Annotated in this window: 57 protein-coding genes and 1 pseudogene (1 of these 58 only partly in view); 28 read left to right on the top strand and 30 right to left on the bottom strand. The window is 69.3% G+C overall.

Annotation, left to right across the window (positions count from 1 at the left end):
* The 4 genes from DI276_RS27245 to DI276_RS27230 form a co-directional block, all read left to right on the top strand.
* Positions 1–742, top strand: partial view of a cache domain-containing protein gene (locus DI276_RS27245; RefSeq protein ID WP_112268411.1) — the 3' portion only. 302 nt of this gene lie to the left of the window's left edge; the window shows 742 of its 1044 coding nt (coding positions 303–1044); its start codon lies beyond the left edge, outside the window; its stop codon occupies positions 740–742.
* Positions 743–1924, top strand: a complete 1182-nt coding sequence (pgsB, locus tag DI276_RS27240) for a poly-gamma-glutamate synthase PgsB (RefSeq protein WP_112268409.1) — start codon at positions 743–745, stop codon at positions 1922–1924.
* Positions 1918–2400 (top strand): poly-gamma-glutamate biosynthesis protein PgsC/CapC, encoded by a 483-nt coding sequence (locus DI276_RS27235; RefSeq protein ID WP_112268407.1) that lies wholly within the window; start codon positions 1918–1920, stop codon positions 2398–2400. Before pgsB ends, DI276_RS27235 begins: the two co-directional genes overlap by 7 nt.
* A gap of 117 nt (positions 2401–2517) precedes the next feature.
* Positions 2518–3603, top strand: a complete 1086-nt coding sequence (locus DI276_RS27230) for a hypothetical protein (protein WP_112268405.1) — start codon at positions 2518–2520, stop codon at positions 3601–3603.
* A 35-nt stretch (positions 3604–3638) separates the two neighbouring features.
* Here the strand turns inward: DI276_RS27230 and DI276_RS27225 are convergent, their stop codons facing one another.
* The gene (locus tag DI276_RS27225) at positions 3639–5063 is read right to left on the bottom strand and encodes an amidase (protein WP_112268403.1); all 1425 of its coding nucleotides are present in this window, start codon (positions 5061–5063) and stop codon (positions 3639–3641) included.
* Positions 5064–5113: 50 nt separating this feature from the next.
* Between DI276_RS27225 and DI276_RS27220 the strand changes: the two genes are divergently transcribed.
* Both DI276_RS27220 and DI276_RS27215 read left to right on the top strand, forming a co-directional pair.
* Entirely contained in the window at positions 5114–5617 is a 504-nt protein-coding gene (locus DI276_RS27220) for a hypothetical protein (protein ID WP_157984973.1), read from the top strand.
* A gap of 80 nt (positions 5618–5697) precedes the next feature.
* Positions 5698–6531 (top strand): pentapeptide repeat-containing protein, encoded by an 834-nt coding sequence (locus DI276_RS27215; protein WP_112268399.1) that lies wholly within the window; start codon positions 5698–5700, stop codon positions 6529–6531.
* On the opposite strand, the gene DI276_RS27210 is transcribed toward DI276_RS27215, so the two are convergent.
* Positions 6519–7019, bottom strand: a complete 501-nt coding sequence (locus DI276_RS27210; RefSeq protein ID WP_112268397.1) for a CGNR zinc finger domain-containing protein — start codon at positions 7017–7019, stop codon at positions 6519–6521. The genes DI276_RS27215 and DI276_RS27210 overlap by 13 nt on opposite strands.
* Positions 7020–7249: 230 nt before the next feature.
* Between DI276_RS27210 and DI276_RS27200 the strand changes: the two genes are divergently transcribed.
* Positions 7250–7864, top strand: a complete 615-nt coding sequence (locus DI276_RS27200; protein ID WP_232836948.1) for a TetR/AcrR family transcriptional regulator — start codon at positions 7250–7252, stop codon at positions 7862–7864.
* Here the strand turns inward: DI276_RS27200 and DI276_RS27195 are convergent.
* The 5 genes from DI276_RS27195 to DI276_RS51270 form a co-directional block, all read right to left on the bottom strand.
* The gene (locus tag DI276_RS27195; RefSeq protein WP_112268393.1) at positions 7818–8489 is read right to left on the bottom strand and encodes a hypothetical protein; all 672 of its coding nucleotides are present in this window, start codon (positions 8487–8489) and stop codon (positions 7818–7820) included. The two genes, DI276_RS27200 and DI276_RS27195, sit on opposite strands and share 47 nt — an antisense overlap.
* Before the next feature lie 36 nt (positions 8490–8525).
* The gene (locus tag DI276_RS27190; RefSeq protein ID WP_112268391.1) at positions 8526–9047 is read right to left on the bottom strand and encodes an AAA family ATPase; all 522 of its coding nucleotides are present in this window, start codon (positions 9045–9047) and stop codon (positions 8526–8528) included.
* Positions 9048–9057: 10 nt separating this feature from the next.
* On the bottom strand, positions 9058–9921 hold the full coding sequence (locus tag DI276_RS27185; protein ID WP_112268389.1) for a sucrase ferredoxin: 864 nt from the start codon (positions 9919–9921) through the stop codon (positions 9058–9060).
* 89 nt (positions 9922–10010) lie between these two features.
* Positions 10011–10334, bottom strand: coding sequence for a hypothetical protein (locus DI276_RS51275; protein ID WP_198680937.1), 324 nt, complete (start codon positions 10332–10334; stop codon positions 10011–10013).
* Positions 10331–10918, bottom strand: a complete 588-nt coding sequence (locus DI276_RS51270) for a PadR family transcriptional regulator (protein WP_198680936.1) — start codon at positions 10916–10918, stop codon at positions 10331–10333. The genes DI276_RS51275 and DI276_RS51270 overlap by 4 nt, the downstream gene beginning before the upstream one ends.
* Before the next feature lie 48 nt (positions 10919–10966).
* Here DI276_RS51270 and DI276_RS27175 point away from each other — a divergent pair, with 48 nt between their 5' ends.
* Entirely contained in the window at positions 10967–11665 is a 699-nt protein-coding gene (locus tag DI276_RS27175) for an SDR family NAD(P)-dependent oxidoreductase (RefSeq protein WP_112268565.1), read from the top strand.
* Positions 11666–11749: 84 nt separating this feature from the next.
* Positions 11750–12379 carry a class I SAM-dependent methyltransferase gene (locus DI276_RS27170; RefSeq protein WP_112268387.1) on the top strand — a complete coding sequence of 210 codons (630 nt, stop codon included), beginning with the start codon at positions 11750–11752 and terminating at the stop codon, positions 12377–12379.
* A 107-nt stretch (positions 12380–12486) separates the two neighbouring features.
* Here the strand turns inward: DI276_RS27170 and DI276_RS27165 are convergent, their stop codons facing one another.
* Entirely contained in the window at positions 12487–13413 is a 927-nt protein-coding gene (locus DI276_RS27165; RefSeq protein WP_112268385.1) for an isopenicillin N synthase family dioxygenase, read from the bottom strand.
* 94 nt (positions 13414–13507) lie between these two features.
* Positions 13508–14593, bottom strand: coding sequence for an epoxide hydrolase family protein (locus DI276_RS27160; protein WP_112268383.1), 1086 nt, complete (start codon positions 14591–14593; stop codon positions 13508–13510).
* A gap of 53 nt (positions 14594–14646) precedes the next feature.
* Between DI276_RS27160 and DI276_RS27155 the strand changes: the two genes are divergently transcribed.
* Entirely contained in the window at positions 14647–15591 is a 945-nt protein-coding gene (locus DI276_RS27155) for a helix-turn-helix transcriptional regulator (RefSeq protein WP_112268381.1), read from the top strand.
* Positions 15592–15593: 2 nt separating this feature from the next.
* Entirely contained in the window at positions 15594–15860 is a 267-nt protein-coding gene (locus DI276_RS50250) for a hypothetical protein (protein WP_157984972.1), read from the top strand.
* Here the strand turns inward: DI276_RS50250 and DI276_RS27150 are convergent.
* Both DI276_RS27150 and DI276_RS27145 read right to left on the bottom strand, forming a co-directional pair.
* Entirely contained in the window at positions 15772–18690 is a 2919-nt protein-coding gene (locus tag DI276_RS27150) for an NACHT domain-containing protein (RefSeq protein WP_112268379.1), read from the bottom strand. The genes DI276_RS50250 and DI276_RS27150 overlap by 89 nt on opposite strands.
* Positions 18691–18719: 29 nt before the next feature.
* Positions 18720–19271: a cadmium resistance transporter gene (locus DI276_RS27145; RefSeq protein WP_112268377.1), complete on the bottom strand. Its 552-nt coding sequence runs from the start codon at positions 19269–19271 to the stop codon at positions 18720–18722.
* Between the two features lie 92 nt (positions 19272–19363).
* Here DI276_RS27145 and DI276_RS27140 point away from each other — a divergent pair, with 92 nt between their 5' ends.
* Positions 19364–20233 (top strand): SDR family NAD(P)-dependent oxidoreductase, encoded by an 870-nt coding sequence (locus DI276_RS27140; RefSeq protein ID WP_112268374.1) that lies wholly within the window; start codon positions 19364–19366, stop codon positions 20231–20233.
* Positions 20234–20242: 9 nt separating this feature from the next.
* Positions 20243–20803 carry a TetR/AcrR family transcriptional regulator gene (locus DI276_RS27135; protein WP_112268371.1) on the top strand — a complete coding sequence of 187 codons (561 nt, stop codon included), beginning with the start codon at positions 20243–20245 and terminating at the stop codon, positions 20801–20803.
* On the opposite strand, the gene DI276_RS27130 is transcribed toward DI276_RS27135, so the two are convergent.
* Genes DI276_RS27130 through DI276_RS27120 form a run of 3 tightly spaced genes read right to left on the bottom strand, consistent with a single transcriptional unit; the run spans position 20792 to position 22933 of the window.
* Positions 20792–21586, bottom strand: a complete 795-nt coding sequence (locus DI276_RS27130; RefSeq protein WP_112268369.1) for an LLM class flavin-dependent oxidoreductase — start codon at positions 21584–21586, stop codon at positions 20792–20794. The two genes, DI276_RS27135 and DI276_RS27130, sit on opposite strands and share 12 nt — an antisense overlap.
* A 36-nt stretch (positions 21587–21622) precedes the next feature.
* The gene (locus DI276_RS27125; RefSeq protein ID WP_112268367.1) at positions 21623–22423 is read right to left on the bottom strand and encodes an LLM class flavin-dependent oxidoreductase; all 801 of its coding nucleotides are present in this window, start codon (positions 22421–22423) and stop codon (positions 21623–21625) included.
* A 15-nt stretch (positions 22424–22438) separates the two neighbouring features.
* Positions 22439–22933 carry a DinB family protein gene (locus DI276_RS27120; RefSeq protein ID WP_112268365.1) on the bottom strand — a complete coding sequence of 165 codons (495 nt, stop codon included), beginning with the start codon at positions 22931–22933 and terminating at the stop codon, positions 22439–22441.
* 83 nt (positions 22934–23016) lie between these two features.
* Here DI276_RS27120 and DI276_RS27115 point away from each other — a divergent pair, with 83 nt between their 5' ends.
* The 6 genes from DI276_RS27115 (at position 23017) to DI276_RS27090 (ending at position 28804) form a co-directional block, all read left to right on the top strand.
* Positions 23017–23454 (top strand): GNAT family N-acetyltransferase, encoded by a 438-nt coding sequence (locus DI276_RS27115; protein WP_112268363.1) that lies wholly within the window; start codon positions 23017–23019, stop codon positions 23452–23454.
* A 343-nt stretch (positions 23455–23797) separates the two neighbouring features.
* Positions 23798–24775, top strand: coding sequence for a tyrosine-type recombinase/integrase (locus tag DI276_RS27110; RefSeq protein WP_112268361.1), 978 nt, complete (start codon positions 23798–23800; stop codon positions 24773–24775).
* A gap of 130 nt (positions 24776–24905) precedes the next feature.
* A complete protein-coding gene (ku, locus tag DI276_RS27105) occupies positions 24906–25727 on the top strand; it encodes a non-homologous end joining protein Ku (protein ID WP_112268359.1) in 822 nt (273 codons plus the stop codon).
* Positions 25728–27170, top strand: coding sequence for a non-homologous end-joining DNA ligase (ligD, locus tag DI276_RS27100; RefSeq protein ID WP_112268357.1), 1443 nt, complete (start codon positions 25728–25730; stop codon positions 27168–27170).
* Positions 27160–28032 (top strand): non-homologous end-joining DNA ligase, encoded by an 873-nt coding sequence (gene ligD, locus DI276_RS27095; RefSeq protein ID WP_112268355.1) that lies wholly within the window; start codon positions 27160–27162, stop codon positions 28030–28032. Before ligD (DI276_RS27100) ends, ligD (DI276_RS27095) begins: the two co-directional genes overlap by 11 nt.
* A complete protein-coding gene (locus DI276_RS27090; RefSeq protein WP_232836947.1) occupies positions 28013–28804 on the top strand; it encodes a GrpB family protein in 792 nt (263 codons plus the stop codon). Before ligD (DI276_RS27095) ends, DI276_RS27090 begins: the two co-directional genes overlap by 20 nt.
* On the opposite strand, the gene DI276_RS27085 is transcribed toward DI276_RS27090, so the two are convergent.
* Entirely contained in the window at positions 28782–29753 is a 972-nt protein-coding gene (locus DI276_RS27085; protein WP_112268353.1) for a GlxA family transcriptional regulator, read from the bottom strand. The two genes, DI276_RS27090 and DI276_RS27085, sit on opposite strands and share 23 nt — an antisense overlap.
* Before the next feature lie 52 nt (positions 29754–29805).
* On the opposite strand from DI276_RS27085, the gene DI276_RS27080 reads away from it, so the two are divergent.
* Positions 29806–30192, top strand: coding sequence for a cupin domain-containing protein (locus DI276_RS27080; RefSeq protein WP_112268351.1), 387 nt, complete (start codon positions 29806–29808; stop codon positions 30190–30192).
* A 31-nt stretch (positions 30193–30223) separates the two neighbouring features.
* On the opposite strand, the gene DI276_RS27075 is transcribed toward DI276_RS27080, so the two are convergent.
* Positions 30224–32356: a vWA domain-containing protein gene (locus tag DI276_RS27075; protein WP_157984971.1), complete on the bottom strand. Its 2133-nt coding sequence runs from the start codon at positions 32354–32356 to the stop codon at positions 30224–30226.
* 163 nt (positions 32357–32519) lie between these two features.
* On the opposite strand from DI276_RS27075, the gene DI276_RS27070 reads away from it, so the two are divergent.
* Positions 32520–35243: a BTAD domain-containing putative transcriptional regulator gene (locus DI276_RS27070; protein WP_112268347.1), complete on the top strand. Its 2724-nt coding sequence runs from the start codon at positions 32520–32522 to the stop codon at positions 35241–35243.
* Between the two features lie 710 nt (positions 35244–35953).
* On the opposite strand, the gene DI276_RS27065 is transcribed toward DI276_RS27070, so the two are convergent.
* From DI276_RS27065 to DI276_RS27050, 4 genes are read right to left on the bottom strand one after another with little or no spacing between them, the layout of a single operon-like run.
* Positions 35954–37528, bottom strand: coding sequence for an ATP-binding cassette domain-containing protein (locus DI276_RS27065; protein WP_112268560.1), 1575 nt, complete (start codon positions 37526–37528; stop codon positions 35954–35956).
* A 2-nt stretch (positions 37529–37530) separates the two neighbouring features.
* On the bottom strand, positions 37531–38403 hold the full coding sequence (locus DI276_RS27060) for an ABC transporter permease (protein ID WP_112268345.1): 873 nt from the start codon (positions 38401–38403) through the stop codon (positions 37531–37533).
* The gene (locus tag DI276_RS27055; protein ID WP_269814308.1) at positions 38400–39350 is read right to left on the bottom strand and encodes an ABC transporter permease; all 951 of its coding nucleotides are present in this window, start codon (positions 39348–39350) and stop codon (positions 38400–38402) included. The genes DI276_RS27060 and DI276_RS27055 overlap by 4 nt, the downstream gene beginning before the upstream one ends.
* Positions 39351–41102 (bottom strand): ABC transporter substrate-binding protein, encoded by a 1752-nt coding sequence (locus DI276_RS27050; protein WP_232836946.1) that lies wholly within the window; start codon positions 41100–41102, stop codon positions 39351–39353.
* A gap of 45 nt (positions 41103–41147) precedes the next feature.
* Here DI276_RS27050 and DI276_RS27045 point away from each other — a divergent pair, with 45 nt between their 5' ends.
* Complete coding sequence (locus tag DI276_RS27045) at positions 41148–41975, top strand: M55 family metallopeptidase (RefSeq protein ID WP_198680934.1); 828 nt, start codon at positions 41148–41150, stop codon at positions 41973–41975.
* Between the two features lie 15 nt (positions 41976–41990).
* Positions 41991–43277 (top strand): M20/M25/M40 family metallo-hydrolase, encoded by a 1287-nt coding sequence (locus tag DI276_RS27040; protein WP_112268343.1) that lies wholly within the window; start codon positions 41991–41993, stop codon positions 43275–43277.
* Here DI276_RS27040 and DI276_RS27035 read toward each other — a convergent pair.
* The 3 genes and pseudogenes from DI276_RS27035 to DI276_RS27025 form a co-directional block, all read right to left on the bottom strand.
* Positions 43269–43748, bottom strand: a pseudogene (locus DI276_RS27035) (pyridoxamine 5'-phosphate oxidase family protein); the annotation flags it as partial. The gene DI276_RS27040 and the pseudogene DI276_RS27035 overlap by 9 nt on opposite strands.
* A 30-nt stretch (positions 43749–43778) precedes the next feature.
* Complete coding sequence (locus DI276_RS27030) at positions 43779–44357, bottom strand: pyridoxamine 5'-phosphate oxidase family protein (RefSeq protein WP_112268339.1); 579 nt, start codon at positions 44355–44357, stop codon at positions 43779–43781.
* Entirely contained in the window at positions 44350–45276 is a 927-nt protein-coding gene (locus DI276_RS27025; RefSeq protein WP_112268544.1) for a helix-turn-helix transcriptional regulator, read from the bottom strand. Before DI276_RS27025 ends, DI276_RS27030 begins: the two co-directional genes overlap by 8 nt.
* 63 nt (positions 45277–45339) lie before the next feature.
* Here DI276_RS27025 and DI276_RS27020 point away from each other — a divergent pair, with 63 nt between their 5' ends.
* Positions 45340–46413, top strand: a complete 1074-nt coding sequence (locus DI276_RS27020) for an epoxide hydrolase family protein (protein ID WP_112268337.1) — start codon at positions 45340–45342, stop codon at positions 46411–46413.
* 48 nt (positions 46414–46461) lie between these two features.
* Here DI276_RS27020 and DI276_RS27015 read toward each other — a convergent pair whose 3' ends face one another.
* Positions 46462–47052 carry a DinB family protein gene (locus DI276_RS27015; RefSeq protein WP_112268336.1) on the bottom strand — a complete coding sequence of 197 codons (591 nt, stop codon included), beginning with the start codon at positions 47050–47052 and terminating at the stop codon, positions 46462–46464.
* 5 nt (positions 47053–47057) lie between these two features.
* Positions 47058–47777 carry a class I SAM-dependent methyltransferase gene (locus DI276_RS27010; protein WP_112268335.1) on the bottom strand — a complete coding sequence of 240 codons (720 nt, stop codon included), beginning with the start codon at positions 47775–47777 and terminating at the stop codon, positions 47058–47060.
* Between the two features lie 104 nt (positions 47778–47881).
* Between DI276_RS27010 and DI276_RS27005 the strand changes: the two genes are divergently transcribed.
* Positions 47882–49537 carry a M14 family metallopeptidase gene (locus DI276_RS27005; RefSeq protein WP_112268333.1) on the top strand — a complete coding sequence of 552 codons (1656 nt, stop codon included), beginning with the start codon at positions 47882–47884 and terminating at the stop codon, positions 49535–49537.
* Between the two features lie 32 nt (positions 49538–49569).
* Here DI276_RS27005 and DI276_RS27000 read toward each other — a convergent pair whose 3' ends face one another.
* A complete protein-coding gene (locus tag DI276_RS27000) occupies positions 49570–50778 on the bottom strand; it encodes an FAD-dependent monooxygenase (protein ID WP_112268331.1) in 1209 nt (402 codons plus the stop codon).
* Positions 50779–50863: 85 nt separating this feature from the next.
* Between DI276_RS27000 and DI276_RS26995 the strand changes: the two genes are divergently transcribed.
* From DI276_RS26995 to DI276_RS26985, 3 genes are all read left to right on the top strand, one after another.
* Positions 50864–51400, top strand: a complete 537-nt coding sequence (locus tag DI276_RS26995) for a TetR/AcrR family transcriptional regulator (protein ID WP_112268329.1) — start codon at positions 50864–50866, stop codon at positions 51398–51400.
* Positions 51401–51444: 44 nt separating this feature from the next.
* On the top strand, positions 51445–51795 hold the full coding sequence (locus tag DI276_RS26990) for a hypothetical protein (protein WP_157984970.1): 351 nt from the start codon (positions 51445–51447) through the stop codon (positions 51793–51795).
* 81 nt (positions 51796–51876) lie between these two features.
* Positions 51877–52641, top strand: coding sequence for an alpha/beta fold hydrolase (locus DI276_RS26985; protein WP_112268325.1), 765 nt, complete (start codon positions 51877–51879; stop codon positions 52639–52641).
* A gap of 141 nt (positions 52642–52782) precedes the next feature.
* Here the strand turns inward: DI276_RS26985 and DI276_RS26980 are convergent, their stop codons facing one another.
* The 4 genes from DI276_RS26980 to DI276_RS50245 form a co-directional block, all read right to left on the bottom strand.
* Complete coding sequence (locus tag DI276_RS26980) at positions 52783–53193, bottom strand: hypothetical protein (RefSeq protein WP_157984969.1); 411 nt, start codon at positions 53191–53193, stop codon at positions 52783–52785.
* Positions 53194–53237: 44 nt separating this feature from the next.
* Positions 53238–54026 carry a pentapeptide repeat-containing protein gene (locus tag DI276_RS26975; protein ID WP_112268321.1) on the bottom strand — a complete coding sequence of 263 codons (789 nt, stop codon included), beginning with the start codon at positions 54024–54026 and terminating at the stop codon, positions 53238–53240.
* Between the two features lie 72 nt (positions 54027–54098).
* Positions 54099–55391: a hypothetical protein gene (locus DI276_RS26970; RefSeq protein WP_157984968.1), complete on the bottom strand. Its 1293-nt coding sequence runs from the start codon at positions 55389–55391 to the stop codon at positions 54099–54101.
* 59 nt (positions 55392–55450) lie between these two features.
* Positions 55451–55679, bottom strand: a 229-nt coding sequence (locus DI276_RS50245; protein ID WP_198680933.1) for a hypothetical protein, incomplete at its 5' end; no start/stop codon positions are given.

Here is a 55679-nt window from a genome sequence, read left to right as displayed (position 1 = left end):
CCGGACCCGCTACCGCGGAGCCGCCTACCTCTCATCGGACGGCGCCGTGGTGGCCAAGGCCGGCGAGGACGTCGACGCGGGCGCGATCGCCGCGTCGGACAAACCGGCGCTCGCGGCCGCCGCGCCACAGGGCGTGTCACCGCGGGTCTTCGTCGCGGTGCCGGTCACCGGTGACCGGGCGGGCCGGATCGTCGCCGAGTTCAAACCCCAGTCGCTGATCTCGCCGCTCGCCCTGGCCGGTCCTGGCAACACGCGACTGCTCAACGCCGACCGGCTGGTGATCGGCGCGACCTCGGGCTTCACCGCGTTCGAACCGCTGAGCAGGCCGGACCTCGACCAGGCCGCCCAGTCCGCGCGCACCGCGGGAGCGGGCGCCGCAATGCACGACGTCGACGGCCGCAGGCACCTCGTCAGCTGGGCTCCGGTCACCACGGCAGAACAGACCCGGCAGCTCGGCCTCGTCGTGGTCACCGACCGGCCGGAGACGTCACTGACGCTGCCGCACTCGTCGGAGCGCAACGAGCTGGTGCTGCTCGGCGTGCTCATCGCCAGCCTCACCGTCGTGATCTTCGGCTGGCTCTACGCGGTGGTCGTCAGCCCCCTGTGGGCACTGGCCCGCGACGCCAGGCGGATCGCGGGCGGCGACACAGCCAAACCGGTCATCGTCCGCCGCTACGACCAGCTCGGCCTCATCGCACGCGACCTCGAACGCGTCCGCCGCAACCTGCTCGGGAGAGTCTGAATGTTCTTCCTGTACACGGTTTTCGCCGCGGTCCTCGGCGTGCTGCTCATCGCGGGGATCGTCGAGCAACGCCGTCACCTGCGCTGCCTGCGCAGCATCCCCGACCGCATCCTGGTCAACGGCATCCGGGGCAAGAGTTCGGTCACCCGGCTGTGTGCCGGGGCCCTGCGCGGCGGTGGCCTGACGGTCGTCGCGAAGACCACCGGCACCGCGGCCCGGTTCATCCACCCCGACGCCACCGAGGAGCCGGTGCACCGCAAGTTCGACATCGCCAACGTGGTCGAGCAGATCGGCATCGTCCGCCGCGCCGCGGCGGCCAAGCCGGACGTGCTGGTCATGGAATGCATGGCGGTCATGCCCCCGCTGCAGGAGGTCAACCAGACCAAGCTCATCCAGTCCACCATCGGCGTGCTGAGCAACGTCCGGGAGGACCACCTGCAGGAGATGGGCCCGACGCTGCCGGACGTGGCGCGGTCCCTGTCGCGGTCCATGCCCGTCGGCGGCATCTGCGTCACGGCCGAACGCGAGCTGCTGCACATCCTGCAGGAGGAAGCCGACAAACGGTCGTGTCACCTGATCGCCGTCGATCCCGAGGACGTCACCGACGAGGAGATGGACGGGTTCGCCTACCACAGCTTCAAGGAGAACGTCGCCATCTCGCTGGAGGTCGCCCGCCTGGTCGGGATACCGCGCGAGCTGGCGCTGAAGGGGATGTGGGAGGCGCCGCCCGATCCCGGCGTGCTCACCGTCGAGTCCTACCGCTTCGGCGCGAAGACGTTGCGGTTCGCCAACGTCTTCGCCGCCAACGACCCCAGGTCCACCGTGATGAACGTGCAACAGCTCATCGAACGCCGGCTGATCCAGTCCCCGGTCTTCACCCTGATCAACTGCCGGCCCGACCGGGTCGAGCGCAACGGGCAGATGGGGGAGATCGTGCCGGAGCTGCTCACCGACAAGCTCTTCGTGATCGGCCACCCCAGCCGGTCGGCGCTGGCGAAGGTTCCCTCGTCCTGGCGTGGCGAGGCCTTCGACCTGGGCGGTGCGAACCGGCCGGTCGAGGAGATCCTGAAGGCCGTCGTCGACCAGATCGACGGCGACGCGTCGCTGGTCGCCATCGGCAACATCCACGGTCAGGGCGAGCTGCTGCTGCACCATCTCGAACAGGCGGTGGAACGGTGCTGACCGCGACGTTGACGCCCGAGGTAGCGGTGCTGGCCATCGCCATCGGGCTGGTGTTCTCGCTGGGCTGCTACCTGGTGTCCAACCTCTCGCCGGGCGGGATGATCACCCCGGGCTGGCTCGGCCTGGCCCTGATCACCGACCCGCGCCGGCTGTGGATCATCGCCGGGGTCACCGTCGCGACCTACTTCGGCACGCGGCTGCTGCAAAAGCTGGTGATCCTGTACGGCAAGAGGCTCTTCGCCACGGTGCTGCTGCTCGGTGTGTTCCTGCAGCTGACGATCTTCTTGTTCCTGTCGAGCGATCGGCCGTTCCTGTTCTCCCACGGCACGCTGGGCTTCATCGTGCCCGGCCTGATCGCGTACCAGTGCGTGCGGCAGCCGATCAAGGCCACGCTGATCTCGACCGGCGTGGTGACGATGCTGTCCTACGTCGTGCTGCTCACCGGTGTCCTGCTCAACTTCCTGCCCCACCGGTAGGGGTCGATGCCGGTGCGGCTGCCTCTCCGGTAGCCGCACCGGCACGCGGGGTGAACCTCAAATCCGTTAGGGCGATATCTGTGGCACTCGACCGAGTGACGCGGGAATGATGTTGTGATGGACTCGCTGCCCGCCACCGTCGCCTCCGCACTCGTGGAAGCCGACAGCGGGCACAGCGACGACACCCACTGGCCTGCTCGCTGGCAGGCGCTCACCGCCGTCTCGGTCGAGCTGCAGTCGTTGCTGGTCACCGACCCCGGTCCGGAGCTGGTCGGGTTGATCGAGCAGATCGTCACCCAACTGGCCGACGGAGTGGCGGGCAGCCGAAGACACCGGGTCGAACTGGCCGACCTCGCGCACCGCGTCCTGACCACGCACGCCCGCGCGTGCGCCGAGACCGACCCGGACCCGATCCGCCTCGCCGACTGGCTGCTCGACCTGCAGCTGCAGCACCCCGACGCCCCCGACGTCAGCCTGTCGGCCTACGCCGACGTCCTCGACGAGGAAGGCCTGCAGCACTACCGCGAGCGCGCGGTGACGTTGTTCGAGCCGCTGCCGGTGATCGGCTTCGGCGAGACCGGCCGCTACGACCGCGCCCGCTGGGCCCTGCTGCGCGTCATGGAAGAGCTCGCCGAGTACACCGAGGACGTCGACCTGCAGCTGCTGGTGCTGTCGAAGGACCTGTCCTCGGGCTGGCACTACCTGCAGGTCGCGACCGTGCTGCGGGACAACGCTCGCTCCGACGAGGCCCTCGAGTGGGTCGAACGCGGCCTGCGCGCGGTCGGCGGCCGTGGCGCGGCACTGCGGCTGCTCGACCTGGCCGTCGAGGAACACCTGCGCCGAGGCACCCCGCACCGGGCCGTCGCGGTGTGCCGGGACGCCTTCTACGCCCGCCCCAACCTCGACCTCTACCTCAAGATCCGCGCGCTGGTCGTGCACACCGACGACTGGCCGCCGTTGCGCGCCGAGCTGGTGAACCACCTCGTGCAGGACGGCAGCCGCCTCGCGGTCGAGGTGTACCGGCGCATCGTCGAGGTCGAGCTCGCCCGGCGCGGCATCGAGGAGCAGGACCTCGTCGTCGAATGGCTCGAACAACTGCGCGGCCTGCAGCCCGACGCGTTCGCGGACTACCTGGAGCACATCAAGTCGCGGCACGTGGCGGACCGCCAACTGCTCGACGAGTTGTCCAAGCGAGGACTCTGACCGTTCCGTTTCGGATAGTACGAGTACGGACTATCCTACTTCGCATGACCGAGGCCGGAGGGGATCCGGTCCGCCCACGGCCGAGCGCGCTCCAGCTGGGCGGACACCGACAGCAGCGTGCACTCGTCGTGCCGGCGGCCCACGAGCTGCACCGCGAGCGGCAGACCGCTGGACGTGCGACCGGCGGGCACGGCCGCGGCCGGGTTGCCGACGACGTTCCACATCTGCAGGAACGTCGTGTAGTGCGCCGCGGCGAGCAGCGCGGTCACGACGTTGCGGCCGTCCCACTCGCCCACGCGGATCGGCTGGCGGGTCAGCGCCGGGGTGAGCAGCACGTCGACCGAGGTGAAGATGCGGTTCGCGTAGGCGGTGAGCGCGGCGTCGTCCTTCAACGCCCAGCGCACCAGGCTGCGCGGCAGGCGTGCGCCGAGGTCGCCGACCGCACGGGTGCGGGGCTCGAGCAGGTGCGGGAACTCCATGCCGCCCCGCGCCAGGTGGGCGTTGTGCAGGTACCGCACGGCGAACTGGGTCGAGGCGACGAGGTCCTTCATCGGCGGGTCGATGCGCACGACGTCGTGGCCGAGGTCGGTGAGCAGCGCGGCGGTGTCCTGCACGGCGTCGCGGACCTCGTCGGCGATGGCGATGCCCGGTCCCCACGGCCGCAGCGACACCCCGATCCGCAGCCTGCCGGGGTCGGTCGTGGCGGCCTCGGCGAAGCTGGTGCGCGGCGGGTGGGCGACGTGCGGGTCGCCGGGGACGGCGCCGTGGATCTGGTCGGCGACCAATGCCCAGTCCAGGACGGTGCGGGTGATCGGCCCGGCGACGACCATGCCGCCCCACACCTCGCGTTCCGGTGCGAGCGACACGCGGCCGCGCTGGGGCTTGAGCCCGAACAGGCCCGTCATCGCCGACGGGATGCGGATCGAGCCCGCGCCGTCGGTGCCGATCGCCGCCGCCGCGAGACCGGCCGCGACCGCCGCGGCCGAACCGCCGCTGGAGCCGCCGGGGGAGTGCGTCAGCGACCACGGGTTGCGCGTCGGGCCGGCCCAGCCGCTCTCGGTGTAGGGCCACAGGCCGAGTTCGGGCATGCGGGTGCGGCCGATGATCACCGCTCCGGCGTCGCGCAGGCGCCGCACGATCGCGGAGTCCGCCGGCTCCGGGGTGCGGGCGGCGTTCGTGCCCTTGGTCGTCGGGAGGCCTGCGATCGCGATGTCCTCCTTGACCGCGATCGGCACACCCAGCAGCGGCAGGTCCTCGCCGCGCGCCTTGCGGTCGTCGGCCGCGGAGGCTTCGGCCACGGCCTGCTCGGCGAACACCGCGCGGAAGGCGTTGAGCTGCGGATCGAGCCGCTCGATGCGGGCCAGGTGCCCGGCGACCAGGTCTTTCGCGGTCACCTCGCCGTTGCGCACGGCTTGCGCCTGCCTGGCGACCCCGGCGAAACACAGCTCCGTCAGCTCCATGAACCGACCCTAAGCGCCGACCGGTGATCTACGGAATGGGAGTACCACGCATGAGAGTCCTCGCGATGGCAGCCGCCGTCCTCGTCGCCATGAGCACGCTGGTGGCACCGGCCCAAGCCGCGACGCCGGTGTACCGCTACGAGATCATCAACCGGGCCGCGAGCTGGTTGACGGCGAACAACGGCACCCGCGTGCCGTACAACATCTATGCCACGTGGGGCGGGTACCGTCAGGACTGCTCCGGCTACGTCTCGATGGCCGCCCGCCTCGACCAGCCGGGGCCGATCACGACGGAACTCGTCGGCCACTCCTTCTCGATCAGCATGGCCGAGCTCAAGCGCGGCGACATCGTCATCGACGCCATCGGCGACACCTGGCGCGACCGGCACGTCGTGATCTTCGACCGCTGGGTGGACGCCGCCCGTCGCAACCTCGGCTACTACGCCTACGAGCACCGCGGCGACTACGGCACCGACCACCGCGTCCGCGGCTACGGCCTGGAGCCCTACTCCGAGTACAAAGCGCGCAGGCTCAACAACGTCATCGACAAGTGACGGCTGGTGGGCTCGTCGTTGAACGTTGCGTTGAAGTCCACCACTGTCCGATGGAATGACTCGGCTCACATCATCGAGTCATGCCCTCTCTCACGAACTGGCTGCGCCGGCTGACCTTCCACCACGACGTCGAGATCGTGGCGCCCCGCCGACAGCGGACACCGCTGGAGGACATCCGCTCTCGGCTCACGGCACTGGAAGCCGACGCGCGGCTGAGCGGGTTGCGGGACTGGGTGGAGTACGGCGAACGGTCGGCCGAGCACCGGCAGCCGGCGTTGGACGTGCTGTGCGAGGCGCTGCGGGGACTGCCGTGGCCGGGCACGGAGGTCGACCAGCGGTGGCGGATGGTCCTGCAGGCCACGCTGCTGGCGCACCTGCGTCCCGGCCCGGGGTTCTGGCTGGGCAGCGACCTGGACCTGCGCCGCACCACGCTGGTCGACTTCGACCTGTCGGACTGCCGGCTGGGCAGCGCTCGGTTCGCCGGCACGCGGTTCCTGGGCGACACGCGGTTCGACCAGGCGACGTTCCTGGGTGACTTCGACGCCGCCGGGGCGTTCTTCGCGCGGCACGTGCTGTTCACGCAGTCGGTGTTCGCCCGCGGCCTGGGCCTGCGCGGGACGACGGTGTGCGGGAACGGGGAGTTCTCCGGCATCCACGCCGCCGGTGCGGTGACGCTGCGCGGGACCCGGTTCTCCGGGCGCGCGGACTTCACCTGTGCCCGGTTCGGCGCGGACCTGGACTGTTCCGGCGTGCGGTTCGGTGGCCGGACGGTGTTCCGCCGCGCCTGGTTCGCGGGTGCCGCCTCGTTCGCCCGCACCTGGTTCCGGGGCCGGGAGGACTTCGTGGACGCCGCGTTCGGCGGCGAGTCGTCGTTCGAGAACACCCGGTTCGGGCACCGCGTTCACGCCGACTGACGCTGCCGGTGGAGCGCGACCGCCACGCGGTTCGCGCACTTCGTCGAGCAGAACCGGCGGCGTCCGTTGCGGCTGGTGTCGACGAAGACCGTGGCGCAGCCGTCGCGGTCGCACGAGCCGATGCGCCCGGCGTCCTCGCAGAACAACGCCGCCATGCCCGCCGCCGTGTAGGCCTTGACCCGTACGTCCGTGGGTGCGTCCTCGCGCGCGTAGTGCAGGTGCGGAGCGCGTCCGTCGTGCGTGGAGATGTAGTGCGTGGTCGACGACTCGGCCAGCAGTTCGTTGAGCAGCTCCACGGTGGGGGCGCGGAAGACCTTGCGCAGCCGCTCGACCCAGTCTCTTACGTCACGTTCCTGACGGGCGTCGAGGGAGCCCAGCGGCTTGTAGTCCGACGCTTTCAGCACGTCGAGCAGCGGTGTGGCCGGATCGGCGTTGACCAGCTTCGCGGCGAGCTCGGCTGCTGCCCCGCCGTAAGGGTTGAAATGCACTAGACCATGACACCAGGCTGGGGTCATGATCGCCACCTGCCCCGCCTGCTCCTGGTCCTGCACCTCCACCGTCTCGACGCATTCTTCTGGGCACGGCTCGGTGTCCTACGTCAGATGTGTCTGCGGCCTGTTCCTGATCGTCGAGCGCGGAGTGCTCACCGCGACCGCCGGGACCAGCACGTTCGCCCCGGTGCACCACACCCGTGGTGATCTTGCTAGGGTCCCGGACCGTGAGCCGTCGTGATCTTCTGTGCGACACCGCGATCCAGATCCTCGCGGTGGACGGCGGCAGGGGACTGACCCACCGCGCGATCGACCGCGAGGCCGGCGTCCCCATCGGCACCACCAAGAACTACTTCCCGACCCGCGAGTCGATCCTCGAGGCCTGCGCGGCGCGGATGACCTCGCTGCACCGCGCCGCCGTCGACCGGCTGCGCGAGACCACGCCCGCCGACATCTCCGCCTCCGACGTGGCCGAGCTCTACCCGGCGTTGCTGCGCCGCGCGGTGGCCGACGACCCGACGCAGATGCTCGCGATGGTCGAGCTCTACCTGGAGGCCGTGCGCCGGCCGGGAGTGCGGGCGGCGTTGTCCGGGATGGTGCTCGCCAACGCCGAGGCCGGTGCGGCGTTGCAACAGGCGGCCGGGCTGCCGTCGACGGTGCGCGACACCGGGTTGCTGGACGCCTACTTCCTCGGTGTGGCGATCTCGCTGCTGGCGTTGCCGGTGGAGACGCTGGAAACCGTGGGCCTGGACGACCCGTACGCGCTGGGGATCGGCGTGTTCTCCGCGACCGTGCCTAGCGCCGGCCCGTCACCAGCACGGAGATCAGCAGAATCAGGCTGATCACCGCCGGCGCCCCGCACACGATGGCGAGCATCGCGAGCCCGAACTGGCCGCCCTCCGCTGTCTGCGGGAACCGCACCGCCGCCCACGTCGCCACCCCGGCGCCGATGACCGTGACCCCGCCCAGCACGGCGACCGCCCGCGGGCGCCACCGCGGGTTGACGTCCTCACGGGCCGCCTCGGCGCAGTTCTCGCCCAGTGCGGCGGCGATCTCACCGCCGTTCTCGGTGGACCCGTCGAAGCGCACGACCTCGCCGTCCTCGAAGCGGATGGTGCAGAGGACGCCCGCTCCGCTGCGCGACACCGGTCCGTTCTGCACCACGGTGATCGCCCGGACCTGCTCCCACCTCCACTCGCGCCGGTCGCCGCCGCGCAGGTGTGCCAGACCGCCTTCGTGCAGCTCGAACGTCTCCGGGGCCCGCGGCCGCAGCAGCAGGAACGCGGCCGGCGCAGAGATCAGCAGCGGGTAGCCGGCGAACAGCAGCACGTACTGGACGCCGTCGAGGTCGATCAGGAACATCAGCACCAGCAGCAGAGAGCTGATCAGCGCCACGGCCGCGGCGGCCACGCCGAGCGGGCGTCTTCGGTGCAGATCGACGGGATGCGTGCTCAGGAGGGGACCCATTCGATCAACCTACCCAGCGGGTCCGACAATTCCCGGCTACCGCCGCAGGGCCGCCATCAGCGTTTTGTATGTCTGATCGGCGTCGGAACCGTCGGTGGCGATGATCGTGGACTCGGGCGTGAGGTAGGCGTCGAGGTGGTCGTGGATCCGGCGGAGCAACACCGGTCCACCCAGTGCCTCGACGACGTGGTCGATGGAGTGCTCGCGGCGCTGGAACCGGTCGATCGTGGTTTCGGGCGGGGCGAGCAGCACGAACTCGAGGTAGTCCGCGCCCACTGCCGCGGCCGCCTCGGCGAAGCACGCGCGTTGCCCGCGGTCGGTGACCAGTTGGGGCATCACGACGTCGTGCCCGGTCGAGAGATGGTGCTTGGCCATGGTGATCGCGAGCGGCCGGACGAGGTCGACCGTTCCGAAGAAGTCCTCCCGCCACCCGCCGACCAGGCGGACGATCTCGTCGGCGTCGAGGTTGAGCGTCTTGGGGTGCTCGGTGGCGTAGCGGGCGGCGATGGTGGACTTGCCGACCCCGCTCGGGCCGTTGAGGTGGATCAGCCTGGGCACTCGATCAACACTAGCGGCCGACGCGCACGAGCTGGTCGATCGCGGTGGCGACCAGGGCGATCGCGATGTCGGGGGACTTGCCGCAGCTCGCGGGCCGTGGCGGCACCGGCTGTTCGGCCAGCGTCACGCGCCACTCGCGCCCGTCGGCGTGCCGCACGGTCGCCGAGTCGGCGGTCTCGGCGACGACGGTCAGCACGTCGCGGGTCTCGCCGAGCCGCTCCCGCACGGCGACCTCGGCGACCTGGCCGCGCGGGGTGAAGCAGGACCTTCCACGACAGCGGTCGGCGACGATGCCCTCGGTGACGACGCGTTGGGCCAACTGGTGGTCGAGTCGTCCGTACAGGTGACCGGTGGGCAGCAGGACGCCGGTGGGCGCGAACCGGTGCCCGCCGGTGTGCGTGCACTCCCAGAGGTTGAGCGAGGTGGCGATCGGACGCCCGTACAGCGCGCAGCAGACGTCGCGTTTGCTGTTCGTGCACACCAGCAGCAACGGGTCCGCGACGGGTGTGCCGAACGCTGTCGAGCGGCCCTCGCCCAGCGCGGCGAAGTCGAGTTCGAGGGCTTCCTCCGGTGTGGCCAGATCGGCCTGCTCGAGCCAGGATGCGCCGGGTTTCGTCGAGGCCAGGTACAGGCGGCGGGTGGCGGGCACGCGGGTGTCGGCGTGCTTGCCGGGGCGGCGGATCAGCAGGATGCGCACGCCGGTGCCGGCGGCGCGGCGCTGCAGTTCGGCGCCGAGCTCGGGGTCGAGGTGACTCTCCACGACGGCGTCGCGGCCCCACGGGCCCGGCTGCTCCAGACACAGCCACGCCGTCGCGGTCGCGGCCGTGCCGGCCAGCGGTTCGCCCGCGAATTCGGAGAGTATCGAGCACCTCATTTGCACACTCTATACGGCCGATCGGGTGATGGATAAGGGCACCCTTACCCGGTCGGGTTTCACCGGTTCGGCCGCACCGAAACTCGGGGTCAGCTCTCGAGCTGTGCGATCCGCTGTCGCAGCGTTTGCTCCAGGCGGGCGCGGTAGCCGATGAACAGCTTGTTCGCGAGGTACGGGGCCCAGTTGCCCTGCTTGGCGATGTTGTAGACGCGGTGCACGAGCAGCGCGCCCTCGGGGTGGGCGTGCAGGGAGTCCTCGCCGCGGTACCACCAGTCGCCCCAGTAGGCGATGACGCCCTGCTCGCGGTCGACGAGCCGGTGCGACCCGGACTCCCCGGCGTCGGCGAACATCCGTTCCTCGACGTCTTCCAGCGGCGCGTGCACGACGCCGGACACCTCGAACAGCAGTCTCATCGGTGCCGGTCCTCCCAGTCGGGGTACCCGCCGACGGTTCCGTCGCGGGTGGCGGCGGCGAACCAGGTGAGCCAGCCGCGTTCGGCGCGCAGCATGGCCAGCCGGTAGTCCAGTTCGATCCACGCGAGCTGCGGCAGGCCCATGCCCGCGAGCTTCTCCAGCAGCACGGCCAGCGCGGTGAGCTGCTGGTCGAGCGCGTCGACGCGTTGTTCGACGACGGTCAGCGCGTCGTGTGGGGGCAGCAGGCCGACCATCGAGATGCCGGCTTCGAACCGCGGGTACTCCCTGGCGGGCACGGCGATGAGCTCGCGCAGCCAGTCGTGCAGCTCGGCCGTGCCCGTGTCGGTGATCGCGTAGACGGTGCGTTCGGGGCGGTTGCCGGCTTTCTGGGTGGCGCTCGCGGTGATCAGCTCGTGTTTGTGCAGCGACTCGACGACGGTGTAGAGCGAGCCGTAGTTGAGCTTGATGACCTCCTCCTGGTGGCGCTCGCGCATGGTCTGCGCCATCTCGTAGGGGTGCATCGGCCGTTCGGCCAGCAGCGCCAGCACCGCCAGTGCCAGGGGGTTCGTGCGCTTGAACGTCATATCCGCTCCCGTATATCCGGCGCCGAATATACGGGTAGGGTGGACGGCATGACAACGGTGATCACCGGGGGAAGCCGGGGTATCGGTGCCGCGACCGCGCGCAGGCTCGTGCGCGACGGGCACCGGGTCGTGATCAGCTACCGCCAGGCCGTCGACGAGGCGCGCGCACTCGAGAAAGAGCTCGGTGTCGTCGCCGTGCAGGCCGACACGGCGGACGAGCACGATGTGGCGCGCCTGTTCGACGAGGCGGGCGACGACATCACCGGCGTGGTGAACAACGCCGGCATCACCTCGCCGTCCGGTCCGCTGGCCGAGTTGCGGACCGAGGACCTGCGGCGCGTGGTGGACGTGAACGTGATGGGCGCGTTCTTCGTGGCCCGCGAGGCCGCCCGGCGGATGACGCGCGGGGCGATCGTGAACGTGTCGTCGGGGGCGGCGACGCTGGGCAGTCCCGGCGAGTACGTGCACTACGCCGCGACGAAGGCCGCGGTGGACGCGTTGACGATCGGGCTGGGCAAGGAGCTCGCGCCACGCGGGATCCGGGTGAACTGCGTGCAGCCGGGCACCATCCGCACCGACATCCACCAGCTGTCGGGCCAGCCCGATCGCCCGGACCGGGTGGCGGGCCGGGTGCCGATGGGCAGGCCGGGTGAGGCCGACGAGATCGCGAACGCCATCGCGTGGCTGCTGTCGGAGGAGTCCTCGTACATGACGGGCGCGATCATGCGGGTCACCGGCGGCACGTGAGTTGGCGATGGACGGCGCCGGACGCGCAGCTGCGGACTTTCGCCTCTGCGGCCGCCCGCCGCGCTGCCCCTAAGCTTCTCCGTCATGTCCGCGCCCACGCTCACCGACTTCGTGCTCGCCAACACGACCCTGACGCCGGTGCCGCTGGTGCCCGAAGTGGTGCTGCACAGCGCGGTCGAGGCGATGGACCTGTGGGAGCTGACCGACCACGACCAGCCGCCGTTCTGGGCGTTCCCGTGGGCGGGCGGTCAGGCGCTGGCGAGGCATCTGCTCGACCATCCCGGCCTGGTGCGCGACCGGAAGGTCTTCGACCTGGCGTCGGGTTCGGGCCTGGTGGCGATCGCGGCGGCGCTGGCGGGCGCGGACTCGGTGACGGCCAACGACATCGACCCGCTGTCGCTGGCCGCGGTGGAGCTCAACGCGGCGGTGAACGGGGTCGCGGTCCGCGCGTTGCCCGGCGATCAACTCGACAGCGACGCGCACGGCGCCGACGTCGTGCTGGCCGGTGATGTCTTCTACGACGCGGACATCACCGCGCTGGTGCTGCCGTTCCTGACCCGCGCCGCGGCACGGGGCGCGCTGGTGCTGCTCGGCGACCCGGATCGTGCGCACCTGCCGCGCGACCGGTTCCGCGCGCAGGCCCGGTACGACGTGCCGGTGCCGCTCACGCTGGAGAGCACGGAGACCCGCAGCGCGACGGTGTGGCGGGCTTAGTTCGTGACCAGGCAGAACGGGTGCCCGGCCGGGTCGGCGTAGACGCGGAACAGCACGAGCGGCTCGGACTCATCACCACGTCGTAGAGCTCACCATGACACCTGTTTCTACCCGATGGAGATGGCCTCCAGCTTGGCCTTGAGGTAGTCGCCGCCGCCGACCTCGGGGTAGCGGCCGTCGAGCGACACGATCCGCGCGTCGGTGTCGGTGTTGTAGAAGAAGATCAGCGACACCAGGTCCTCGTCGGGCGCCGAGGCGTCCGGCGGCAGCACGCGGTGCGGGGTGGAGCGCCACCGGTCCGACACCCAGCGGGCCATCAGGTCACCGATGTTCACGGTGAAGGCGGCGGGGTCGAACGGCGCGTCCTCCCACACCCCGTCGACGCTGCGGACCTGCAGGCCGCCGACGCCGTGCTGGCGGTCCAGGATCGTCACGGTGCCGAAGTCGGTGTGCTCGCCGATGCGGAACTGGCCCGGCGCCGCGGGCCCGACCTGACGAAGCGGCGGGTAGTGGTTGACGTTCATGTTGTACGAGGGCTTGCGCGTGTGGCGGGTGAACAGGTCCTCTGGCTCGCCGAGCGCTGCCGCGAAGATCGTCAGCAGCTCGTCGGCCAGGGCCCGCATCCGCCGCAGGTAGTCCGTCACGACCGGTTCGAGCTCGGGCACCTCGGTCGGGAAGACGTTGGGGCGGAAGAAGAACGGGTCGTCGCCGGCGGGGTCGTCCGAGCCGAACGTCAGCGTCTCCTTCAGGTCCGGTGGCGCCATCGCGCCGTCGGACCGGCCGGTCGCCTGCTCGTCGGGTGGCAGCCAGCCGCGGCCGCCGGTGCGGACGGCATAGAGCTGCTTCTCCTCGGTGGACAGGGCGAAGAACTGCCGCGTCAGCTCGCGGGTGCGGTGGCGCAGCTCGTCCGGGACGCCGTGCCCGGTGATCAGCAGGAACCCCGACTCCCGCAACGCCGCGTCGACGCGCGCCGCGACCTCGGCACGCGCCGTGCCGTCGAACCACCCGGTCAAGTCCACCAGCGGAACACCCATCCTGCCGTCCTACCGGGACTGCGAGGTGCGCGCCAGTGATCGAGCTCAGCCGTTCCACCGGGGGCGCCCGTCACGAGCGCCCCCGGTCGCAGCCCTACATCTTCGCGAAGAACACCTTCAGGTCACCGGCCAGCAGCTCCGGCGCGTCGTGCCCGGAGTAGTGGCCGCCGGTCTCGAACTCCGACCAGTGCACCAGGTTCTGGTGGTCGCGCTCGGCGAAGCGGCGGATGGTCTGGAAGTCGTCCGGGAAGATCGCCACCCCGATCGGCACCGTCGTCGGCTCGGTGGGCGCGTCCTCGCGGTGGGCGTCCTCGTAGTACAGCCGCGCCGAGGAACCGGCGGTGCGGGTGAACCAGTAGATCGACACGTTGGCCAGCAGGAAGTCCTTGGTGACGGCCGGTTCACCCATCAGCTGCATCGTCCAGGCGAGCTGCCCGACGGGGGAGTCGGCGAGCGCGAACGCGACGTTCTGCGGCCGCGCCTGCTGCAGCTTCGCGTACCCGGACATGCTCTCCCAGAAGTTCTGCAGCACCCCGAGCCGCCGGTAGTCGTCCTCGGTCAGCCCCTCCATCTCCGCCGGGTCACCCGAGGGGAACGAGAAGATCTGCGTGACGTGCACGCCCACCACGTGCTCCGGGTCGGCCCGCCCGACCTCGGGCGCGATCACGGCCCCGGCGTCGTTGCCGTGCACCCCGTAGCGCTCGTAACCCAGCCGCCCCATCAGCTGCGCGAACGCCTTCGCGACCCGCCCGGAGTGCCAGCCGGTCCCGGTCGTCGGCCCGGAGAACCCGAAGCCGGGGATCGAGGGGATCACCAGGTGGAAGTCGTCACGGAGGTGCTCGATGACATCCACGAACTCCATGATCGACCCCGGCCAGCCGTGGATCATCAGCAGCGGCAACGCGTCCGGGCTCGTGCTCCTGACGTGCAGGAAGTGCACGTTCGTGCCGTCGATCTCGGTGATGAACTGCGGGAACGCGTTGAGCCTTCGCTCGACCGCCCGCCAGTCGAAGTCCTCGGCCCAGTACCGGGCCATCTCCTGGACGTCCGCGACGTCGTCGCCGTACGTCGACCCCGCGCCCGGCACCTGGTCGGTCCACCGCGTCCGCGCCAGCCGGAGCTTCAGCTCGTCGACGTCCGCGTCGTCGATGGCGATGTGGAATTCCCTGATCTCCGTCATAACCCCGAGGTTATTGCCCATTGTGGACACCTCCTGTCCTAAAGTCTGCGTCCATGTTGGAAACTTCGGCGCGGCTGCTGCGCCTGCTCGCCCTGCTGCAGTCCCGCCGCGACTGGCAAGGCAGCGAACTGGCCGACGAGCTCCAGATCAGCCCGCGCACCGTCCGCCGCGACATCGACCGGCTGCGCGAACTCGGCTACCCGGTCAACGCCACCACCGGCAGCTTCGGCGGCTACCGCCTCGGCGCCGGAGCCGAACTGCCCCCACTGCTGCTCGACGACAACGAGGCAGTCGCCGTCGCCGCCGCCCTGCGCACCAACGCCGTCACGGGCCTGGAAGAGGTGTCCCTGCGCGCCCTGCTCAAGCTCGAACAGGTGCTCCCGTCCAGGCTGCGCCACCGCGTCTCAGCCCTGCAGCACGTCGAGTCCGTCCCCAGAGACTCGGCCGCCCCCGCAGTCGACGCGGAACTGCTCTCCGCACTGGCCTTGGTCTGCCGCGACAGCGAGACCATCCGCTTCGACTACAGCGCCCACGATGGCACGCCGTCGCGCCGCCGTGTGCAACCGCACCGCCTGGTCAACTGGGGCCGCCGCTGGTACCTGGTCGCCTGGGACGACGACAAACAAGACTGGCGCAGCTTCCGCGTCGACCGCATCACCCAGCCCGTACCACCCCACGGCCCCCGCTTCACCCCACGCGAGTTCGACGCCACCACCTACGTCGCATCCCGGGTGACCTCAGCCGCCTGGCGCTTCCAAGCCCGCGTCCTCGTCCACGCCCCAGCCGACGCCGTCGCTTCTCGCATCAACGCCGCCATCGGCACCGTCGAAGCCGTCGACGCTGCGTCCTGCGTCCTCGTGACCGGCGCCGACTCCGTCGAAACTCTGGCCGTGTGGATCGGCATGCTCGGCTACGACTTCGAGGTCACCTCGCCGCCAGAACTGGTGGCACACGTTCGCACCCTTGCGGCCCGCTACGCCCGCGCCGTACAAGACTGAGCATGGCCATCACCGGACGGGACATCGAGCACCTGCTCTACACCGACACCCCGGACCCGATCCTGGTGGTCCACAACGGCTCAACCGAGATCGTCGCGGCCGCCAACCTCGGCGGCTACACGGGCGCTGTCGTGGTGTGCTCGCGCACGGAGATCTTGCGGCGGGTGGGGGAGCGCGACCTCAGCGAGCAAGACCTGGACGGCCTTGCCGCGGCGCTGGTGGCAGCAGTTCAACACCCAGATCAGCAGCCGCGGCCTTGGCCCGCCTGAGCAGGTCCGGCCGGCCCGCGGCCACCCTGTGCACGTCGTGCATGCGCAGGTAGGCGGTCAGGTCGAAGTAGGGCCGGCCGTCCGGAAACCGGAAACCCTGCTCGTGCAACCGCAACTGCGCGTCCAAGACATCAGCACGCGGACCGCCGAGGTGCGGGCCGAACTTCTCCATGATCGCCACGTCGTCGCCTTCTCGCCCGATCCGCTCGCAGAGCTGCTGCACGAACAGCGGGTGTGGCGTGGGAATGCCGTCGAGCCGAACCAGCGCGGGCAGGCAATTGTCCACCGGCGTCGCCGCCAGTTCGATCAGCGCGGCCGCCAACTCGATGCCGTGCACGGCAGCGAGCGGCGTCACCGCGTCCCGCAACGTCACGGCGACGTCGTCCAGCGTCACGTACGGCTCGGCCATCAGCACCCAGCTCGGTTCGGCATCCCCGGTCCCGACCCGCAGGCTGACGGCGAAATGGCGATCGCGATCCCGTTCGACCCAGAAGCCGCGCACGACACTCGCCCACTCACCCGAGGACAGGCGGGACTTCCAGAACAAGGCCTCCCGCTGCCAGTCCTCGACACTCACCTTCAGGTCGGGCGCGTAGACCTTGTCGCGCAACACCAGCGCCAACGCGACGAGGTTCAGCGAATACGTCGCGTCCCTCGCCGAGTCGGTCATCACGTTGGGCTCGTAAACCCCACGCGACAGCCGCCGCTCGTTGCGAGCCCCGAACAACCTCACCACGAGGTCGAACAACTCCTCGCGATCTGCGGCCCTCGCGAACTCCTGCAGGAACTCCAGCACCGGCTTGCTCGTGGTCAGCGCCGTGAACGACAGCACCGAGTACAGCTCCGTGTCGTCCACAGTGGACTTGCGGCGCGACCGGGCAGCGTCCTCACGCCGCAAGTCGTCAAGGCGGTCCCACACGAACCGCGCCACCAGGTACTCGCCGAAGGTGGCGTGCAGAAACTCGTAGGTGCGGAGCTTCGTCCTGTCCTCGCGTACCGCCTCCGTCTTCTGCACGAAGAAGAACCGCCCCAGCACCGTCTCGCCGGCTGACAAGGGCGTACGCGTCCCCACCCGCCGATCAGGCGACTCGACACCGAGCAGCTGCGCCAGATCGGACGTCACCTCGTGCTCGGCGACCCACTGGGCGCCACGGTTGAACATCGCGAGCCCGACCACTGACAACCGCTCGAGCTCGAACTCGACGTCCGCACCGTCGCTTTTGGCCACCTCACGCCGAGCGAACCGGTCGAGCAGCCGCTCGTACAACTGCCCCTTGCTCATGCTGAGGTGATCACGCTGGAACGAGCTGTCCACCGCGTCGTACAACGCCAGCATCAGCAACAACAACGGCTGCGAGGCAAGATCCCGGTACTGCAGCACGGTCTCGACGGGCAGGGGAGCGTTGACCGCGTTCCACACGTCCAGCCACGCCTGGATCTGCTCGTCGGAGAACGGCAGCAGCCGCACCACGTGCGTGCCCTCCGGCAACTCCAGACCAGCGCAGACGCTGAGCCGGCTCGTCACGACGAACACAGCCGGCCTACCCATGTCCTGGAGCTTCTGCTGGAACTCGGCGATCACCGTGAGGTAGCGCGTCTGACTCACACCGGTGGCCTGCAACAGCTCGTCGAACCCGTCCAGCATCACCACAGGCAACGCCCCGCTGGTGTTCCGCGAGAACTCCGCCCAGCTCACCGGCTCGTGCAGCAATTCGTGAAGGCCGTGCTCGATCTGCCGCTTCAGATCGGCGTCCGCAGGAGTGCTACGCAGCTCGACCCGCACGACAGCGAAGTCCGACGCGGGCAGGCGTGCCGCCAGCATCTCGGTCAGCACCGACTTGCCCGACCCCGGATCACCCAGCACCAACAGTGGAGCCGACAACGCCTCCGGCGACGTCAGGTACCCCACCAGGTAGGCGTGCAGATCGTCACGGACGTCCACCTCGTCCCACCACGACTGCAGCGACGGAGCCGCTGCGCGCTCCGTGCCGATCACCACCTGGAACCGCGGGTCGACGTAAGCCTCGGCCAGGGTCGGGATCCGGACCCCGTCCGGCACCTCGGTCGACTTCACCAACGGCCGTCGCAACGCACCCCGGTACGCGCCAGCCAACTCGGTGAGCCGCACGTCAGGGGTCAGGTCGGTCGTGGTCTCCCGCAGCGTCTCCTCCAGCCGCGCCAACGCAGACCGCGTCGCACGCGCGTCATGCACCGAACACCAGAACCGGATCTCCGGGTACTCGGCCGCGAGCTGACCGAGCAGCTCCTCGTACCGCTCGACGGCCCGCGCCGGCACAGTGCGCCCGAGCGCGTATTTCACGCGGTCGCGCTGGGTCTCGTCGAGGTCGTCCCAGGACGCCAGGCTGTTCAGCACGTCGAACAGTGCGACGCCGAGGGTGTAATACAGCCTCTCGATGCCGGCGAGGTTCTCCTCGTACAGGCGGCCAACCGAGGGCAACGGCAGGTCGAGGTCCCATGGATTGAACCGCGCGACCAGATCGCGATCCTGCGGCGGCACGCTCACCCGGCCCTGCTGCTCCTCGAACGCCTCGAAGAACGCGGTCATCACCAGCACGGCGTGCGCGGCGTGCAGCTGTTGCGTGCGGGTGTAGCGGCTGACGTTGCGGCGCCTGGCGGAGACCTTGGAGATCAGCTCGTTGCTGAGCCTGATGAAGTCCGGCTTCGCGTCGAACAGGTCCAGCACCTGCCACAGTCCCAACGAGCCCGCGAGCAGCGCGCCGCCCAGCAGCTTGTCCATGGCGGCGACGACCGGGTGGTCTCTGCCGCCGAGGATCTTCACGGCCTCGTTGTAGCTGTAGGTCTTTCGCACCCGAAGTGTCTACCTGACCGATGGGCTGTTCAGCCGGAGAACAACACCAAAAGACCAATCGCGATCAACACGACCGGCAGGGCGATGTGGCCCCACCTGGCCAGGGCACGGGCGACCATCTGACGTGACGCCAGGAACCAGCCCGCCAGGCACCACACGCCGACCAGGACCAGGAACACCGCCACGTAGATCCACAAGGAGTCGGCGACGGTGAAGACCGGGACGTAGACACCGATGTTGTCGCCGCCGTTCGCCAGCGTCACGCCCGCCACAGCGAGGACGCCAGGGGCCGCGTCCGGCTCGTCATCGTCGTCGTTGCCGCGCCAGAGCGACCAGGCGGCTTTGAGGCCCAGAGCCAGGGGGATCAGGCCCAGCCACGGGCGAAACTGCTCGGGCAGCAGTGAGGCGCCCAGCGCGCCGACGACCGCGATGGCGAGGATGCCCGCGAAGCCCAGGTACTGGCCTGCGACGACCTGCCAGACCGACCGGGCCCGTGCGAAGAACAGCGCGAGGAGCACCAGGTCGTCGACGTTCGTCACCGCGAACATGCCCGCCGCCTGGCCGAGCACCCCAAGATCCACGGCCGCATTCTGCACGACGAAGAAGCGGATACAGCATCCGGATATGTGCTAGCGTCGAAGTAAGTGGATTGGCTATCCGGATTGGGGTTGTGATGGCACGCAGGGCAGTGGTCACCGCGGGGACCGGAGGCATCGGGCTGGAGACAGCCCTGGGACTCGCCAAAGCCGGGTACGCGGTCACCGTCGTCGGACGGAACGCCGAACGTGGCGCGTGGGCCGTCGAGAGGATCAACGCCGGGGGAGGGGAGCCCGCCCGGTTCCTGCAGGCCGACCTCGCCTCGCTCGACGAAGTGCGGACGTTGAGCGAGCGGATCGAAGGCGAGTTGGCAGTGCTGGTCAACAACGTCGGCGCGATGTTCGAGGACCGGACCGAGCTGGACGGGGTTGAGGGGTCGTTGGTGGTCAACCACCTGTCGCCGTACCTGCTGACCGAGTTGCTGCTGCCGGCGTTGCAGAGCGGTGCGCCCAGCCGGGTGGTCAATGTGACGACCGGCGCGGTGGCGCTGGCCAAGAAGGTGTTCGACGAGGTCGAGCCGCCCGGCGGCTACTACGGCTTCCACTGGTACGGGCGCGCCAAGCTCGCGAACCTCGCCTACACGCTCGACCTCGCCACAAGGCTGGCGGGGAGCGGCGTGGCGGTGTTCGCAGCGGATCCCGGGGGAGCGGCCACCGACATGACCGACGGCACCATGCGCAATCCCAAGATCGTGTCGCCCGGCCTGCGGCTGCTGTGGCCGTTGGTGCGCCGCAAGTTCGAACGCTCGACCTCCGGACCGGCCTCGGAGGCGGCACGCTCGTCGATCATCGCCGCCACCGACGAGAGCCTGCGCACGGGCCTGCTGATCGGGGCACACGGGCAGCCGGTCACGCCCATCAAGGCAGCAACAGACCCGCGCGTCATCGCGGCCGTGCGCAGGCTCACCGAGCGGCACGCACCGGTTCCGGATGGGATATCCAATTAGGCTGGAGGCATGACGCCGCTGCGCAAGGACGCCGCCCGCAACTGGGACCGGATCCTCACCGTCGCCAGAGAACTCGTCGACGAAGGCACACCGCTGCAGCTCAACGACGTCGCCCGCCGCGCAGGACTCGGCGTCGGCACGGTCTACCGGCACTTCCCGACCACCGAAGCACTGCTCGAAACCGTCGCCACACCCTGCCTCGAAGCACTCGTCAACCACGGCGACGAAGCACTCCAGGACGACAACGCCTGGCACGCCCTCTCCGAGTACCTCAAACGCATCGTCGAAGCAGAGGTCAGCGACCCCGCACTCGCCAAGGTCGTCGCCACCGCCCACGACACCCTGCCGCGCACCACCGAGCTCAAGAAGCAGATCGTCACCACCGGCACCGAACTGCTCGCCCGCGCCCGCGCCAACGGAGCAGTACGAGCCGACCTCGCCGACAGCGACCTCGTCCCACTCATGTGCGGCGTCGCCTACGCCACCTACGTCCACAGCAACACCCCGGCCGACCGGCTCCCCACCGCCCGCCGCTACCTCGAAACCCTGCTCAGAGGCCTAAGCGCGTGACGGCGGACCAGCCGCCACGAACGCCCGCAACTCGTCGAGTCCCGCAGCACCGCCGTCGGTGAACATCCACGTCACACCCGCGTCCTCGTACTCCTTCACCTCCTCAGGCAACGCGCCCCCACCCCAGATCGCCACATCACCATCCGCCGGACCACCCGACGCCACGAACGCCGCCTTCATCGCAGCCGCCTCATCGGGGGAGAGCACCACCAGCTCGTAGTCCACGAACGTCGCCGGCACCACACCAGCCCCGTGCTCCGCCGCACGGAACGGAATCGACCGCGGCCAGTTACCGCCGATCCACAACGGCACGTCCACCCGCGCGAACCGCACACCCGACGCCTGGAACAACGCGCCCTGATGCTCAACCGGCTCGCCCGATAACAAAGCACGCAACAACGACACGCCCTCCGACAGCGCCTCCGCACGAGAAACCCGCTCACCGAACGGCACGAAGTCGTCCGGCACCCCGGCACCGACCCCCAGCACCAGCCGCCCACCCGACAACCGCTGCAACGTCGACGCCTCCGCCGCCACCTTCCACGGCCGCCGACGCCCCAACGACGTCACCATCGGCCCCAGCCGAATCGACGACGTCCGCGCCGCCACCGCACCCAACGTCACCCAGACATCAGCCAGCACCGGCTCACCCGGCCGAACCACGTGATCCCACAGGAAGAAGCCGTCCCACCCCGCCTCCTCCGCAGCGACGGCGAGCGACACCAACACCGACGGGTCCCCGAGCGACGAACCGAAGTTCGGAACATAGATCCCATAGCGCATGCCCCGAGTGTGGCAAGCGCCCCCGACAAGATCGTTCTAACGCGGCGGACCAGCGGAAATGTACGACCGCAGCTCCGAAAGCGACGCCTTCCACCCGTCCAGCAACAACCACGTCGCCCCGGCATCCGCATACTCCGACACCGCCGAAGCCGACGGCCGCGCACCGCCACCCCAAATCGCCAGATCACCATCAGCAGGCCCACCAGCCGCCACGAACTCGGCCTTCATCCGCGCCGCCTGCTCAGCAGACGCCACCGCGAACCCACCAGACCCGTCCTGAATGATCGGGAACAACCCCGACGCGTGCGCCGCCGCCAAGAACGGCACCTTCCGCGGCCAGATCCCCGACGTCCACACCGGCACCTCCACCGGCGCGAACCGCACACCCGACACGTCGAACACCGACCCGTGATGCTCAACCGCCTCACCCGACAACAACTTCCGCACCACCTCCACACCCTCGGTCATCCGCGCCGCCCGCGACCGCGCATCCGCGGCCTCACCGAACGACGTGAAGTCCCGCGGCACCCCCATGCCCACCCCGAGCACCAACCGCCCACCCGACAACCGCTGCAACGTCGACGCCTCGAGCGCCAGCTTCCACGGCCGGCGCCGGGGGACAGGCGTGATCATCGGCCCCAACGTGATCGACGACGTCCGCGCCGCCACCGCACCCAACGTCACCCACGGATCAGCCACCAACGGCTGCGCCACCACGTGATCCCACATGAAAAAGCCGTCCCACCCGGCCGCCTCCGCCTCAACCGCCAGCGAACACAACACCTCGGGATCGCCGTACGTGTCGCCATGACAAGGGACGTAGATCGCAAAACGCATGCGGGGGAGTCTGCCTCACCGCCACGCACCCGTCGCACCGTCGAGCTGCTCCCGCACGATGTCCGCATGCCCCGCGTGCCGAGCCGTCTCGGTCACCATGTGCACCAACACGTTGAACAACATCACGTCAGGACGCGGCCACCACGGCACATGACCGGGGGAGTCCACCGCGAGCGCATCGATCGTCGCGTCAGAATGCGCCCACACGCGCCGATAACGACCAACAATGTCCTCACAGGACTCATCAGCGGTCGCATGCATGCTCTCGCCACGCGCAGCCAAGTCGTCCCACCGCGGCAACGGCTCCGGACACGGCCGCCCGAACACCTCACCGAAGTAGCGCGACTCCGACAACGCCAGATGCTTCACCAACCCCAGCAGGTTCGTGCCACTCGGGACGAGCGGACGCCGGATCTCGGCCTCGGACAGGCCTTCCAGCTTCCACAGCATCACGTCACGCAACTCGCGCAGATCGCTGTGCAGGTACTCCTTGGCGAACTCATCGATCATGAGAACCAAGCCTGCCACCTCACGCCTATCGCCACGGTGACGTAATTCCGGCCCTCCCGGCCCGGAGCCATACCCTTCCGTCCATGATGGACTGGCAACTGCGCCCGGCATCGGGCTCGGACGTCGAGGCGGTGGCCGAGCTGCGCGCACTCGTTCTGCGGGCCGACCTGCACCGGCTCGGGCGGTACGACGCGCAGCGAGTGCGCCAGCGGCTACGAGACGAATTCGCCCCGGCCCACACCCAGGTGATCGAGGTGAGCGGCGGCTTCGCCGGCTGCGTGGCGCTGCGACCGGCTGAAGGCTGCCACTGGCTGGAGCATTTCTATTTGGCGCCGCAGCTTCAGGGCAACGGAGTCGGCTCGGGCGTGCTGCGCGAACTGATGGAGCGGTGTGACCGCGACGGCGTCGTCGTCCGGTTGAACGTCCTGCAGGGCAGTTCGGCCAGACGGCTGTACGAGCGGCACGGGTTCGTCGTCGAGGCCGAGGATCCGGTGGACGTGTTCATGGTGCGCGCGGGGTAGGCCCGATTCACGCTACTTGACATAATGTAGATTATCGGCGAAACGGCGACCTGCGAAGATCGCCTCAGAAGGGGCTGAAACCGACCGTGTTGGCGCGTCTGCAAGCTCCTCCAGCGGGCAGGCTGGCCGCACTTGCAGACGCCACAACATCGGAACACCGGCGATGTCGGAGCGCGGTCGACACCGACGACTCGTCAGTGAGACGTACGCAGGGGCACGTCATTACGCTCACGATCCCCGACAAGTGACGCCACCTGGTCCAGCGTCCGGCGAACTCCGGACGAAACGGACATTTCATGCATAATCGCCATTATCCAGCACGGAACACGGGATTGTCGGTGCCGTGCGGTACAAGATCCATATGCACGTGCTCGCCGCCCAGGACGCCTTCTTCCTCGCTCGCCGGACGCGCAAGGACTCGCCGCACACAACGGCGGCCTACCAGCGCGATCTCCAGGGCGTGAACACGCTCCTGGCCGAGACGCTCCACTCCCCTGTCGAGGACCTGACGACGCAGGACCTCACCGGCGGCAACCTCCGCCACGCCTTCGGGCTGTTCGCCGACACGCACGCCAAGAGCTCCGTGCTGCGGGCCTGGTCGACGTGGAACCAGTTCCTGACGTTCTGCGTGGCCGAGGACCTGATCGCCGGCAACCCGATGGGCGCCGTGGCCCGCCCCAAGACCCCTCCGCTCGTGCCCAAGCCGCTCCGGGGTGAGGACACCCCCGAACAGCTCCTCACGGCGGCCAAGGAGGGCGCGCGGAAGGGCCGTGACCCGTGGCCTGAACGCGACGTGCTGGTGATCGCGTTGGGTCTGGTGGCGGGGTTGCGAAGTGCGGAGATGCGCACGCTCACTCTCGCGAGCGTCGTCGGCCGGGAAGGTGACAAGCGGCTGCACGTGAAGGGCAAGGGCAACCGGGACAGGTCAGTCCCCATCGAGCCCCCGATGGAACACATCATCGACGCCTATCTGAAGAGCTGCCGGCAACGCTTCCCGCAGGGCCGGTTCGACCGCGACTCAGCGCTGCTCAGGGACCGCCACGGTGAGCCGATCGGGAGGGGCGGCCTGGAGTACCTGGTGAAGTCGTGTTTCCGGTGGGCGGGGCTGAACGACCGGGTCCCGACGGGCGCAAATTTGCACGCTCTCAGGCACACCTTTGCGACGCGGCTTGCCGAGGACGGTGCGAGTGCCAGCGAGATCATGGCGTTGCTGGGGCATGCGAGTTTGGCGACGAGTCAGAACTACATCGAGGCGACTGCGCGGGAGCGGCGAGCGGCGGTGGCGAGCAACAGGACGTATCGGGCGCTCAAAGACATCTAGCCCGGCTCCACCGCGATAGGGCACTCTCGGCTCAATGACCACAAGCCGGGGGTCGCCCTGTTGCCGGATCGTTAGGCCGAGTGGGTGACCTGATAGTGCGAAAACCGCATTTCAGGGGTACCCAATGAGAATGAGATCCGTGTGGCGTGGGGCCATCTCCTTCGGGTTGGTGACGATCGCCGTGCGCCTCTACACGGCTGTCGAGGAGCACGACTTCCGTTTCAACCAGGTGCACCGGGAGGACGGCGGGCGCATCAAGTACAAGCGCGTCTGCTCGGTGTGCGGCAACGAGGTGGAGTACGGCGACATCACCAAGGGCTATGAGTTGGACGACGGCCGGATGGTGATCATGGAGAACGAGGACTTCGAGAAGCTGCCGGTGAAGACCGACAAGTCGATCGACGTCCTGGAGTTCGTGCCTGCGGAGGAGATCGATCCGATCTTCTTCCAGAAGACGTATTACCTGGAGCCGGACAAGGCGGCTGCGCGGCCGTACGTGTTGCTCAGGGATGCTCTCGTCAAGACGGGTCAGCTGGCGGTCGTGAAGATCACGATTCGGCAGAAGGAGACGTTGGCGACGATCAGGGCGCGGGATGACGTGCTGGTGATGCACACGATGTTGTGGCCGGACGAGATCCGCAAGGCGGAGTTCGACTTCCTGGACCAGAACGTCGAGGTGCGGCCGCAGGAGCTGAAGATGGCGACGTCGCTGGTGGAGTCGATGGCCGGGGACTTCGATCCGGACACGTTCACCGACGACTACCGGGATGCGCTGGAGAAGGTCATCGCGGCGAAGGCGGAGGGTGCGGAGTTGCCCGAGCAGCCTGAGGTGGAGGACAAGGGCGACGTCATCGATCTGATGACGGCGCTGGAGCGCAGTGTGGAGAAGGCGAAGGCCGGGCGTAAGGGCGCGAAGAAGGCTCCTGCCAAGAAGAAGGCTTCGTCGGCGTAGATGGCCGGGCTCGACGAGTACCGGCGCAAACGGGATCCGGCCAGGACGCCGGAGCCCGTGCCCGATGCTGACGTACTGCCTAAAGGCAATAACGACACGTTTGTGATTCAGGAGCATCACGCGAGCAGCCTGCATTGGGATGTGAGGTTGGAGCGTGATGGTGTGTTGGTGTCGTGGGCGGTGCCGAAGGGTTTGCCGCCCACGACGGATGTGATCCGGTTGGCTGTGCACACGGAGGATCACCCACTCGAATACGCGGAGTTTTCTGGGGAGATTCCGAAGGGCGAGTACGGCGGCGGCGAGATGTTCATCTGGGATCGCGGCCGGTACGAGACGGTGAAGTGGTCGGACCGCGAGGTCGATGTGATCTTGCACGGTCACCGCACCCGAGGTCAGTTCGTGTTCTTCCGTTCCGGCAGGGACGGGAAGAACTGGATGATGAAGCGCCGGCATGCTCCGGTGCGGCCGGACTGGCAGACGCTCCCCGAGATCCTGAAGCCGATGCTGGCGGCGCCCGGTCCCCTCCCCCAGGACGATGATGATCTTTGGGCTTACGAGTTCAAGTGGGACGGTGTCCGCGCGATCCTGCGGGTGGAGGGCGGGCGGGTGCAGGCCTGGTCGCGGCTGGGCAACGACATCACCGTCGCCTACCCGGAACTGCAGGGCGTCGGCGAGCAACTGGGCTCCACCGAGGCGCTGCTGGACGGTGAGATCGTCGCGTTGCAGAACGGCCGGCCGAGTTTCAGCGCGTTGCAGAACCGGATGCACGTGAGCAAGGCGGAGGCGGCGCGCCGGGCGGCGCGTCAGTACCCGATCACGTTGCTGTTGTTCGATCTGCTGCATCTCGACGGCACCTCCACGCTGCAGTTGCCCTTTCGGCAACGCCGGGAGTTGCTCAGAGAGCTCGAGTTGAAGGGCTCGTACTGGCTCACTCCCCCGTCCTACGACACCGACGGTGCGGCGGTGCTGGCGGCGAGCCGGGAGCAGGGGCTGGAGGGGGTGGTGGCGAAGCGGCTGGACTCGACCTATCAGCCCGGGGTGCGGTCGCCGGTGTGGCGCAAGATCACCGACCTGATGGCGCAGGAGGTGGTGATCGGCGGCTGGCGGATGGGTGAAGGCAAGCGGGCCGGGGTGATCGGCGCGTTGCTGCTGGGTATTCCGCAGGGTGACGGGCTGGCGTTCGCGGGGTCGGTGGGCACGGGGTTCAACGACGCGGAGCTGGCGGTGCTGACGCCGCGGTTGAAGGCGTTGGCGCGGAAGTCGTCGCCGTTCGTGACGGAGATGCCGCGGGAGCGGTCGAAGGGTGCGAAGTGGGTGGAGCCGGAGCTGGTGGCGGAGGTGGTGTTCCGGCAGTGGACGCCGGACGGGCGGATGCGGTTTCCGGCGTGGCGGGGTTTGCGGCCGGACAAGTCGCCTGAGGAGGTGCGTCGGGTTGAGCAGTGATGCAACGGTGCGGGTCGAGGGCCGGGTGTTGAAGCTGACGAACCTGGACAAGGTGCTGTATCCGGAGTTCGGGTTCACCAAGAGCGAGATCATCGACTACTACACGCGGATCGCCCCGGTGTTGCTCCCCCATCTCAAGGACCGTCCGGTCACGCTCAAGCGCTACCCGAACGGGGTGGACGGGAAGTGGTTCTTCGAGAAGAACGCGCCGGAGCACCGGCCGGACTGGGTGCGGACGATGCGGCTGGAGTCGCCGGGCAGCTCGAAGGGCAACGAGACGGTCAACTACGTGATGGTGGACGAGTTGGCGACGTTGGTGTGGCTGGCGAACCTGGCGGCGTTGGAGTTGCACGTGCCGCAGTGGACGGTGGGGCCGCGCGGGGGCAAGCGGGATCCGGATCTGCTGGTGTTCGACCTGGATCCGGGTGCGCCGGCGACGGTGGTGGAGTGTTGCCGGGTCGCTGAGCAGGTGCGGACGGTGCTGGACGACGACGGTGTGGATTCGTGGGCGAAGACGTCGGGCAACAAGGGCATGCAGGTGTACGCGTATGCGCCGGCGAAGGACACGTCGGAGTACGCGAAGGACGTCGCGCAGCGGCTGGCGAAGGAGATGCCGCGGCTGGTGGTGGCGACGATGGCGAAGGCGCAGCGCACCGGGAAGGTGTTCATCGACTGGTCGCAGAACAACCCGGCGAAGACGACGGTGGCGCCGTACTCGTTGCGGGCTCGGGAGCGTCCGTCGGTGTCGACGCCGATCACGTGGGACGAGGTCGAGGAGTGCCAGGTGCCGGAGGAGCTGGTGTTCACGGCCGACGAGGTGCTGGAGAGGGTCGAGGCGGCCGGTGACCTGTTCGGTGGTTGAGCGGGAACGGATTCTGGCGGTGTTGCCGGGTGCGGAGCTGGAGTCGGTCGGGCTGGCCGCGGAGCCGGTCGAGCTGATGCTGGTGGTGGACGATCCGCGCGATGAGGCGTCGTACGTGCCCGCGCTGGGGGCCGCCGGTTATCGGGTCGTGGTGCGGGAGGACGGCTGGCACGATCACCGCTTGCTGGAGGGGCCGGGCGCGCGGCTGTACGTGTTCGGGCGCGTGCGGGCGGAGCCGGGCGACGTGGAGTTCGTGACGGAGAACCCGCCGCACAACGCGCCGATCGAGTTGCAGGAGTACGACCCGGTGTGGCCGCGGTGGTATGCGGCGGAGGAGGCGAAGATCCGGGCGGCTTTGGGTGATGCGGTCGTGCGGGTGGAGCACTGCGGGTCGACGTCGGTGCCGGGGCTGGCGGCGAAGCCGTTGATCGACATTGTGCTGGTGGTGCCGGATTCGAACGACGAGGACGCGTATGTGCCGGCTCTCGTCGACGCGGGCTACTACCTGCGGTTGCGGGAGCGGTCGTGGTACGAGCACCGGTTGCTGAAGGGCACGGTGCCGAATGTGAACCTGCACGTGTTCTCCCCCGGCTGCGAGGAGGTCGACCGGATGCTGACCTTCCGCGACCGGTTGCGCACGCACCCTCAGGATCGGGCGGAGTACGAGGCGGCCAAGCGGGCGTTGGCGAGCCAGACGTGGCAGCGGGTGCAGGACTACGCCGACGCGAAGACGCGGGTGGTGGCGCGGATCATCCTGCGGGCGCTGAGCTGAACCGGCGCCGGTAGGCCGAGGGGGTCAGGCCGGTCTCGCGGCGCATCAGCGCGCGGAGGTTGGCGGCGGTGCCCAGGCCGGTGCGGCGGGCGACGACGTCGAAGCGCTGCTCCCCCAGTTCGATCAGGCGGCAGGCGAGGGTGACGCGTTCGCCGGTGAGCCAGGCGAGCGGGGTGGTGCCGAGCTGGGCCTGGAAGCGGCGGTGCAGGGTCGCGGGGCTGACGGCGGCGCGTGCGGCGAGGTCGGCGACGGTGAGGGTGGTGTCGAGGTGTTGCTGGGCCCAGGCGAGCACGGGGGCCAGTGACTCGTCGGGCAGGTCGGGTACGGGGCGTTCGACGAACTGGCGCTGGCCGCCGTCGCGGTGGGCGGCGAAGACGAGGCGGCGGCTGACGGCGTTGGCGATCTCGGCGCCGTGGTCGCGGCGGACGAGGTGCAGGCCGAGGTCGAGGGCGGCGGCGCTGCCGGCGGAGGTGAGGATGTCGCCGTCGTCGACGAAGAGCACGTCCGGTTCGAGCTGCACGGCTGGGAAGCGGGTGCGGAACGCCTCGGCCCACTGCCAGTGCGTGGTGGCACGGCGGCCGTCCAGCACCCCTGCCTCGGCGAGCGTGAAGGCGCCGCTGCAGAAGCCGACGAGCCGGGCGCCGCGGGCGTGAGCGCGGCGGATGGCGTCGAGTACGGCGGGCCGGCGGGGTGCTTCGACGTTGGGCCGGTTGGGGACGATCAGGGTGTCGGCGGTGTCGGCCGCGCTCAGGTCCGCGACGGCGGTGAGGGTGAAGAACCCGTCGCGCATCTCCGTGGCCGGTTCGGGTGAGCAGAGCCGGAAGTCGTAGAGGTCGGGGCCGATCTCGGGGCGGTGCAGGCCGAAGATCTCAGTCGCGCAGCCGAGCTCGAACGGGTTGGAGTTCTCGTCCACGATCACAACGACTCGGTGCGAGGATTCTTGCGGCATGTGCGATTCCTAGCACTCACGTCGGTCGCGAGTACAGCGGCAGGCTCAGGGCGTGAACCCCATCTCTCTCGACAAAGCCCTGGACTCGTTCGACACCGTGTGGAGCCCTCGGATCGTCACGCGGGTCAACGACTACGACGTGCGGGTGGCCAAGGTCGACGGCGAGCACCTCTGGCACGTCCACGACGACACCGACGAGTTCTTCCTGGTGCTCAACGGCGAACTGCACATCGCGCTGCGCGAGCCCGACGGCGAACGCACGGTGGTGCTCCCCCAGGGCTCGGTGTTCACCGTGCCGCGCGGGATGTTCCACAAGCCCTCCGCCCCGTCCGGTGCGCAGCTCCTGCTGTTCGAACCCACCGGCACGCTGACGGTCGGCGACCGGCACGACGAGGTCCCGGACCACGTGGACGCCACGATCGGGCACGACCTGCCCTGAGGAGCAGAACTCCCCAGGGCAGGTCAGCGGGTCAGCCCAGGCGGCAGGCCGACAGGATGATCTCCTGGCCGAGCAGCGTGCGGACCCGGACGGCGTTCTGGATCAGCTGGCCGTTCGGTCCGGTCGCGGTCTCGTTGAGGTGGACCGTGGCGACGCCGGGGATGCCGATGGTGGCGGGAGCGGTGCCGATCGGCTGGCCGTTGAGCGTGCCGACTTTGGAGGAGCCGACGATGCCGTTCGCGTCACTGACGCAGCTGGCCTCGACGGCGTTGAGCTTGATCGCTCCGCCGAGCAGCGTGGCTCCCTCCACCCGTGCCGAGGCGACCGTGCGGCCGGTGTTCGGGTCGAGGGTGCAGTCGGCGTGCAGGGCGTTGCCCGAGGCGAGGCCCAGCACGTTGACTTGGGCGACGGTCTTGTCCTCGTTGGGCGGGCACTGGGCGTGCGGCGTCTTCGCGACGTTGATCAGGCCCGACGCGCTCAGTGCCCACGCCTCACCGCGCAGGTAGACGACGACCTTGACGACGGCGGTGGCGGAGTCGCCGTCGTCGTCGGTGATGGTCACCAGGACGTTGTGCGCGCCGAGCTTCGTGAACGCGTGCGAGCTGGTGCAGGTGCCGCTACCGGCGCCCTGGGCGACGGCGCCGTTCACCACGGGGGTGCCGTCGTCGAAGTTCAGCGTGCAGGTGTGCTTGTCGTTGGTGGCGATGTCGGTGAACGGCGCGGTGAAGTTCACCGTGGTGCCGCGCGTGACCAGGGTCTTGTCGGCGGCGAGGGTGACCTTCGGGGCGACGTTGGACAGCGTGAGCTCGGTCGTGGCCTTCACCGCGGGGTTCACGCCGTCGTTGGCGGTCAGGGTCAGCGTCCACACGCCGTCATCGGTGCACTTGACCGTGGTGGCCTGCGCGGCCGGGTTGCCGAACGAGCAGGTCGCGCCCGCGTCGACGCCGGACTTCGGGGTGGCGGTCCAGCTGGTGGTCAGCGAGGGACCGTCGGGGTCGGTCACCTGGCCGGCGATGGCGACGTCGGTGCCCTCCTGACCCGCGTACGGGCCGCCGGGCTTCACCACGGGCGGGGCGTTGACCTTGACGGTGGTGCACTCGGTGACCGAGCCGGCGCCGCCGCCGTCAGTGCCGTGCGCGGTGACGCACAGCTGGTGCGTGCCTGCGGCCAGCGGCGGGGTGTCCACGGTGTAGTCGACCGTGGCGGGGCCGTCCTGCGGCAGGCTCGGCGTGATCGAGGTGATCGGGATGTCCGCGCCGTTGTTCACCTTCAACGTCAGCTGCGTGAGCTTGGAGGCGATGACGCCGGGGACGACGTCGGGCAGCTGCGAGACGTTGGGGACCTCGGTGCAGGTGCCGCCGGTGGTCTCGGCGATCTTGCGCAGCGAGCCCTGCAGGCCGGGGTTGTCGCACGCGGCGGCGTTCGAGACGGCGAAGGTGAAGATCTTGATGCCGGCGTTGTTCGCCTGCTGCAGGGCGGCGTCGACGGTGCCGGGGCCGTTGGACGCGCCGTCGGAGAAGAAGACCATCAGCTTGCGCGGCTGGGATGCCGCGGTGGCCGAGGAGATGCCGGCGGTCAGGCCGCCGACGAAGTTCGTGGTGTTGCCGGCGTTGCGGGCGGTGAAGAGGTTCACGCCGCCGCCGAAGAACGCGCTGGCGAGCGCTTCGGGGACGTCTTTCGTGCCGTTGCCGTTCGCGTCGGCACCCGGTGCGACGACCTTCTGGTCGCCGGCTGCGGGGCTGACGTCGACGGTCTGGCCGTTCTCGCCGAAGACCGCGGCGCCGGTGTTGCCGACGACCGTGTTCGGGACGGCGGCCTTGGCGTGCAACGCCTTCGCGGCGGCGATCTCGCAGTCGAGGATCGTGGCGGGGTTGCCGTCGCCGTTCTGGTCGCCGCCACAGCCGGCGGACACGTTGCCCTGGGTGGAGCCGGACACGTCGAGCACGTAGGTCAGCGCCGTGTCGACGACCGCGACGCCGGTGCCGATCGAGGCCTTGCCGGTGACGGTGACCGGGCCCGGCACGACCACGCTGTTGTTGGCCGGGCTGGTGATCGTCACGCCGATGCTGGTGCCGCCGGGCAGGTTGCCGTCGGCCGCGTGTGCAGGGATCGCGAGAGCCACGGTGGCGACCAACGCGGTGCCGACCGTGATCATGGGTCTCATGCCTGTGTTCTCCACTCGTTCGTTTCGTCCCCGACCGAACGGAAGGAGACCGCACGTGCTGGTCCTGATACAGCGGGTCACCGATTTGCATCGATAGGCGACCTATTCGGAGCAGTGCGGGTTCCGGCCTTGTAGATCTGGTGAGTCCGGAAGAATCGCGTCCGTGAGGTTCGGGGTGCTCGGTCCGGTGCAGGTCGACGGTGTGGAGGTCGCCGCGCCACGGCAGCGCGCGCTGCTGGCGATGCTCGTGCTCGACGCTGGGCGGATCGTGGGGCACGAACAGCTGATCGGCGGCTTGTACCCGGAGCCACCCACGCGGGCCGCGAACGCGTTGCAATCTCAGGTCTCCCGGCTGCGCAAGACCATCCCCGGGCTCGTGATCGAGCACCACCCCGCCGGATACCGGCTGGTCGCCGACCCGTTCGACGTGGATCTCCAGCTCTGTGTCGAGCTGCTCGCGGCCGGGCGTGGTGCTGAGGCGCTGAAACTGTGGCGTGGCACCGCTCTCGCTGATGTCGACGCGCCGTTCGTGGCATCAGCCCGGCTCCGGCTGAGAGAAGTGTTCATCAACTGCGCACTTTCCGGCGGGACCGAAAACGACCTCCGGGAGTTGCTTTCCGAAGATCCACTTCGGGAGGACGTGCGGGCCGCGTTGATGCGGGTGTTGCACCGCGACGGCCGGCAGTCCGAGGCGCTGGAGGTGTTCGCGGCAGGCCGCTCGCTGCTGGCCGACGAGCTCGGGGTCGACCCCTCCCCTGTGCTCGTTGCTGCCCACCTGGAGGTGCTGCGGGCCGAGGCGCCGCACCGGGGTGTGCCCGCGCAGCTCACCAGCTTCGTCGGCCGGGACGAAGATCTGCGCCGCGTCACCAAGTGGCTGCAGGAGAACCGGCTCGTGACCTTGATCGGCCCCGGCGGTACCGGCAAGACCCGGCTCGCGGTCGAGGTCGGCCACCGTGAGCAGGGTGAGGTGGCGTTCGTCGACCTCAGCGCCACCTCTGATGTGGCACGCGCGCTGCTTGACGGTGTCGGGGTCCGCGAAGCCGGCTTGCTGTCCGCTGGGCCGGTCAGCGTCGAAGAACGGCTTCTGGCGGCACTGGCTGCTCGGCACGCGTTGCTGATCGTGGACAACTGCGAGCACGTCATCGGCGACGCCGCCCGCGTTCTCGGCACGGTGCTCGCCGCGTGCCCGGACGTGAAGGTGCTCGCGACCAGCCGTGAACCGCTCGGCATCACCGGTGAGGTCCTCAGCCCGGTCGCCGCGCTCGACGACGAGGCCGCGGTCCGGCTGTTCCTCGACCGCGCTCAGGCCGTCAAGCCCGGCTTCACCGCGGACAGCGAGCTGATCGCGGACGTGTGCCGGCGGTTGGACGGGATCGCGCTCGCCATCGAGCTTGCCGCCGCACGCGTCCGGTCACTCGCGCTCACGGAGATCGCCGCTCGGCTGGGCGACCGGTTTCGGTTGTTGTCCAAGGGCAGTCGCACCGCCGCGCCCCGGCACCGCACGTTGCATGCGGTCGTCGAGTGGAGCTGGGACCTGCTCACCGATGCCGAACGCGACCTCGCCGCTCGTTTCACCGTGTTCTCCGGCAGCGCGAGCCTGGACGCGGTTCTCGGTGTCTGCGAGTCCGATGTAGACACTCTCACTTCGTTGGTGGACAAGTCACTCGTCGAGATCAGCGGCGACCGCTACCGGATGCTCGACACGATCCGGGCGTTCTGCCGTGGTCGCGCGCCGGATCTCGCCGAACGGCACGCGCGCTGGTTCCTCGCGCTGGCCCAGGAAGCCGAACCGCACCTGCGCGCGCACGAACAGGTGGAGTGGCTGAACAGGCTCAAGGAGGATCACGACAACCTCGTCGCCGCCGTCACCTGGGCCACTGCCCACGACATCACCCTCGCGCTCGAACTGGTCGCCGCGCTCGCCACCTACTACTGGTGTCGCGGCCTGCGCACCGAAGCCGCCCACCTGGGCGAAGCCGTCGTGCACGCGTGCGGCGAGACGGCTCCGCCAGAGCGTGAGGAGGAGTACGCACTGTGTCTGCTGATCGCCTGGCCCGTCGCGACCGGTGACCAGACCGGCCGGATCCGCCAGGCCGACTCGTTGCTCGTCACGCTGAACGTGCCGCCGCGCTACCCGATCATGACCATGCTGTGGGGCATGGCGCTCGGCGCCCCGCAGGACGAGTCCCAGGTGTGGCACCACCGCAACCGGCTGCTGGGCACCGACCCGTGGAGCCAGGCGCTCGCCCTGGTGGGCGACGGTCTCATGGCCCGCATGCAGGGCGACCACGCCGCGAGCGAGGACCTGCTGCGCCGGGGTGCGCAGGCGTTCACCGAGGTCGGTGATCGGTGGGGTGCGGCGCTGGCGTTCACGCAGCTCAGCGAGATCGCGCTGGCCGCTGGGGACGCCACCGGCGCGTTGCGATACGTCGAACGCGCCCGCGGCCTGCTCGAGGAGCTCGGCGCGACCGAGGACACCGCGGAGGCTGTCGCTGGACGTGCCCACGCGCAGCTGGCCGCGGGAGATCTGGCCGGAGCGAAAGCCGACTTCGACCTCGCGCTCACCCTCGCCCGCCGGGCCGGGGCGCAGGTGGTGCAGGCGGGCGCTCATCTGGGGCTGGCCGAGCTGGCCCGCCTCACCGGTGACTGCGCGACGGCCCGCGCGGAGTGTGACCGGGCGTGGGAGCTGACGCCGGGCGGCTGGTACAGCCCGGACGAGATGCGCTGCCACATCGCGCTGGAACGCGGCCGGGTCGCGAAGGACGAGGGCGACCTCGACCAGGCCCGGCAGTACTTCGACGAGGCACTGCGCCGGGCCGTGGGACAGCGCAACCGCGTAACCGAGACCGCGGTGCGCGCGGAACTCGCCGCCCTAGCCGGGCTTTGATCCGCCGCCACCACAGCCACGCCGGCAGCCGGCGGTGCGCGATGAACGTCCACAGGTCGTCCTCGGCCACGTCGTTGGGATGGCGCCGCAGCACCTCCAGGCACTCCCGCGACACCACGCCGTGCAGCCGTGCCACGTGCGCGAGAGCCGTGGCGCCGTGCTGGCGGACCTCGATCCGGTTGTGGTCCAACGCGCGCACGACCCGTGCCAGCGTCACCCACGGGTCCGGATAGGACAGCGACAGGCCGATCACCGAGATGCCGACCATGTCCTCGCCGCGGTCGAACGCCGCGTCGACCTCCTCCGGCCGATCGGTGCCCATCAGGGCGGAGAAGTCGCGCCAGTTCATGCCCTCACCACGCGTCGCACGGTCCAGCAGGAAGCGCTGCCTGCCGTCGGAACGCTCGCCGGTGCGTTCCCAGTCCGCCGCCAAGTAGCGCCACACCGCCGCCGTGTCCGTGCGGGAGGTCGAGGCCAGGATCCGGCACAGCGCCAGCACGTGCTCCGGCTCCGTCGCCTCGGCGAGCTCCCCCAGCACCCCCGGTGGGCGGCCCAGGTCGTTCCACGCCAGCCACGCCAGCGTCGGCACGTCGTGCACGTCGACCCAGCCGTCGGCCCCGCCGCGCCCGATCTCGGCAGGCGTCAGCGCGGCCCGATAGCGGGCGTGTTCGATCGGGATCACCTTCGGGATCACCTTCGGGATCACCTGGTCAGACCTGAGGTCCGAGATCGGGCCCGAGATTGGGCGCTGCGCGCAGGAGGGCGCGCGTGTAGTCGTGTGACGGGTTGAGCAGCACTTGTTCCACCGAGCCTTGTTCCACGATCTTCCCCTGATGCATCACCGCGACTCGATCGGCGATCTGCCACGCCAGCCCGAGGTCGTGCGTGATGATCAATGAAGCAAGGCCCAGCTCACGCCGCAACCGGAGCAGCAGCGCCACGATCTCCCCGCGCACCGACGCGTCCAGCGACGCGACCGGCTCGTCGGCCACCAGCAGACGGGGCTGCAGCACCAGCGCGCCGGCGATCACCACCCGCTGCTGCTGACCCCCCGACAGCTCGTGCGGAAGGGACTCCAAGTACAGGCTCGCGGGACGTAGCTCCGCGCGTTCGACAGCGGCCGTGACCAGCGATTCCTCCCCGTCGGGAATTCCGTCGGGAATGCCGTGGACGCGCAGCCCCTCGGCGACCGCGTCGAGCACCTTGTGGCGGGGGTTCAGCGCGCTCGCCGGGTCCTGCAACACCAGCTGCACCTGCCGCCGGAACGCCTTGAGCGCCTTGCCGTTGCGGGGCACCTCGGCACCGTCGAAGATCACCCGACCGGAGGACGGTTTCCGGAGCCCCATTATGGTACGTGCCAGTGTCGTTTTGCCGGAGCCGGACTGCCCGACCAACGCCACGATCTCGCCCCGCCCGACCGTCAGGTCCACCCCGTCGACCGCGCGCGTCCGACCGTAGTCCACGGTGAGTTCGTGCACCGCCAGGAGCGGTTCCTCGGTCGTCCTGGGCTCGGTTGTTTCAGGCTGGGCCCAGCGGTGCGCGGGGTCACCGATCACCGGGAACGCCGCCGTGAGCGCCGCCGTGTGCGGGTGCTGCGGATTCGCGATCACTTCTCTCGTGCGGCCACGCTCGACCAGTTCTCCGCGATGCATCACCGCCAGGTCGTCACACGTCTCCGCGAGCACCGACAGATCATGGCTGATCATGAGCAGGCCCAGGTCCTGCTCGGCCACGAGGCGCTTCAGCACCTTGAGCACCTGCGCCTGCACCACCACGTCCAGCGCCGTCGTCGGCTCGTCGGCGATCACCAGCCGCGGCCCGCACGCCAGCGCCATCGCGATCATGACCCGCTGCTGCTGCCCACCCGACAACTCGTGCGGATAAGACCGGGCTTTCTCTTGTGGGAGCTCTACTTGCTCCAGGAGATCGCGGACGTTCCCCTTGGTGCCGTGCAGGCGCATCGGCTCGGCGATCTGGTCACCGACGCGCTGCACGGGGTTGAGCGAGTGCATCGCTCCCTGGAACACGATCGACGCCGACGCCCACCGCACCGCCCGCAGCCGCCCCCACGACATCGTCCGCACGTCGTCGCCGTCCAGCAGGATCTCGCCGTCCACCCGCGCCGACCTGGGCAGCAACCGCAGCACCGACATCGCCACCGTCGACTTGCCCGACCCCGACTCACCCGCCAGCCCGAGCGTCTGGCCAGGTGCGAGACGCAGGTTCACGTCACTGACGACGCGCTTGTGTCCGTAATGGACGCTGAGGTCGCTGATCTCGAGCATCGTCACCTCTTCGGCGTCACAACAGCTTCAAGGGCGCGCCCGACGAGCGTGAACGCCAGCACCACGACCACGATCGCGACCCCCGGCGGCAGCAGGAACCACCACGCCCGCTGCGGCACCGCGCCGTGCAGCTGCGCCTGGTGCAACATCGCGCCCCACGAGATCCGCGTCGGATCCCCCAACCCGAGAAACGCCAGCGTCGACTCCGCCACGATCGCCGTGGCCACCGCCAACGTCGCGTTCACCAGCACCAACGGCACCACCGACGGCAACACGTGCCGCCCGATCACATGCCCGTGCCCACCACCCAGCGCCCGCGCCCGCTCCACGAACGGCCGCGCCTCGATCGTCAACGTCTGCGCCCGCACCATCCGCGCCGTGGACGGCCAACTCGTCAGCCCGATCGCCAGCACGATCGTCCCCAACCCACGCGGCAGCACGGTGGAGAGCGCAATCGCCAGCACCAACGCCGGCAACACCAGGAAGAAGTCCGTCACCCGCAACAACGCCCCCGCCACCAGCCCACCGAAATGACCGCTGACGATCCCGACCAACGTCCCAATGCCGACCGCGAGCAACGCCGCCGTAAGCCCCACGAACAACGACGTGCCCGCACCCTGCACCACCAGCAGCGCCACCGACCGCCCCGTGTGATCGGTGCCCAGCCAGTACTCCACGCCCGGCGCCTGCCACGGCGCGGCGGTCACGCGGGTGACGTCGAGGGCGTCGGCGGGAATGAGCAGCGGCGCGATCACCGCGACCAGCGCCGCGACCACGAGGATCGCGGCTCCGGCCACGCCCGCCCGGTGCGAGAGGAACGTGCTGATCCCGCCGCTCGCTCTGCTGAGACCCCTCGCTGCGTTGAACCTGCTCATACGACCTTCACCCGCGGATCCAGCACCCCGTACAGCAACTCGGCCAACAGGTTCATCACCACGACCGCGCCCGCCGTGCACACCAGCAACCCCTGCAACAGGAAGTAGTCCGGCCCGGTCAACGCGTCGTAGAACAACAACCCGAGCCCAGGCCACGAGAACACGGTCTCCGTCGTGATCGCCCCAGCCACCACCAGCCCGAACCGCAGGAACACCAACGTGATCGCCGGCAACACCGCGTTCGGCACGGCATGACGGCGCCGCACCAGGTCGTCGCGCAACCCCTTGGCGCGCGCGGTCGTCAGGTACGGTGCGTGCATCTCCTCCAGCAACGACGACCGCATCACGAGCATGTACTCCGCGCACACCACCGCGACCAGCGTGATCGACGGCAGCACCAGGTGATGTCCGACGTCGAGGGCCTGTGACACGAAGTCCGGCGCGGTGTCGGTGTCGCGCATGCCCCGCGACGGGAAGAGGTCTCCCGTCACCATCATCAGCAGCATGCCGAGCCAGAACGTCGGCACCGCCCACAACGTCAGCGCCACACCCGTCGTCGCCTTGTCGAACGCCGAGTCACGCCGCCACGCCGCTCGCACCCCGAGCCACAGCCCGAGGCCGACCGCGATCAACGTCGACGTGCCCACCAAAAGCAGCGTCGGTCCGAGGCGTTCCAGGATCACGTCGGCCACCGGGCGCCGGAACGTGAACGACGTGCCGAGGTCACCCTGCAGCAGGGACGTGAAGTAGCCCCAGAACTGCGAGAGCAGAGGACGATCCAGGCCGAACTGCGCCCGCAGTTCGGCCTGCATCGCCGCGGTCGTCGGCCGGCCGCGCGTCATGGAGACGACGGGGTCGCCGGGCACCACCCGGAACAGGAAGAAGCCCAGCACCGCCACCATCACCAGGCTCAGCGCGGCGCCACCGAGCCGTCCAGCCAGTCGCACCTACTCGCGCTCCCCGGCCGTCGCCTGACGCCGGCGCACCACGACCACACCGATCACGACCGCAGCCACCAGCACCATGCCGCCGATCGCGAGCCACGGCCCCTTGCTGGAGGCCTGCGCGACCCGTCCGGCGGGCTCGGCGCCGTAGTAACCCCACATGCCGTTCTGCGCCATGATCACGCCACCCTGCGCCGGCTGCGTCGTGAACCGCGCGAAGTGGTCGGACCGGTAGCCCTCCAGCGCGTTCTCGTACGCCAGCACCACCGCGGGCACCTGGTCGTAGAACCGCGCCTGCATCTGCTTCACGATCTCCACCCGCTTGCCCTCGTCGAACTCCGAGAGCTGCCGCGCGTAGAGCTGGTCGTAGGTCTCGTCGCAGAAGTACGAGTCGGTGGTGCCGCCCTTGCCGTCCGCGCCCGGCCGCTGCGCGCACGTGTGCAGGCCCAGGATGAAGTCCGGGTCCACGTTCGTCGCCCAGCCGGAGAACGCCAGGTCGTAGGTCGCCGCCGTGGTCACCTCGTTGAGCTGGTTGTCCGACACCAGCCGCACGTCCAGCCCGATGCCGACCTCGCTCATCGACCGCTTCAGGTACTCCGACGCCTGCTCGTCGTAGGCGCGCCCGGCCCGTCCGGTCAGCCGCAGCGTGAACCGCGTGCCGTCCTTGCGCGGGTACCCGGCGGCGTCGAGGGCGGCGTTCGCGGCCGCCGGGTCGAACTTGCGCAGCTCACCCGCGCCCGGCTGCCAGTGCCACTTGCCGAACACCGGCGGCACCAGCCCGGCGCCCTTCTCCGCGTAGCCGAGGTTCACCCGCTGGACCAGCGCGTCGAGGTCGACGGCCTGCGCGATCGCCCGCCGCACCCGCACGTCCTTCAAGGCGGGATTGCCGTCACCGATCGGCACCCCGGCCTTCGTCTGCGCGCCGGGGTTGATCAGCAGCTCGGTGAACCGGCGGCCCTGCGCCTTGTTGCGCGTGACGCCCGCCTTGCCGTCGAGCGAGTCGAACTGGGCGGGCGCCATCCGGTTGACCAGGTCGACCTCGCCCTTGCCCAGCGCCTGCACCGCGGCGTCGGAGTTCTGGAAGTACACGAAGTGCAGCTCGTCGTACTTCGCCGCGCCGCGCCAGTAGTTCTTGTTGGTCTTGAGCTTGATGAACTGCCCGGCCACGTGCTCGGTCAGCACGAACGGACCGGAGCCGACGACCGGCATCTGGTCGTTGGCGTAGTCCTTGATGTTGGTGACCTTCTCCCACACGTGCTTGGGCACGATCGGGATGTCCAGCGCGAGCATCGTCACCTGCGGCGCCTTGGTCTTGATCACCACGGTCTTGTCGTCGGTCGCGGCGACCGACTCGAAGTTGGTGACGAAGCTGCCGTTCGCGGTCCGCGCGACCTCGTCGGTCAGCATCAGGTTGTAGGTGAACGCGACGTCCTGCGCCGTGATCGGCTTGCCGTCGGACCACTTCTTGCCCTCCGGGACGGTGAACGTCCAGGTGAGCTTGTCCGCCGACGGCTCCCATCTGTTCGCGACGCCCTCGGTGACCCGCTGGTCGTCCGCGGCGTAGGCGGTCAGGTAGTCGTACATCAACCGGCCGACCTCGGTGCTCGACTGGAACACCGCGAGGAACGGGTTCATCGAGTCGATCTGCTGCACGATCGCGACCTTCAGGATCACCGGCCCCTGCGCCTGCACCTGTGGTGTCGCGACCCCCAGTGTCGTTGCAATTGCAAGCAACGCGCACGCTTTCACACGCACGAAATACCCCTCTTCCCCAGCAGCCCACCGCTACGTTACTCAGCTGTGCGGATCATGATCTCGGCGGACATGGAAGGCGCCACCGGAGTCACCTGGACCGGGGACGTCATCCCCGGTACCGAGCAGTGGCAACGGTTCCGGCGCCTGTTCACTGGTGACGTCGACGCGTGCGTGGCCGGTTTGGTTGCAGGCGGCGCGACCGAGGTGATCGTCAACGAGGCGCACTCCTCCCAGCGCAACCTGTTGCTCGAAGAGCTGCACACCGCGGCGCGCGTGCTCACCGGCCGGCACAAACCGCTGTCGATGATGCAGGGCATCGACGCAGGTGTGGACGGTGTCGTGTTCCTCGGCTACCACACCGGCGCCGGCGCACCCGGCGTGCTCGCCCACACCTACCTGGAGAACTCCATCACCGGCGTGTGGCTCGACGGCGTGCACGCCTCCGAGGGACGACTCAACGCCGCACTCGCCGCCGAGTACGGCGTGCCCGTGCTGCTGGTGACCGGCGACGACCTGACGTGCGAGGACGCCCGGTCGTACGCGCCAGAAGCCGCCGGGGTAGCCGTGAAGGAATGCGTGTCGCGCTACGCGGCCGTGTGCCTGCCACCCGCCGTGACTTCTTCACACATCACAGAAGCGGCCACCGCGGCGATGTCCCGCGCCGGACGTGCGGAGGGCGTGGTGTCGGCGCATCGCATCGAGGTCGAGTTCGACGCCACCCACCTCGCCGACGCCGCCGCGGTCGTGCCGACCGTCGAGCTGATCGGCACCCGCCGGGTCGGGTTCGACGCCGTGTCGATGACCGAGGCGATGAAGGCGTTCAAAGTCGTCACGCACGTCGCAGCGGGCGCGATCGAGGGCATCTACGGCTGACCGTAGGGTGGCTGCATGACGCTGGACGTGGCGCAGCTGTGCGCGCGGCTCATCCGCTTCGACACGACCAACCGCGGCGGCGGCGACTCCGCGGGCGAACGCGAGGCCGCCGAGCACGTCGCCGCGATCCTGCAGGACAACGGCGTGCCGCCTACGTTGCTGGAGCCCGCACCCCGCCGCACCAACGTCCTCGCGCGCATCCACGGCACCGACCCGTCGCTGCCCGCCGTCCTGGTCCAGTCGCACCTCGACGTCGTGCCCGCCGACCCGGCCGAGTGGAGCTTCGACCCGTTCGCCGGCGAGATCCGCGACGGGTTCGTGCACGGCCGCGGCGCGGTCGACATGAAGGACATGGCCGCGATGACGCTGGCCGTGATCAACCGCTGGCACGTCGAGGGCCGCCGGCCGCGGCGCGACGTCGTGCTGGCGTTCGTCGCCGACGAGGAGGACCAGGGCGTGTACGGCGCGCACTGGCTCGTCGACCACCACGCCGCCCACTTCGCCGGGGTCGAGGCCGCCATCAGCGAGTCCGGCGGCTTCTCCTACGACGTCGACGGCACGCGGCTCTACCCGATCGGCACCGCCGAGCGCGGCACGTCGCACATGAAGCTCACCGCCGTCGGCCGCGCGGGCCACGGCTCGCGCAAGAACTCGCAGAACGCGGTGACGGCGCTGGTCACCTCGCTCGCGCGGATCGCGGCCCACCAGCACCCGGTCCGGTTGACGCCCACGGTCGAGGCGTTCCTCGTCGGCGCGGGCAAAGCGCTGGGCGTCGAGGTCGACCTCGACGACGTCGACGGCACCATCGCCCGGCTCGGACCCGCCGCGAAACTCGTCGAGAACACCGTGCGGTGCTCCACCACGCCGACGATGTTGCAGGCGGGCTACAAGGTCAACGTCATCCCCGGCACCGCCACCGCCCAGCTCGACGTCCGCACGCTGCCCGGCACCGTCGACGAGCTCGAAGCGACCATCGACTCTCTGCTGTGCGAAGGTGTCACGCGCGAGTTCCTCGAGCACCAGCCGCCGGTCGAGGCACCCGTGGACACCACGTGGTTCGCGGCGATGGCCGAGGCGTTGCGCGACGAGGACCCCGCCGCCGTCGTCGTGCCGTACTGCCTCGGCGGCGGCACCGACGCCAAGGCGTTCAGCCAGCTCGGCATCCACTGCTACGGCTTCTCACCGCTGTCACTGCCCACCGGCTTCGACTACCGGGCGATGGCCCACGGCGTCGACGAACGCGTCCCCGTCGCCGGTCTCGAGTTCGGCGTTCGCGTGCTGGACCGGTTCCTGTCGAGCTGACCGCTGCTCGATCAGCTCCTGCACCGGGGTGGGCAGGGTGGTCTCGAAGTCGATCAGCTTCGCCCACGTCGGCGTGATGACGATCCGGACCATGCCGTCGGCGTAGAGCGAGCGGACCTCGCGCTCCCACTCCACCCGCTGCTCCGCCGACATCTCGTAGCTGCCGTTCATCCGCAGGTATTCGTCCGGGATGCCGTCGGTCGGGTCCAGCTCCGCCGTGCCGCGGATCAGCAGGATCTTCGGCGGGTGCACCTCGGTGTCGATCGTCAGCGCCACCGCCGGGTTCGCCCGCAGCGAGTGCAGCTTCGGAGCGTTCTTCGACGTGCACAGCACGATCTGCTCGCCGTTCCAGGTGAACGCGATCGGGATCGTGCGCGGCGTGCCGTCCTTGGCCACGTAGGCCAGCCGGGTCAGGTCGCGGGCCAGCAGCTCCCGGCTCAGCGGCCGGTTCAGCACCTCGTGTGTGTTCATGCCCCTGGGACGGAGCCGGACCCGCGTTCTCTACACGCGCGGCGGCAACGGTTGCGGAACCGCGGGCAGGCCGTCGATGCTCGCGTTGTTGTACGGCTTCTTGGCGACGTACTCGCGGAACTCCTCGTCGGACTTGCGACCCATGTAGTCGATGTGCAGTTCGCGCTCCGAGCGGTAGTCCATGAACGGCACCGCGAACCCGCACGTGTCGGAGACCAGCTCCGCCGTCACCACGATCACCGCCCGCAGCCCCGGCCCGTCCGCCTCGCCGAACCCCGCCGCCAGCTCCGCGAACCGCGGGTCGTCGCGGAACACCGGCTCACCACGGCCGTGCACGCGCACGATGTTCGGCGGCCCGTCGAACGCACACCACATCAACGTGATGCGGCCGTTCTCCCGCAGATGAGCGATCGTCTCGGCGTGACTGCCACCGAAGTCCAGGTAGGCCACCGTCTGGTCGTCCAGCACCCGCCACGTGCCCTGCCGGCCCTTGGGCGAGAGGTTGACGTGCCCGTCACCCGCCAGCGGCGCGGTGGCCACGAAGAACACCTTCTGCTGCTCGATGAACTCCCGCAGCTTCGGCACGATCCGCTCGTATTCCTTACCCATGATCAGCAGTATCGATCGCGCGGCGGAACCTGTCAGCCGTTAATCCCAGGTGGTGAACCAGCTCTCGTGGCCCGTCCACCTCGAACTCGCAGCCCAGCATCCCCAGGTACACCGCGAGCAGCTCCGGCGTGTCCGAGCCCGCCGTCATCCGGCACGTCGAGTCGTCGACCGCCTCCACGAGTGCTGCGGGGACCCTCTGCGCGATCTCGTGCGCCGGCGCGTGCACCGTGACAGTCGCGCGGAACCGCCACGCCGCCGTGGCCAGTCCCTTGGCCAGGTAGTCCTCCAAGTCCGGGAGCTCTCGTGCGGTGAACCTCGGGCCGGTCGGGATGCGCGGCCGGATCCGGTCCGCGCGGAACGTCCGCCAGTCCTGCCGGTTGACGTCCCACGCGACCAGGTACCAGCGGCCGCGCGTGTGCACCAGCCGATACGGCTCCACCTCGCGCCGGTCTTCCGCGCCGTCGAACTTCACGTAGTCGAACCGCAGCCGCTCCCGCGCCCGGCACGCCGTGACGATGCTCGTCGCCACCTCCGGATCCAGCTCCGCCGCCGTGCCGACGGTGTACTCCTGCACCGTCTGGAGCCGGTGCTTGAGCCGGCTCGGCAGCACCTGCTCCAGCTTCCGCAACGCCTGCGCCGCGGTGTCGGAGTCCTGCGTGCTCAGACTCAGCGCGATCGCCACCGCCTCGTCGTCATCGAGCAGCAACGGCGGCAGGCTCGCCCCGGCACCCAGCCTGTACCCGCCCGCCACCCCCGGCGTCGCGTGCACCGGATACCCCAGGTTCCGCAACCGGTCCACGTCGTTACGCACGGTCCTGGTCGTCACGCCGAGCCGTTCGGCCAGCTCAGGGCCCGTCCAGTCGCGCGGGGACTGCAGCAACGACAGCAGCTTCAACAACCTCGCCGACGTCTCCAACACGAGTTCCACCCTCCCCGCGAATGAGGAACGAACCTTTCCGCAATTGCTCATAGCGTTGCAGGCATGGACACATTTCGAGTGGAGATCCCCGAAACCGACCTCGCCGATCTGCGCCAGCGCCTGCTCGCCACCCGCTGGCCGGCCCAGGGCGCAGGCGAGGGCTGGCGGCGCGGCGTGCCCGTCGCAGAACTCCAATCGCTGGCGCGGTACTGGGCCGACGGCTTCGACTGGCGCGCGGTCGAGGCGCGGTTGAACGCCTTCCCGCAGTTCGTCACGGAGATCGACGGCCAGCGCATCCACTTCGTCCACGTCCGCAGCGAGCGCCCCGACGCCCTGCCGCTGCTGCTGATCCACGGCTGGCCCTCGACGTTCGCCGAGTACCTCGACGTCATCGCCGAGCTGTCCCGCGACCACCACGTCGTCGTGCCGTCCATCCCGGGCTTCGGCTTCTCCGTGCCCGTGGCCGGCGCCTGGGACGTCTCCCGCACCGCCTCCGCGTTCGTCACGTTGATGGACCAGCTGGGCTACGCCCGCTACGGCGTCCAGGCAGGCGACGTCGGCGCGGGCATCGCCGGCGCGATGAGCCGCCTCACCCCGGCCGTGGCCGCCCTGCACATCAACGGGCCGAGCTCCCACCCGTTCGGCGGCCCGCTGCCGCTGGACGGCCTGTCCGGCACCGAGCTGGCCCGTGCCGAGCGGTTCAACGACCTGGTCGCCACCGGCCTCGGCTACCTCCAGCTGATGTCGACCAAGCCCTGGACCATCGGCTTCTCCCTCGCCGACTCACCGGCAGGCCTGCTGGCGTGGATCTACGAGAAGTTCCAGGCCTGGTGCTCGACCGTCGACCGCGACGCCCTGCTCACCGCCGTGTCGATCTACTGGTTCACCGGCACCGGCGCCACCTCGGCGGAGTTCATCTACGAGTCCATGAACGCACCCGGCACCTGGGGAGCGGCCGCCGCCCCGACCGGCTTCGCGACCTTCGCCGCCGACACCGGCATCCGCACCCTGCTCGACCCGGCGCACGAGGTCGAGCACTGGACCGAGTACGACCGGGGCGGCCACTTCCCGGCCATCGAGGTGCCCGACCTGTACGTGGCCGACGTGCTCAAGTTCTTCTCCGCCCACAGCGGGTGAGGCTGCCGGGCCGGGCGTGGGAGCACGCCCGGCCCGGCAACCCGTTTCTCACGCCCGCTCCGCAGCGTCCCGAGCCGCCGTCTCCACCCGTTCCCGATACCCGGCCCAGTCCTGCTCCGGCAGGTTGGACCCGCCCTCCCGCAACCCGGCCATCCCGTCCAGCCCCTCCCGCAGGATGTCCGCGTGCCCGGCGTGCCGGTTCGTCTCCGCGATCATGTGCACCAGCAGCAGCTGCAACGTCACGTACTTGCGGTCCTCCGGCCACCACGGCACCACCCCCGGCGCGTCCAGCGGCAGCTCCGAGATCACCGAGTCCGCGAACTCCGTGGCACGCGCATACAGCGACACGATGTCCGAACGCGACTCGTCCGCCGTGGCGAACATGTCCGCGTTCAGATCGCTGCCGTCCTCGATCGCCGCCACCCACGGCAGGACCTCCGGGAACTTGCGGCCCATGCACGCGCCGAAGTACTCCTGCTCGACGGTCGCCAGGTGCTTCACCAAGCCCAGCAGGTTCGTGCCGGTCGGCGTCAACGGCCGGCGCGCGTCGTACTCGGACAAGCCGTCGAGCTTCCACAACACCGCCGACCGAGCCGTGCGGAGATAGCGGTGCAGGTCGGCTTTCGGATCTGAGGCCATGGCCGTCAGCTTTGCAGAGTCGTGAGCACCAGCAGATCCAGGTGGTCCACCACCGGCCCGGTCTCGACCAGAGCCGCCGCCTCCAGCCGTGCACGCCCCGCCTCGAACTCCTCAGCCGACAACGATCGCAGCAACGTGTCCGCCTCCCACCGGACCCGGGAAGCCTTGGCGGCCAACGACTCCGCGCTCACCTGCGGCACCGCCTCCAACCGCTCCACCGCGAACCCCATCCCGGCGGCCACCTCGGCGACCGTCGGGAACGAGGCCAGCGCCCGCGTCGCTTCCGGGAAGAACCGGAACAACCCGATGCCCGAATGTCGCTCCCGGAACAACGACCGCATCACCACCACCCCGCCCGGACGCAGCACCCGCCGCAACTCCGCCCCAGCGGCGGCCAGGTCCACGACGTGATGCACCACAGTGGACATCCACACCACGTCCACCGACGCGTCCGGCAGCGGAATCGACGACGCGTCCCCGGCGAGCATGTCCAGTCCCGACGCGGCACGCATGTCCGCCGACGGCTCCACCGCCACCACGGACACGTCCGGGAACCACTCGCCGAACGCCCGCACGAACAACCCTGTACCTGCCCCCAGGTCCAGCACCGAAGTTCCCGGCCGCAAGTACGGCCGCAGAACGGATCGCCACGACGACAACCCCGCCAACGAAATCTCACGGGCCACCCGGTACGAGGCGGCCTCCACAGCGTCGTAGCGCGTCATCTCACCAGCTAAGCCCATACGGATGGCGGGATGACAGTGAGCCTTCACACGGACTACACAGGGCACAGCCATGTCCCTGCCGTGGTTCGAAAGGGTTGCCCTGCATGCGAAAGAGCCATCTCAGACCCCTGATCGGGGTAACCGTCGCCGCGAGCGTCGTGTTCACCATGGGAGGCGTGCCCACCGGCGCGGCCCCGAGCGCTCAGGAAACGTCGACGAACTACCAGGTGAGCAACGTCCGCACCGTTGACCAGCGGACGAAGCTCGCCAAGTCCGGCGCCGCGATCGACTCGGTCGAGGAGCACGGCATCGTCGTGATCACCGCCACCGAGCGCGAGGTGCGCAACCTCAAGGCCCAGGGCTTCGAGGTCACCGAGCTGCCCAAGCGGATGGAGGCGAACGCCGAGATCGGCCCGTTCGACTTCCCCGCCGCGGACTCGAACTACCACAACTACGCCGAGATGACCGCCGAGATCAACAGTGCGGTCGCGGCCTACCCGAACATCCTCAGCAAGCAGGTCATCGGCAAGTCCTACGAGAACCGCGACATCATCGCGCTCAAGATCAGCGACAACGTCGGCGTCGACGAGAACGAGCCGGAGGTGCTGTTCACGCACCACCAGCACGCCCGTGAGCACCTCACCGTCGAAATGGCGTTGTACCTGATCAAAGAGTTCACCACGAAGTACGGCTCGGAAGCGCGGCTCACGGACCTCGTGAACACCCGCGAGATCTGGATCATCCCCGACGTCAACCCCGACGGCGGCGAGTACGACATCGCGACCGGCACCTACCGGTCGTGGCGCAAGAACCGGCAGCCCAACGCCGGCTCGAGCAACGTCGGCACCGACCTCAACCGCAACTGGAACTACAAGTGGGGCTGCTGCGGCGGTTCGTCCGGCAGCACCGGCAGTGACACCTACCGCGGGCCGAGCGCGGAGTCCGCGCCCGAGGTCAAGGTCGTGGCCGACTTCGTGCGCGGCCGCAACGTCGGTGGCAAGCAGCAGATCGGCGCCGCCATCGACTTCCACACCTACAGCGAGCTCATCCTGTGGCCGTGGGGCTGGACCTACGACGACGTCGCGCCGGGCCTGACCCAGGACCAGCACGACACGTTCCGCACCATCGGCCAGCAGATGGCGGCGACCAACAACTACACGCCCGAGCAGTCCAGCGACCTCTACATCACCGACGGGACCATCCCGGACTGGCTGTGGGGCACGCAGGGCATCTTCGCCTACACCTTCGAGATGTACCCCGGCAGCGCCGGCGGTGGCGGCTTCTACCCGCCCGACGAGGTGATCCCGGCGCAGACCTCCCGCAACAAGGAGGCCGTGCTGCAGCTGCTGGAACGCGCCGACTGCCCGTACGAGGCCATCGGCAAGGAAGGGCAGTACTGCGGTGTCACGCCGCCGCCCGGCAAGTACTTCGAGAACGCCACGGACTTCGCGATCGCCGACAACAGCACGATCAACTCGCCGATCGCGGTGTCCGAGGTGACCGGCAACGCCCCGTCGACCCTCAAGGTCGCCGTGGACATCAAGCACACCTACCAGGGCGACCTCAAGGTCGACCTGGTCGCCCCGGACGGCACCGTCTACACCCTGCACAACCGCGCCGGCGGCAGCACCGACAACATCAACAACACCTACACCGTCAACGCCTCCAGCGAGGTCGCCAACGGCAACTGGCAGCTGAGGGTCAACGACAATGCGGCCCAGGACACCGGGTTCCTCGACAAGTGGAGCCTGCAGTTCTGAGCTGACCCGCAGTTCTGAGCTGAACCGAGCCGTCAGGGCGCCGGTACGCCGGCGCCCTGACGCTCGTAGTCCTGCACGCGCATCGAGTCGTGCAGCCGGATGCCCTTCGAGTTGAGCTTGGCCACCGGCCGCACCAGCCACGACGGCAGCGACGTCACCAGCTGCATGCCGCGCGTCAACGCCGTCACGCCCAGGCGGGTCGTGGGGATCAGCGTCTTCGCCACGCCCAGCGCGAACTCCCTGCTGGCGTGCACCAGATCCCGCATCTCGTTCTCGTAGCGCGTGAACGCCACGTCGTAGCTGTGCCGCGACAGCTCACCGGCCAGCACGTACGCGCCCAGCACCGCCAGGCTCGTGCTGCCACCGATCGCCGGCCCCGGGCAGTAGGCCGCGTCGCCGACCAGCGCCACCCGCCCCCGCGACCAGGTGTCCTCCCGCAGCTGCGTGATCGAGTCGAAGTAGAACACCCGATCGCTGTCGAGGTAGGTCAGCCACTGGTCGACCTCGGGGTGCAGCCCGGCGAACGCCTCCCGCAGCAGCTGCTTCTGCCGTGCCACGTCCCGGTGGTGGTACTCCAGCTCGGGCGAGCGGAACAGGAACACGGCCCGCGCGTCGTCGATGTGCCGCGCCCCGTACACCTGCGCGCTGCGCCCAGGCCCGATGTGCCCGCTCATCGCACCCGGCTCACCCAGCTCCCGCGGCACCGACAACACCGCCAGATACGCGCCCGTGAACGTCTTCGCGACCTCCCCGAACACCAACTTGCGCACGTTCGAGTGCAGCCCGTCCGCCCCGACGACGAGGTCGAACCCCCGTGGCGAGCCCACCTCGAACGTCACGTCGCCGTCCTCGCCGATCGACGTGATCGAGTCGCCGAACAGGTACTCGACGTCCTCCCGCGCGGCGTCGTAGTAGATCTCGCTCAGGTCGTCGCGCATGACCTCGACGTGCCGGTCCGACGCGGCGGCGAAGATCTTCGTGACGTCCCCGCTGATCGGCTTGCGCGTCCCCTCGCGCAGGAACTTCAGCCGCTGCGTGCCCGTCGCCAGCGACTCGATGCGCGGCAGAACGCCCATCTTCTCCGAGATGTCCATCGCCGGCTTGAACAGGTCGACCGCGTGCCCACCCGTCTTGCGCAGCACCGGCGACCGCTCCACCACCGTCACCTCGTGCCCGTACCGGGTGAGCCAGTACGCCAGCACCGGACCCGCGATACTCGCCCCCGAAATGAGAATCCGCACGTCAACGCCCCTTACTTAACGGTCGGTAAGCCCCTGTTCGCGAGCCTACACCTGCTTTTACCGTCCGTTAAGTAAGATTCGGCGCGTGGCCAGACAGTCCGACACCAAACAGCGGATCCTGCAGACCGCGCGCGAGCTGTTCGCCACCAAGGGCGTGCAGCAGACGAGCCTGCAGGAGATAGCCGACCGCCTCGGCATCACCAAACCCGCGCTCTACTACCACTTCTCCTCACGCGAGGACCTGGTCCGCAGCATCGTCACGCCGCTGCTCGAAGACGGCGAGCAGTTCATCGCGCGCATGGAGCAGCGTGCCGACGTATCGGCCATCGAGCTCCTCGAAGGGTTCTTCGACTTCAACTACCGCCACCGCGCCGGCATCCTGCTGCTGCTCACGGAAATGACCACACTCGCGGAGCTGGGCCTGGTCGACATGGTGCTCTCGTGGCGCGCCCGCCTGACCCGGCTGGTTTTCGGGCCGGAGCCGACGCTGCAACAGGAAGCACGCGCGGTGCTGGCGTTCGGCGGCATGCAGGACTGCACCATGCAGTTCCCCGACGCGCCCCTCGACGAACTGAGGTCCGCCACCGTGACGGCCGCGCGCGCCGCACTCGGGATCGGCTGATCGGCGTCTGTCGATCAACGCACGCATCGACGACGATCACGCGGGTGCCCCTCCGCCACGCCTGGGTGCTACCGCTGACACCCACCGCCGTCGCCACCGCCGCCGGGCGCCTGTCCGGCGAACCCGCAGGCAAGCCGTGGATGATCGCCGCGGCAACCGGACTTCTCGTCGCCGCAACGCCGTTCGTGGTCAGCGGCCTGCTCGGCGGACCCACCGTCGCGCTGATCGTCGTGCCGTGGCTGATCTTCGGACTGGGCGCCGCCTGCTGGGAGCTCCACCTGTGCGAGGGAGCGCGGTCACGCCCGCCGCACGCCGCCATAGGATTCAGCTACACCTTCGTGTTCACCGCCGTCACGCTGCTCCTCGCAGTCGTCTCGGCGCGACTCGTCGACTAGTGAGAAACCGGTCTCGAAACGGGTCTCACTTCACGTGGACGCGGGGTAGGGTCCGGAAGCCGAAATCACGCGGGGAGAGAAATGCGCGCCGTCGAGATCAGACCTGGTGTCCGGATCCGCTGGGTCGAAGTACCGGGCGCCACGCCCGCTCGCGTCTACCTGCACGGCCTCGGCGCGTCCTCGGCGCCCTACTACGCCGAAGCCGTCGCACACCCGCTGCTCGCCGGCCGCCGCAGCCTGATGATGGACCTGCTCGGCTTCGGCATCAGCGACCGCCCCACCGGATTCGCCTACTCCCTCGAAGGCCACGCCGACGCCCTCGCCGTCGCGCTGGCCAAGATCGGGCTGCGGCGCAGCGAGATCATCGGCCACAGCATGGGCGGCGCCGTCGCCATCGTGCTGGCCGCGCGCCACCCCGAGATGGTGCGTTCACTCGTGCTCGTCGACCCGCACGTCGATCCGGCCACGCCCGCCCTGGGCGCACCCGGCAGCCGCGGTATCGCCGCCTACGGTGAGGCCGACTTCCTCTCCCACGGCTTCGACCGCGTGCTGCGCGACGTCGGCCCGCACTGGGCCGCCACCATGCGCATGGCCGGCCGCGAAGCCCTCTACCGCAGTGCGGTCGACCTCGTCCGCGGCACGTCGCCAACGATGCGGAAACTGTTGCTGGAACTGGAGATCCCGCGCGTCTTCCTGCACCCCGAGGACGCCCCGCCCTCCGGTGCCCGCGAACTCACCGCCGCCGGCGTCCAGATCGTCTCCGTGCCCAACACCGGCCACAACATCATGCTGGACAACGTCGAGGGCTTCGCCCGCGCGGTCGCCCAGCAGCGCCTGTCGGTCTAGAGCTCGCGGTCCAGAGCGCCGGTCAGCAGCTCACGTGCCCGTTGCAGGGACAAAGTGCGGATGCCGCGTCACGTATGCGCCCGGCGCGATTGTGGCTGCGGTAGCCCAGCCCAACCAAGGTGTCGTTGCCGACCGGAGCAATCAGCAGCGCCTGCTCGAGTAGGCGCCCCAGCCGTCCTCGCCGAGCGCGACCCGGCCCATCGCCCGCGTGCACCTGTTGACGGTGCCGGCGGCCTTGGACCACACCTCGCGTTGCTCCAGCCGACCGATCACCTTGCCGTGGTTGACGTTGTCGTCGGTCGCCACCGCGGCGGTGACGTGGAACAGGTCGTGCCGCGCCGCCCAGTCCGCCCACACGAAGACGTAGCCCCAGTTCTTGCCACAGCCCGCGAACTGCTTCACGCTCGCCGCCGTCTCGCTGCCGAACTTCACGTGCGCGGTCGCCCCGATCTGCTGGGCCGACGCGCAACCGGGCGGGGTCTCGGCGTGCGCGACGCCGGGCGCGAGCATGCCCGCCACCGCGGCGGCGATGATCAGTAGTGCCTTCTTCATGATCGGCACTCTCGCAGCGGCCGCTGACACCGCCCTGACAACCTCTAGCGGCGCTTGCCGGACCCCGCGGCCCAGTGCGACGGCCGGGTCAACGCCTCCGGCAGCTTCGTCCTCGCGTTCCCGCGCGCGGCGTTGACCTGCGGCTGCGTCAGGAACAGGCAGGTGCTCAGGTCCGCACCCGACAGCTCCGCGCCACGCAGGTCGGCCCCGATCATGTCCGCCCGCGACAGGTCGGCGTTCGTGAGGTCCGCGGCGATCAGGTAGGCACCGCGGAAGTCGGCGCTGCTCAGGTTCTTGTTCCGCATCCGCGCGCCGATCAGGTCCGCGCCCCGGTAGGACTTCGCGCTCGACCGCAGCCGTTCGCTGGTGCGCAGCAGCAGGACGTTGACCTTCGCCCGGACCTCCGCGACGTCGAGCCGCAGTATGTCGTCCGGCTCCGCGACCGTGTGCCGCTCTACCTCAGCGTAGGCGTCGTCGAGATCGTCGTGCGGGTCGAGCCGGCGGGCCTCGGCGAGGTACCAGAGCAGCTCGTGCAGCTGCCGCACCACGGGGAACACCGCGAACATCTTCTGCCGCTCACCGGTGCGCCAGTCGTTGCCCCGGAACACCGTCTGCGACACCCGCTGCCCCGCACCGAAGCAGTCGTACACCGTGCAGCCGGGATAACCCTTGGGCCGCAACTGGTCGTGGATGCCGCACCGGTGATCGGCCAGCAGGTTGCGGCACGGCGTACCGGCGTCCTTGGTGGCCGCGAAGTCCGCCGACTTCGCGAACGGCAGCGCGACGCAGCACAACCCGAAACAGTTGGCGCAGTCGCCTTTGAGCTCGTCCATCGTCGATCAGGATACTTCGGCGCAGGTAGGGGTTCGGGCGGCCCCGAACCCCTACCGTGATCATGCCGCGGTTCAGAACACCACGAGCGGTGCGTTGGGCCCGGGGTCCCGGTCGTACCGGATGTTGAACCGGGCCTCACCCTTGTTGCAGTTCACCGTGGTGAAGACCTCCGTGCCCCAACCCCACCGGTTGTCGTCTCCGACGCACTGGGTGCTCCGGTTCACCGGCCTGATCCGGATCTGATCGGGGACGTCCCACCAGTAGCTCACTTTGAAGAGCTGATCCGCAGCTCCGTTGCAGCCCCACTGGATGATCCTGCCGTTGTTGTCACTCCAGCACGTTCCTGTTGTGGCGTTGACGATGTTGTAGAGACCGGGTGCCGCAGCCTTGAACTTCCACAGGCCGGAGTTGGGGGTCCCACCGTTGACGACCGCAGTCCCCCACACCGAGTTCTGGACGCCGAGGTGTTTGCCGCCGTCGTGGGAGTTGAGCAACATGACGCCCGCGTTTGCCGCCAAGCGGCGGAACATGACGGCGTAATGATCGGATCCGTACGCACGGGGGACGCCCCCGTAGCCGGCCATCCGCTGGTTGGAAACCATGTAGTCCAGTTCCCTGCTGTTCTGGTGAGTGGCCCGGTTGGAGATGTACTTGTGCCAGCCCGGCTGGGTTTGCAGCGTGTTGGGCGGCCGGTTCCAGTCGCCCATCGCGGCCCAGATGCTGCCCTGCGATGTGTCGGCGATGTTCGACAGCAGCTGCGCGCCGTCACCGCCTCCTGACGCCGACGCGTGGACGCTGTAGAAGTCCGTACCGTTCACTGTGATGCCCAGGGCCGGCCGGGTGGTCGGGAGCCCGTTTCGCCAGCCGGCGGGCCGGATGACCATCACGTGGCTGGCCTGTTGCTGGGTCAGGATGGCGAGGTTCACCCGATTGGCACCGAAGTCGGTACGCAGGAAGTAGATGCTCCAGTCGGCGGCCTGACCGGGCGGTCGCCACCGGTAGTGCTGCACACGCCAACCTCTCCAGTTCTGGTCGGCCTCCAGGTACTGCGAGGTCCAGGCCAGCCATCCAGGTGGCTGAGGGCCGGCCTCCTGCAACGCGACCATGTTGTAGCCACCCCGGAGGATTTGCGGGATGTCGGTGGACCACTTGGTCGCGCTGCCGCCGCTGCTCCCCTGCATGTTGTACGTCGCCGGCCGGAAGTCGTCCACGGCCGCCGATGCGGTTTGCGGCGCCACGAGAGGTTGGAACACGCTCGCCAGCAGAGCCAGTGTGAACATCGGTACCAGGAACTTCTTCCGTGCCCGACCGCTGTCGCGGCGGTGCCGTCTGCTGTGGAACGCCCGGTGAAGGGGAATCCTCATCAACTTGTCCTTTCGGGTCCACGCCTGGCAACGGCGCGGATGGTGCCTGAAGCGGTCGGCTACGAGGTGGTGACCCTGGTGGAGCCGGCCGGTGCGAGCTGCGGGACCGGTTCGATCACGACCTGGTTCGGGTAGGCGGCGCGCAGTGGGTCGGTGACCCACGCCGGCACGTCGGTGGTCACCACCACGCGGTCACGGGCGGCGTCGAACCGCACGGTCAGGCTCGGGATCGGCGTACCGTCTTCCGGCAGGAGAATTCGCTTGGCCGCGTCCTGGATCTCGGTGACC

Origin of the sequence: Lentzea terrae (assembly GCF_003265345.1) — a bacterium.
GTDB lineage: Bacteria > Actinomycetota > Actinomycetes > Mycobacteriales > Pseudonocardiaceae > Lentzea > Lentzea terrae.
This window is presented reverse-complemented; position numbering and strand designations above follow the sequence as displayed.

Bases quoted from the DNA above. Each gene is read 5' to 3' on its own strand.
- pgsB (WP_112268409.1), top strand. From the start codon at position 743: ATGTTCTTCCTGTACACGGTTTTCGCCGCGGTCCTCGGCGTGCTGCTC.
- DI276_RS27230 (WP_112268405.1), top strand. From the start codon at position 2,518: ATGGACTCGCTGCCCGCCACCGTCGCCTCCGCACTCGTGGAAGCCGAC.
- DI276_RS27225 (WP_112268403.1), bottom strand. From the start codon at position 5,063: ATGGAGCTGACGGAGCTGTGTTTCGCCGGGGTCGCCAGGCAGGCGCAA.
- DI276_RS27220 (WP_157984973.1), top strand. From the start codon at position 5,114: ATGAGAGTCCTCGCGATGGCAGCCGCCGTCCTCGTCGCCATGAGCACG.
- DI276_RS27215 (WP_112268399.1), top strand. From the start codon at position 5,698: ATGCCCTCTCTCACGAACTGGCTGCGCCGGCTGACCTTCCACCACGAC.
- DI276_RS27195 (WP_112268393.1), bottom strand. From the start codon at position 8,489: ATGGGTCCCCTCCTGAGCACGCATCCCGTCGATCTGCACCGAAGACGC.
- DI276_RS27185 (WP_112268389.1), bottom strand. From the start codon at position 9,921: ATGAGGTGCTCGATACTCTCCGAATTCGCGGGCGAACCGCTGGCCGGC.
- DI276_RS51275 (WP_198680937.1), bottom strand. From the start codon at position 10,334: ATGAGACTGCTGTTCGAGGTGTCCGGCGTCGTGCACGCGCCGCTGGAA.
- DI276_RS51270 (WP_198680936.1), bottom strand. From the start codon at position 10,918: ATGACGTTCAAGCGCACGAACCCCCTGGCACTGGCGGTGCTGGCGCTG.
- DI276_RS27175 (WP_112268565.1), top strand. From the start codon at position 10,967: ATGACAACGGTGATCACCGGGGGAAGCCGGGGTATCGGTGCCGCGACC.
- DI276_RS27170 (WP_112268387.1), top strand. From the start codon at position 11,750: ATGTCCGCGCCCACGCTCACCGACTTCGTGCTCGCCAACACGACCCTG.
- DI276_RS27165 (WP_112268385.1), bottom strand. From the start codon at position 13,413: ATGGGTGTTCCGCTGGTGGACTTGACCGGGTGGTTCGACGGCACGGCG.
- DI276_RS27160 (WP_112268383.1), bottom strand. From the start codon at position 14,593: ATGACGGAGATCAGGGAATTCCACATCGCCATCGACGACGCGGACGTC.
- DI276_RS27155 (WP_112268381.1), top strand. From the start codon at position 14,647: ATGTTGGAAACTTCGGCGCGGCTGCTGCGCCTGCTCGCCCTGCTGCAG.
- DI276_RS50250 (WP_157984972.1), top strand. From the start codon at position 15,594: ATGGCCATCACCGGACGGGACATCGAGCACCTGCTCTACACCGACACC.
- DI276_RS27140 (WP_112268374.1), top strand. From the start codon at position 19,364: ATGGCACGCAGGGCAGTGGTCACCGCGGGGACCGGAGGCATCGGGCTG.
- DI276_RS27135 (WP_112268371.1), top strand. From the start codon at position 20,243: ATGACGCCGCTGCGCAAGGACGCCGCCCGCAACTGGGACCGGATCCTC.
- DI276_RS27130 (WP_112268369.1), bottom strand. From the start codon at position 21,586: ATGCGCTATGGGATCTATGTTCCGAACTTCGGTTCGTCGCTCGGGGAC.
- DI276_RS27125 (WP_112268367.1), bottom strand. From the start codon at position 22,423: ATGCGTTTTGCGATCTACGTCCCTTGTCATGGCGACACGTACGGCGAT.
- DI276_RS27120 (WP_112268365.1), bottom strand. From the start codon at position 22,933: ATGATCGATGAGTTCGCCAAGGAGTACCTGCACAGCGATCTGCGCGAG.
- DI276_RS27115 (WP_112268363.1), top strand. From the start codon at position 23,017: ATGATGGACTGGCAACTGCGCCCGGCATCGGGCTCGGACGTCGAGGCG.
- ku (WP_112268359.1), top strand. From the start codon at position 24,906: ATGAGATCCGTGTGGCGTGGGGCCATCTCCTTCGGGTTGGTGACGATC.
- ligD (WP_112268357.1), top strand. From the start codon at position 25,728: ATGGCCGGGCTCGACGAGTACCGGCGCAAACGGGATCCGGCCAGGACG.
- DI276_RS27085 (WP_112268353.1), bottom strand. From the start codon at position 29,753: ATGCCGCAAGAATCCTCGCACCGAGTCGTTGTGATCGTGGACGAGAAC.
- DI276_RS27075 (WP_157984971.1), bottom strand. From the start codon at position 32,356: ATGAGACCCATGATCACGGTCGGCACCGCGTTGGTCGCCACCGTGGCT.
- DI276_RS27065 (WP_112268560.1), bottom strand. From the start codon at position 37,528: ATGCTCGAGATCAGCGACCTCAGCGTCCATTACGGACACAAGCGCGTC.
- DI276_RS27060 (WP_112268345.1), bottom strand. From the start codon at position 38,403: ATGAGCAGGTTCAACGCAGCGAGGGGTCTCAGCAGAGCGAGCGGCGGG.
- DI276_RS27040 (WP_112268343.1), top strand. From the start codon at position 41,991: ATGACGCTGGACGTGGCGCAGCTGTGCGCGCGGCTCATCCGCTTCGAC.
- DI276_RS27030 (WP_112268339.1), bottom strand. From the start codon at position 44,357: ATGGGTAAGGAATACGAGCGGATCGTGCCGAAGCTGCGGGAGTTCATC.
- DI276_RS27020 (WP_112268337.1), top strand. From the start codon at position 45,340: ATGGACACATTTCGAGTGGAGATCCCCGAAACCGACCTCGCCGATCTG.
- DI276_RS27015 (WP_112268336.1), bottom strand. From the start codon at position 47,052: ATGGCCTCAGATCCGAAAGCCGACCTGCACCGCTATCTCCGCACGGCT.
- DI276_RS27010 (WP_112268335.1), bottom strand. From the start codon at position 47,777: ATGACGCGCTACGACGCTGTGGAGGCCGCCTCGTACCGGGTGGCCCGT.
- DI276_RS27005 (WP_112268333.1), top strand. From the start codon at position 47,882: ATGCGAAAGAGCCATCTCAGACCCCTGATCGGGGTAACCGTCGCCGCG.
- DI276_RS26985 (WP_112268325.1), top strand. From the start codon at position 51,877: ATGCGCGCCGTCGAGATCAGACCTGGTGTCCGGATCCGCTGGGTCGAA.
- DI276_RS26980 (WP_157984969.1), bottom strand. From the start codon at position 53,193: ATGAAGAAGGCACTACTGATCATCGCCGCCGCGGTGGCGGGCATGCTC.
- DI276_RS26975 (WP_112268321.1), bottom strand. From the start codon at position 54,026: ATGGACGAGCTCAAAGGCGACTGCGCCAACTGTTTCGGGTTGTGCTGC.
- DI276_RS26970 (WP_157984968.1), bottom strand. From the start codon at position 55,391: ATGAGGATTCCCCTTCACCGGGCGTTCCACAGCAGACGGCACCGCCGC.